The following is a 57,671-nucleotide window of genomic DNA, read 5'->3' as shown; positions in this document are numbered from 1 at the left end:
GCCAGCCGGCCCATGACATCATCGCCCAGTAGACAGGGGTTAGGATCACTATCCTCCAGAACCCCCTTCGCTGCCCTTTGGCCATTGTCTGCCAGCCAAGCATCAGAAACGCCGCATAGCCGCAGGTGATGTTGACGACATCGAGCGCCATCAGCAGCGGATAAGTCACGCCACCGGCCTGCCCCAACCACAGACGAACCGTCCCCAGCAGAAAAGCAGCGAGGAGGAACGGATGCAGCAACGCCGACCCGAGCATTCCGGCGAACAATATCTGCGCCATGATGAAAGAGCCAAAACCGAGATCGCGGACAAGGCGAACGGGCTGACGCATATGCACGAGCCACGTCTGCGCCCAGCCCTTGAACCAGCGCGTGCGCTGCGGCACCCACACGGACAGCATGCGCGGCGCCTTCTCATAGGTCGGGGAGTTCAGGGTTTCGGCGCGGTAGCCGAACCGCGCCAGCCTCAGCCCCAGATCGGCATCTTCGGTGACGTTGTAGGGATCCCATCCCCCAACGTCCTCAAGAGCCGCACGGCGAAAGTGATTGGATGTGCCGCCCAGCGGCAGAAGGAACCTGTGCCGCGCCAGAAACGGCAGGAGCCCGCGAAACAGGGCGCGATACTCGAAGGCGAACATGCGTGCGACCGGACTTTCCGGGCCATTCGAGATTTCCAGAGGCGCCTGCAGCACGGCCAGTTCCGGACCGGCTTTCTGAAAGCGCGCCCACGCCTCTGCAAGCTGCATGGGGTCCGGCCAGTCCTCGGCATCGTAAAGCACCACGAACTCGCCGCTGGTCATCGGCAACGCATAGGAAAGCGCCTTGGGCTTGGTGCGGGGACCAACGGCAGGCACCTCGATCACCTCGATATATGACGGCAGCGGACAGGCCCGGATAGCGGACAGCGTCTCATGGTCGTCTGCCTCGCACACCAGCTTGATCTCCAGCCGGTCACGCGGCCACACGATCCAGTCCAGCGCCGTCAGCAAGTCGGGAACGATGTCGGCTTCCTTATAGAGCGCGATCAGAACCGAATAGGTCGGCACGTTCCCGACAGGCACCGGTGTGGGAGAGGCATTGTCGGGAGGCCCTGCATAGACGACGGCCGCCGCCCGCAACATGACGCAGGTGAGGAAAAACAGCGTCGCGAACAGATGAACAATGCCGACCACGAGCGTCGGGGCAAGAAACAGGCCGACAGGCAGCAGCGCCATCGCAAGCCCTGCCATGTAGCCCTGCCAGGCATTGGCCACAACGTGAGCGGACATCTCGGGATGACGCTCGGAAAGACCATTCACCGCAATGCGGGACAAAAGCGGGCGCGCACGGGAAATCAGCGCCTCACGCAGGACCCTGTCATCGATCAGCCTTATCCGGGGCGCGAGGTGGGGACGCTTCGCAAGACAGGCGCGCATGCGCTCCGGGCTGACGGATCTGGCGGGCAGCAGGAAGCATACGCCTCCTCCCCGCTCCAGATATCTGACCGGCAGATGACCACCGTTTCCGCGCAGCAGCAACAGCAGCTGGTTCTCGTTCAGCACCATGCGCTCAGGATCGATCTCTTCCGCCAGTCTGAGGCCCAGTTCGCCGGCCAGGGCACGGATCACTTCGCGGCGGCTGTAGTCCCCGGTGGACACCAGCGCCGACAGGATATCGGCACGGGCAGCGGGCTTGCGGGACAAGTCAGCGATCAGAGTCTGCGGCGCGTTGAGCCGCCCAAGAACCCGGTGCCATTCATCTACAAACCGGCTACGGCCAGCCAATATGCCGGAAGATGCCCCCATCGCGGATCGCCGCCCGGTGCCGTGCTTTCGCGAAACAGATCCAGCCGCAGGCGCCAGATCTTTGACCGTATGATGCATGATACCCCCTGCCGTCCAGAACGCCGGTATCGATCCCTCATTCACATCCTCCGGAACACCGTAAGAGCCGTAGCCATCCCGCAGTGCTGGTTCGTGATCAGCACTGCGCCGCGATCCCGGCAACCAGAGAGCGATCCGCGGCACCGGCGACAAGCCGGTTCCGCTGGCAGCTTCCCACTCAAACTGTTCTGATGTGAAATCAGCGATATGCAGCGAAATACAGCTCGGTCACCCGGTCAAAATAGTCCCGGCTCCACTGTCTTTCATCCACACCACTCCCCTGCCCCCGATGCAAATCGAAAGCCGTATTCTTGCTTGAATATGACTGATCAACACCCCCCGACCAGCATTCTTTATCTTATACTTGCTGATGCTAGCATGTTTTTTTGTTTGCGCCAGTTGTTATGTTTATTCCATGGCGCAGCAAAGGCAGAGGCCTGCCGGGCATCAGGCCGGCTCGTCAAACCGGGCATGCGCACGCAGATATTCCGAGCCTTCCTGAATATCCCGGACCATGGCCTCACGGGCCCTGACGCCGTCCTTTTCCTCAAGGGCGGTGAGAATGTCCTGATGATAGTCGATCTCCAGAATCCCCGACAGGTCGCCTTCGAACACCGAGGCGTAGGACCGCAGGAAGGGACCGACCTGCATCCACAGGGTTTCGATCATGAAGACCATCTGATCGTTGTCGCTGTGACGGTAGATCGAGAACTTGAACTCGTAATTGCGCTGCAGATAGAGGTCGATGTCTCCAAGCTTCGCCGCTTCGGTCAGTTCGGCGCAGCTTTTGCGCAGGCTGCGCAGATTGTTGCCGTTGATGCGGTTGCAGGCCGCCTCGGTCGCGGCCCCCTCCAGCAGTGCGCGCGCATCCATGAGCTGCCGCAGCTTCTCCGCCGTCATCTGCGGCACCTGCATGCTGCCGTTCGGCATGGCGTCGAGCGCGCGCAGGGAATGCAGCCGCGACAGGGCGCTACGCACCGGCATGTCGCTGGTGCCGAGTTCGGCGGCAAGCTTGCGTGATGTCAGCTTCTGGCCGGGCGCAAGCATGCCCGACATCAGGGCATGCACCAGTTCCCGATATATCTTTTCATGCACTGGAACGGTGTCGACGGCCGACAGGCCAAGCTTGGACTTCCTCGTCATATGCGTTGCTTCACCCCTCATGCTGCTTTCAGGCCGCGCTCTGTCCGGCCCTGGGTGCAGCTCTCCCCGTCAGGCTGGCGAACTATACGCCATTGCGCCGGACAGGAAACTCTTTGTTGGGATGAAGGCGCCAGTTTGCCGCGCCGGCAAACAGACAAACGCGCCGCCCGCTCCGGTCAGGATGCAGGCGGCGCTGTCATTCACAGGGCGAAAAGCCTATTTCTTGGAAACGCCCCAGCCGATGGGATTTTCCGCCGGCCATGTGCTGAAGCCTTCCACGTTAGGCGCCGTCACCGTGTTCACGGAGTTGTAGTAGAGGCTGATCGTGGGAATCTCGGCCACCATCATCCTGTGCAGCTTCAGGAAGATTTCCTCGCGCTTGGCGAAGTCGGTTTCGACCAGCGCCTGCTGGTACAATGCGTAGGCCTCGCTGTTGTCCCACTGGTTCGAGGGATCGGCCTTCTTGTCGCCGGTGATGTTGCCGTAGACCAGCGCCGGATCGGTGCGCGGCGACCAGATGAAGGACTGCATCTGGAACTTGCCGCGGTTGAAACGCTCGAACTGCGCGCCCCATTCGAGGGTTTCCAGCTGCGCATTGATGCCGACCTGCATCAGCATGCCCTGAAGCAGAACCGCATTCTCGAACATGGAGCGGAAGCGCGTGTTGGTCTGGATGGTGATCCGCTCGCCCTTGTAGCCCGCCTCGGCCAGCAGTGCCCTTGCCTTGTCGGGATCATATTGCGGCCACTCCTCGAATTTCTCCGAATGATAGGGGCTGGCCGGTGAAACCGCCGAATGGCCGGGCTTTTCGGTTCCGGCGCTGCGCACCTCCGCGATCTCGTCATAGTTGATCGCATGGGCGATGGCCTGCCGCACCTTCAGGTTCGACAGCACCGGGTCGTTGGTCTGCATGAGGAAGACCGCCCATGTCAGGCCCGGAGCGGTGGAACGCTGGAACCCTGCCTTCTCCAGCTCCTGCGCCCGGCGCGGATCGACCGAATAGATTACGTCGACATCGCCGGATTTCAGCGCCACCTCCTGAACGGTCGGATCGGGCACGATCTGGAAGCGCAGCGTGTCGACCCTGGCCGTGCGGTCGCCCGAATAGCCGGAACGTTCCGCCTTGCTGGCCACGTAGTCTCCGAAACGCTTCAGAATGATGTTGTCATTCACCGAACGGCTGGCCAGCATGAAGGGGCCGGAGCCGATCGCCGATCCCTCCTTCCACTCGCCCTTTTCATCGACGTTCTTCGGGCTCGCGACCCACAGGTTGCACTGCACCTCGGCCAGCCGCAGCAGGAAGAGCGGGCTCGGCTTTTCCAGCGTGAACACGACGGTCAGCGGATCCGGCGTGTCCACCGACAGCACCTTGATCTGACGCGTGCCGTCGAAATTGGCCTTGCATGAAACCTTGCGTTCCGGATTGAGGTGGAAATCCCAGCTCCACTTCACATCCGCCGAGGTGATCGGGTCGCCATTGTGGAATTTCGCGCCCTCGCGCAGCCTGAAGGTGTAGACCGTGCCATCATCCGACACGGTCCAGGAATCGGCGAGCGCCGGACCGATGCTGAGGTCCGCCTTGAGGCCGACCAGCGTCTCATAGAGATGGTGCAGAACCACGTCGCTCGGCCCGTCGCGGCTGAGATCGTTCAGCGCCCGCAAATCGCTCGACAGGGCGATGACCAGCTCGTCATTCGCCGTTTTCGCCGAGGCTGCGGCCGAGCCGATCATCAGCCCCACGGAACAGGCGAGCGCGAACCGAAGCGCGCCCGTTGCAGAAATCTTCCTCATGAGTGTTCCCCTGTTGGTTGTTATTTTCGCAGGCAGCGCGCGAAGAAATCCTTCACCGCCTCCAGCATGGTCACGTCGTCATGGGCAATGCCCGCGAAACTGCGATGCTCGACGGCGATGCCATGCGCCTCCAGGCTGCGCTGCAGAGCCTCGATCCGCTGGACGCGGGTGTCGCCGGCATCGTTGGCGCCCTCCATCCAGAATTGCCTGTCGCCCTCGCGCACGATCACCCAGCGCGTCAGGACGTCGTCCTCGCCGATGACCACCTGAACCGGAACCCTGCTCATGGCGGCCGTGTCGAGGCCATGCCCGAACAGGCTCGTGAAATTGCGGGTGCCAACCCAGTAGTCGGCTGCATCGTCGAGAAGCGTGACGGTGCCCGGCGCGCCGATGGACACACCGGCAAGGCGCTCGGGATGGGCATAGAGGAAACGGTGCGAGAACTGCCCACCGCCGGAGAAGCCGTAGAGCAGGAAGCGCGCGGCATCGACATTGTAGCGCTCGCCGAACTCGGCGATCATGTCGAGCAGGATCTCGTCGTAATTGACGCCGTGGCCGCGCAGCAGCTTGTAGCTGTGCTGATCGCCCTGATAGAGCGCGTTGATGGGAAAGAGCGGGCACAACAGCATGACCTGATGCTGTTCGGCGAAATCCGTGAACTGCGTGCGGTAGTTCTCCATCGAACGCTCGGAGCCGTGCACGATCACGGCCAGCGGATAGGTCCGGCCTCCCTCGTGCACGTAGGATTTCGGCACATAGGTGCAGAAGCTGAAACGCGGGTCCCGGCGCGATGCGGTCACTGAAGACGCGCCGGTCTCGAACATGGTGACGCGCGGGGCGGCCGGTTCCTGCGGCACGCTTTTCTTCTCTTCAAGAAAACTCGAAAGACCACCCATATCAGATATCTCCACCCATTTTCGGATCGACCAGATCCCTCAGCGCGTCGCCAAGCATGTTGACGCCGAGCAGCGTGATTGCGATGCAGAAGCCCGGCAGCAGGATGAGCAGCGGCGCCTCCATGATGTAGGGCCTGGCGCTGGCCAGCATGTTGCCCCAGCTCGGTGCCGGCGGCGGAACGCCAAGGCCAAGGAAGCTGAGCGCCGCCTCCGACAGGATGATGGAGCCGAACATCATCGACGCCAGAACGGTGATGGGCGGAAAGGCATTCGGCAGGACGTGGCGCACCATGGTGGTGAGGTCGGAATTGCCGATGACGGTCGAGGCTTCGACGAATTCGAGCTGCCGCACCGACATCACCGTGGAACGGACCACGCGCACCACCGCCGGCATATAGGCGATGCCCAGCGCTACGATGATGCCGGACGAACTGGCGCCCAGCGCCGCCATCAGCCCCAGCGCCAGCAAAAGGCCCGGGAACGCCAGCAGCGCATCGTTGATCATCATGATCAGGCTGTCCGTGCGGCCGCCGAAATAGCCCGAAATGACGCCGATGGCCGTGCCCACAGACAGGGCGAAGGCAAGCGTGGAAAAGGCGATCCACGCGCTGACCTGCGCGCCGTAAAGCAGGCGGCTCAGCGTATCGCGCCCGAACTCGTCGGCACCCAGAAGGTGGGCGGCGCTGATCCCGGACAGACGCGCCGGCATGTCCATTTCCAGCGGCTCATACGGCGCCAGAAACTGGCCGAAAACCGCGAGGAACAGCAGAAGCGAAACAACCGATGCGCCGAAGGCGAAGTTGAGCCGGGGACGACGCCCGAAAATGCGGATCGTCATGCTGCAGTCACCCTGGGATCGAGAAGCGGATATACGAGATCGACCACGAGGTTCATGATCACGTAGATGAAGGCGATGAGCAGGATGCAGCCCTGCACGACCGGATAGTCGCGGCCATAGATGGAATCGACCAGCAGGCGCCCGAGGCCCGGTATGGTGAAAACCGTCTCGGTGATGGCGATGCCGCCGAGCAGGCCGCCGAGGCTCAGACCGATCAGCGTCCATGTCGGCGCGAAGGAATTGCGCAGCGCATGGCGCCAGATGATCTGCGGCTCGCTCAGACCCTTGGCGCGGGCGTGGGTGATGTATTCGAGCCGCGATATGGAGATGGCGCTGGCGCGCGTCATGCGGGTGAGCGAGCCAAGCTCAGTGAGAACCAGCGTCGCCACCGGCATGATCATGTAGATGAGGGCCGCCGGGACGTCATCGCGCAGCGACACGAAGCCCACCACCGGCAGCCAGCCCAGCATGAGGCCGAACACCATCAGGATGATGAGGCCGAGCCAGAAGCCGGGGATCGACATCAGAAGGGTCATCAGGGACACAACCGCGATGTCCTCGGTCTTGTTCTGCCGCCACGCCGCCAGCATGCCCAGAGGAACGGCAATGATGGTTGCGAGCGCGATGGCGATGAGCACGATCGGCGCGGAGATGAGGAACCGGCTGACGATCATCGACAGAACCGGCTCGCCGGTCGTCGTGGAGGTACCGAAATCGCCGGTCAGGACATTGCCCAGCCAGATCGCATATTGGACGGGAACCGGCTTATCGAGCCCCATCTTGACCTGCAATTCGGCAATCTGCTCGGGCGTGGCGTCCTGGTCGAGCATCAGCTCGGCCGGATCGCCGGGCGTCAGCCTGATGATCGCGAAGACGACGATGGACACGATCAGCAGCGTCGGGATCGCGGAAGCAATGCGCTTCAGGATGAACCGCTTCATTCAGTATGCCTCTGTTTCCGGATTGCAGCTCCTATGCATCTTCGCTCAGGCATCCGCCAGCACCTTCTCGCGGGCTCCGGAGTTCATGGCGCGCACGGCACTTTCCATCTCCAGCCGGTAGATGGTGGCCTCAGCGTTGATCGCCGGCAGCGGCGTGATCTCCATGGTGCCGGCAGCCGGGCGGAACAGCAGCGTCGCCACCGTGGCCGAAAGGTTGCCCGACATGCCGGGTATCGGCGGACGGCAGACCGAAAACGGCGCGCCCAGCCTGTCCGAAAGCGCATCGCGAATATCCTGTTCGCCGATGGTATAGCCGCAGCCGCGCAGATGACGCCGCACCACGAAATCGCGATAGATGCTGTCGGGCATGTTGTGCAGCCCCATCTCCTTCAGCTTGGAGAGCGCCACCGGGCTTTGCCAGTGGTTGGCATGCACGATGAGCCCGTCCTGCGGCGTGATCGGAAACGCCTCGTCCGGCGCGCACTCGAGATCGACGGCAAAGCCCTGAACGGTGCTCAGGATCATGTTGTTCGACGCCGATTTGGGAGTCGTCGCCACGATCTTCACCGACTGGGAGAAATGCTGCTGCTCAAGCGCCCTGCGGCGGATGAGGGAAAGCGGCAGCCCGAGGGTGCGGTAATCACGATCCGATTCCAGATAGTTGGCGGTGATGGAGGTGCCGACCGAGTTGAAGCCGTTGCGGGCCATGCCGCCGGCCTCGGTGAAGGTCAGCACATCGGGCCCGTCATCGCGGCGGATTCGCAGCACGACTGCCGTATCGGCGCATTCGGCCAGCCAGTCCCACGTCTGCGCATGCAGCAACTCGCCCGTGGCGGAGGCTTCAGGCAACACCACGACACCCGTGCATCCGTCGGGCTCGCTGGCATTCGCCGCCACCTTGCGCTTTGCCAGCTGCACCAGCTCGGTGCGGGCATTGATGAGAAGAATGTCGACGGCATCGACGCCGGCGCCTTCGGCTATGGCGTCCATTTCCTCCAGCATTTCCGGAGCCCAGTCGCCGACGCGCTTGCGAAAATCCTGAGAGAGACCGGCGAGGTCTCCAAGATCATATCCGGCGGCGCGCAACTGCCCCCGATAGAGGGCGATGGAACGGTCGATCCGCTCTTTTGCAGCAGCACCATAGGCCAGACCACGTTCACGGGGAGACCCGCTCAAATCAACAAGCGGAAACGGCTCGACACTCTTCACCTGAACATCCCCAGTCTGTCATCAAATTTCCAGCAACCAATAACTGCATTTTGCATTTATGAAAAGCAGAATTTCGCAAGAGAGTCGAATTTGCCGACTGCCGAAAAAAAACAGCGTGGGAAAACGTGTAATTTTTGATATGTCTGGCTTCATGCAGTTACCCGGCAATACACTATGACAATTCAAAATGCAGATATGCACACCACCGATCTGCAACTGGATCTCGCCCGCAGGATCGTCGCGCATCTGCGCGACCGGTCGGCACCCGCAGGCGCGCGCGTGTCGTCGGCGGAGCTTGCCGCGGAATTCAGGGTCTCGCGATCCCCGGTGACGCGGGCGCTATCTCTTCTTCTCGACCGAGGAATTCTGGAGAAGACATCGACCGGCCGTCTCGCAGTGGTGCGCGACATGGCCGGCGTCGAGCTGGATGCCGTGGTGCCGGCCTCGGAAACCGAGGAGCTGTTCACGCGCATCATGCGCGACAGGGCGCGCGGCGAATTGCCCACAGAAGTTTCCGAAAGCGAGCTAATCCCGCGCTATGGCGCCTCGCGCGGCGTCATACGCCGCCTGATGATGCGCTTTGCCGCCGAGGGCCTTGCCGAGCGCCAGCAGGGACATGGCTGGCGCTTCGTCGCGTCCCTCGACGCCACCCAGCTCAAGGCGAGCTACCAGTTCCGCCTGATCGTGGAATGCTCCGCGTTTCGCATTCCCGACTATGATGCACAGCCCGAACGCGTCGAGCAGTTGCGGCTCGGCCACGAGCGCATTCTGAGCCTTGGGCGCAATGCGGGCGCGGACGAATGGTTTCAGGTCAATGCCGGCTTCCACGAGGCGCTGGCCTCGTTCTCCGGCAACCCGTTTCTGGTTTCCGCGGTGCAGCAGCAGAACAGCCTGCGGCGCATGTGGGAGTCCGCGATCTATCAGGAGCTGTCGATCGACCGGATCCGGATTTCCTGCAACGAGCATCTTTCCATTCTCGATGCCGTCGACAAGGGCAATCTGGAATGGGCGGAATCGCTGATGCGCGAACACCTGAAGAAGGCCGGCGGGCTGTAAACGACCCGCGCCTCGGCAGGTCGCATCACAGCCTGGCCCCCCATCAGAACACCGGCAATTTCTCCGGTTCCGTGTTTGAAGCAGACAGCGCCTCTGCCTTGCGCAGGGCGGCAAGCAGAGCCGCAACCAGTGGCGTGTGCGGCTCGCGCTTCGGCACCACCATGCCCACCATATGCTGCACCTGCGGCTCCACGATGGGGATGCAGCGGACCGCTCCACCGAAATCAAGCGCCGTGGCGAGGTTGAGCGGCATGATCGACGACCATATGCCGGTCCGCACATGCGACAAAAGCACCACCATGGAATTCGATTCCAGCGTCGGGCGCACCGTAAGGCCGGTCTGCGCCAGATGGCTGTCGATGATGCGCCTGTTCTGCATGTCGGGCGTGAGCAGGCACAGCGGCAGTTGCGCGACCTCGGCCCAGCTTACCGTCCTGCGCGCCGCCAGCGGAGCGCTGCCCGACACGACCAGATGGTAGCGTTCGCTGTAGAGCGGCACGGTGATGACGTTGCCCAGCGGCTCATGGTCAATATAGGTGATGCCGGCATCGATATCGAAATTGCCAAGCATCGACAGGATCTCGACCGAGGTGCGCGACAGCACGGAGAAGCTGACGCCGGGATGCTTTTCGTGAAAAGGCGTGGTGATGCCAGCGACGATGGCGAGCGCGGTCGGAATGGCCGCGATGCGCAGGCGCCCGGAAAGCCCGGCGCGCGCGGCGCGCATTTCCTCCTGCAGCGAGCGCGTGTCGGAGACGATGCGCCGGGCCCAGGCCAGCACCTGCCTGCCCTCCGGCGTCAGCCCGCGAAAGCGCGAGCCGCGCTCGACGAGCATCACCCCCAGCATTTGCTCAAGCTGCTTGATGGCGAAGGACAAGGTGGGCTGCGTGACGCCGCATTGCTCGGCGGCACGGCCAAAATGCTCCTCCCTCGCCAGAACCATGAACAGTTCCAGCCGTTCGACCAGCATCGCTTCCCACCTGATGGCCAGAGCAATTCCGGCAAAAGCGCGAAGCGGAATTGCAGCGGAACAATGGGTTGGAGCTTTTCCGCAGTTCGGAGAAAGCGGAAATCCCCCGGCGCAAGGCGCGTTCTCTCAACATGCGATCCCGGCGCGAAATCACCGCGCCGGGATCGGCCGTTCGGATCAGCCGAACAGGGCTGCCGTCTTCTCCAGCGTCACCCACACACCCCACAGGATCGGGATACCGACGACCGCCCAGGCGAATGCCGCCTTTGCGTCGAAGCCGCCCTTGCCGATGCCGAAGGAACCGGTCGGCCCCGCATTGGCTGCCGCAGTCTTTGCCTGCAGGCTGGCGACTTCCTCGTCCGACATGTACCACTTCGCTTCAAGCGGCCGGACCATCATGTTGGCGATGAGGCCGATGACGAGCATGCCGCACAGAATGTACATGGTGAAGTCGTAGACCTGCTCGCGGGGCACGCCGGCGGCGATCTGGAACTCACGGATGTAGTTCACCACGACCGGGCCGAGGATGCCGGCGGTTGCCCATGCGGTCAGCAACCGGCCATGGATGGCGCCGACGAACTGAGTGCCGAAGATGTCGGCCAGATAGGCGGGAACGGTGGCGAAGCCGCCGCCATACATGGACAGGATGATGCAGAAGATGCTGACGAACAGCACCTGGTTGCCCATGCCTGCCGCCGTGGGCGCCATCGCATAGAGCACGATGCCCAGAATGAAGAACGTATAATAGGTGTTCTTGCGGCCGAGCTTGTCGGAGAGCGACGCCCAGAAGAAGCGCCCGCCGATGTTGAACAGCGACAGAAGCCCGGCGAAACCGGCCGCGATGGCAGCGATGGCCGCGCGCTGGCTGTTGTCCAGTTCGGTGAAGGAAAGCTCGGGCAGGCCGATGAGGCGGCCACCGAAGATTTCCTGCAGCATCGGCGACGACATGCCGATGACGCCGATGCCGGCGGACACGTTCATGCACAGCACGATCCAGATCAGCCAGAACTGGCGGGTCTTGTGCGCATCGCGCAGATGCACATGGCGCGTGGTGATCATGCTCTGCTTCGCCGATGCCGGCGGGGTCCAGCCTTCCGGCCTCCAGCCGTTCGGCGGGATGCGGTAGCCGAAGGCACCGCCCATCATGAACACGAAGTAGATCGCGGCCATGACGAGGAAGGTCTGCCACACGCCCACGGACGTGTCGGACTGGAAGTGGTTCATCAGGATGTCGGCCAGCGGAGCGCCGATCATGGCGCCGCCGCCAAAGCCCATGATGGCCATGCCGGTCGCCATGCCGCGCCGGTCGGGGAACCACTTGATGAGCGTCGAAACGGGCGAGATATAGCCGAGGCCCAGACCAATGCCGCCGATGACGCCCGCGCCCAGCCACATCAGCCAGAGCTGATGGGTGATGATGCCGATGGCGGCCAGTACCATGCCGCCGCACCAGCACATGGCCGAGACGAAGCCTGCCTTGCGCGGCCCCACCTTCTCAAGCCAGCCGCCCCAGATCGCGGCCGAGCAGCCCAGAAGCACGAAGAACAGCGTGTACATCCAGCCGAGATCCGACACGCGCCAGTCGCAGCTTGTGGTGAAGAGAGCCGAGATCAGGCTCATGTCGGCGCAGACGACGGGCTGGCTGACGCCGATGGCGCGAGACAGCGGCAGCCAGAACACGCTGAAGCCGTAGGCCATGCCGATGCAAAGATGTATGCCGAGCGCGGCCGGCGGCACCAGCCACCTGTTGAAGCCCGGCTGAGCGACGATGCGCTCCTTGTCGAGTATCCCGACATCGCCTGTAAATGTTTCACTTGCCGTGGACATGAAGACCTCCTCCGTCCCGCCGGATCCTGTCCGTGCGTCGTCCTGCTGTTACCCGGGCGCGCCTTGCGTCCGCTGATGGACGCCGACGCGCTCCCAACCACTGACAGGCATCGGAACAATCCGAATGCGGACGCTGCTTTGCGGTCCGATGCCCCCTCTTCCTGCGCGCCGCTTTGCCTGTGCGGCGCTGCCGGCTCCTGCCCCAGGGCAGCCGGCCTTATGCACATCCCTCCCGTTCCATTGCCGGCAAATACCAAGCAATGGCCGTGCCAGTTGGGCGGCGCCAATGATTTCAAATGCTTATCGACTGAGAGGAATCGTCTATGGACAAATTGTCCTTTTGGGCCGGACAATTTGTCCACCCTGTCGGCCGCCGCAGATGCGCGAGGAGAGCCTGAACCTTTCGGGCCGGGTCAAAACCCGGAAGCAAAGAAGGCTCCGGTTGAACCGGAGCCTTCGGAATACATCATGAAAATCCGGGAAGAGAAAGAGATCAGCAGGCGCGCCGGCGTTCGGAAGCCGGCTGGAAAGCCAGCCTTGCATGATAGGCGCAGTAAGGCCCGGATTCTCCGGCCTCATTTCCGCAGAAATGAAAGTCTTCCGAAAGCGGGTCGCCGTTCGGCCACTTGCAGGTGCGCTCGGTGAGCTGCGTCAGGTCGAGGCGGCGCGAGATCGGCACCACGACATTGTCGGAAGAGCGCAACTGCTGGCGCGCAACCGGCTCGGCATCGAACTGAACCTGCAATGCGGTCGCACCGATGGTCGGGGCAGCGCTGCGCGCCGGAGCGGCGGCACGAACCGGCTTGGACGCGGCAGGCGCCGAAGATGCCTTCTTCTGGCGGGCAGGAGCAGCCGTCGTGCGGCCGCGGCCAGACAGCTTCAGGCGATGCACCTTGCCGATCACCGCATTGCGGCTGACGCCGCCAAGCTGCGCCGCGATCTGACTGGCGCTCAGCCCTTCGGCCCACAATTTTTTCAACAGTTCTACGCGCTCGTCAGTCCAGTTCATAAGACTGCACTCCTTTGCATCGCGCGGCTCCCGGACTCCCTCTCCGTTCCGGCAAAAGCCGGTCGGGCACCACATCTATGTGGATGATTGGAATAGCCGCACGAAATCTGGTTATTTCCGGCCCATGATTACAATATGCATGGACTCGGTGACAAGAGTCCCGGCCAGAACCCGAATCAGTTTTTAGGGTTTTCCCCAACTTGACCCGTTTTCAAGCCGAAATGACGCCGCGGAACCGGCGGACTGAAAGGGCTTCGTGAAACGACCTTTCCATTGACAGTCTGCCCTTGAATCATGATAAGCGCTTGGAGCCGCCGCATGGCGGCTTTTTAGTTTCCGGTCCGGGGGAGAAATAATGAGCGGCTCGGCGCTTTACGATACATTCGCCCGTATACCCCTGGTGTTCGAGCGCGGCGAAGGCTCGTGGCTGGTGACCGACAAGGGCGAGCGCTATCTCGATCTCGCCGCCGGCATTGCCGTCAACTCGCTGGGCCACAGCCACCCGCATCTGGTTGCAGCGCTCACCGAACAGGCCGGCAAGCTCTGGCACCTTTCCAATCTCTATGAGATCCCCGAGCAGACACGGCTGGCCGAACGGCTGACTGAGGCCAGCTTCGCCGACAAGGTCTTCTTCGCCAATTCCGGTGCTGAAGCTCTGGAATGCGCGATCAAGACGGCGCGGCGCTACCATTACGCCAACGGCCAGCCCGAGCGCTACCGCACCATCACCTTCGAGGGCGCCTTCCACGGGCGCACGCTCGCCACCATCGCGGCCGGCGGACAGCAGAAATATCTGGAAGGCTTCGGCCCCAAGGCGGACGGCTTCGATCAGGTGCCGTTCGATGACATGGAAGCGCTGGAAAAGGCGATCACGCCTGAAACCGCCGCCATTCTGGTCGAGCCCGTTCAGGGCGAAGGCGGCATCCGCCCGCTGTCGACGCAGTCTCTGAAGCGCATGCGCGAACTGTGCGACAGGCACGGCCTCCTGCTGATCTTCGATGAGGTCCAGTGCGGCATAGGCCGGACCGGCAAGCTCTTCGCCTATGAATGGAGCGGAGTTGCTCCCGATGTGCTGGCGATCGCCAAGGGTATCGGCGGCGGTTTCCCGCTGGCCGCATGCCTGGCGACCGAAGAAGCCGCCAAGGGCATGACAGCCGGCGTGCACGGCACCACCTTCGGCGGTAATCCGCTGGCCATGGCCGTTGGCAATGCGGTGCTCGACGTGGTGCTGGCGGACGGCTTCCTTGAAGAGGTCCAGCACAAGGCGCTTCTCTTCAAGCAGGGCCTTGCGGCCATATGCGACGAGTTTCCGGGCGTAATCGAGAACATCCGCGGCACCGGCCTGATGCTTGGCCTGAAGTGCGTTGTTCCCGCTGGCGAGGTCAACACGGCCCTGCGCCAGCACAAGCTGCTTGCGGTTCCGGCCGGCGACAATGTCATCCGCCTGCTGCCGCCGCTGACGCTGACGGAAGCGGAAATCCAGGAAGGGCTTTCCCGCATCCGCGCCAGCGTCGCCAGTCTGGCAAATGCCCCCGCAGAAGCAAAGTGATTGGAAGCCACATATGAGCCTGCGCCACTTCACCGACCTCTCCACTATCTCTGCGCCGGATCTGCGCACCATGCTGGACGATGCGGCGAAGCGAAAAGCGCGTCTCAAGGCCGGTGAACGCTCCCGCCCGCTGGAGGGCAGGGTTCTGGCCATGATCTTCGACAAGCCCTCGACGCGCACCCGCGTGTCGTTCGATGTCGGCATGCGCCAGCTTGGCGGCGAGACGATCATGCTGACCGGCACCGAGATGCAGCTTGGCCGCTCCGAGACGATCGCCGACACCGCCAAGGTGCTGTCGCGCTATGTCGATGCGATCATGATCCGCACCACCGCGCATCAGCGGCTGATCGAGCTCACCGAAAACGCCAGCGTGCCGGTCATCAATGCGCTGACCGACGACACTCACCCCTGCCAGATCATGGCCGACCTGCTCACCTTCGAGGAGCACCGCGGGCCGGTTGCCGGGCGCACCTTCGCCTGGACGGGCGACGGCAACAATGTGCTGCATTCGCTGATGGAGGCGGCTGCCCGCTTCTCCTTCAACGTCAACGTCGCCGTGCCGCAGGGCAGCGAACCGATGCAGGAATATGTGGACTGGTCCCGCACCAATGGCGCCAGCGTAACCTTCTTCCCGACCGCCGAAGAGGCCGTGGACGGCGTCGACTGCGTGGTGACCGATTCCTGGGTATCGATGAACCAGGAGCACCGCGCCCGTGGCCAGAACGTGTTCCTGCCCTATCAGGTCAATGCGCAGCTCATGTCCAGAGCAAAGCCCGACGCGCTGTTCATGCACTGCCTGCCCGCCCACCGTGGCGAGGAAGTGACCGACGAGGTGATCGACGGACCGAATTCGGTGGTGTTCGACGAGGCCGAGAACCGGCTCCACGCCCAGAAGGCGATTCTGGCCTGGTGCCTCGGTGCCGAGCGCGCTGCTTGAATAAGCGGGGGACGGTGCCTATCTCCGGCGCACCATCCCACAACAAGACGATGCCGGGCCGGCCTTTCCGCGTGAAGGCATGGCCTGTGGCCGGAGACAAGCCATGCTGGAATCCATTCGAGTGACCGGACAAGATCCAAAGCCCCGCGACGTTAAGCTTGGCGAATTCGGCCATGCAGGCGACGACCATGTCGTGCCCTTCGAGGTCTCCGCCCTCGACGTGCGCGGCCGCACCGTGCAGCTTGGCGCCATGCTGGACGCCATACTGACGCGCCATGCCTATCCCGAACCGGTCGCCCGGCTGCTGGCGCAGGCCTGCGTGCTGACGGTTCTGCTTGGCACCTCGCTGAAGTTTCAGGGCAAGTTCATCCTGCAGACCCGCACGGACGGACCCGTGGACATGCTGGTTGCCGATTTCAGCACGCCGGATGCGCTGCGCGCCTACGCAAAATTCGATGCGGAGCGGGTGGCCGTGCTGGAAGCCGAAGGCAAGGTCGACGAAATCAGCCTGCTCGGCTCCGGCGTGCTGGCGCTGACCATCGATCAGGGCGAGCACATGCAGCGCTATCAGGGCATCGTGGCGCTGGACGGCATCACGCTGGAAGAAGCCGCGCGCGTCTATTTCCGCCAGTCGGAGCAGATCCCGACCGATCTCAGGCTGGCGGTTGCGAGGCAGGTGTTCGCAGGTGGCGAGGAGCGCTGGCGGGCGGGCGGCCTGTTCGCCCAGTTCCTGCCGCAGGCGCCCGAACGGATGCGCATGCCTGACCTGAACGGCGGCGACGGCGATGACAGCAAGGGTGGCGACCATCCGCAGGACGACGCCTGGCAGGAGCTTCTGGCCCTGCTTGCCACGGTGGAGCCCACCGAACTCATCGATCCGACCGTTGGGGCGGAACGCCTGCTTTACCGGCTGTTCCACGAGCATGGCGTGCGCGTGTTCGAGAGCGCGGCGGTCGCCGACCGCTGCTCCTGCTCGCAGGAGCGGATCGAGGGCATGCTGCGCGGCTTCACCGTCGAGGAAATACAGGACAGCGTCGAAGACGGGCGCATCCGTGTCGAATGCCAGTTCTGCTCGAAGGCCTATGACTTCGAACCGGCCGACTTCCTGCCGGCAGGCACCTGACCATCGGTGCCGGACCATCGGATCAGGGGGCGGAAGAAAGGCTTCCGCTTTTTTTCCATCCGTCAGTTGACCGTGCGGCGTTCGTCCGGGAGATCGAGGGAAAAAGGTGGGATGACGACGTCGAAGGTTTCACCCCGCGCCGTGCGCATCGTGTAGGTACCCGCCATGAACCCCGACGGCGTGGTGAGCGGGCATCCGGATGTATATTCGTAGCTATCGCCCGGATTGAGTTCCGGCTGATCGCCAACGACGCCGGCGCCGCGAACCTCTTCGATACGCCCTGCACCGTCGGTTATGAGCCAATGGCGTGACATGAGCTGCACGAACTCGGGCGAGTGGTTCCGGATCGTTACCCGATAGCCCCACACATAACGGCCGCCGGAGGGGTCCGACCGTTCCTCCAGATAGAACGGCCTGACCCGTACCTCTATGTTGCGCGTGGTGGCGCTGTACATGATCCGCATCTCCCGGAAGCTTTCGCGCGCCTCCCCCGCGCCTCCCCCGGGGGGAGGGGGGAAGCGCGATATTCCATACGGAGAATTGGCCTGCGAAACCGTCAGGTCAAGCCTTGCCAGCGCTATGAGCCAGCACGCGACAGGGCCTGCCCGATGTCCTCCAGCAGATCGTCCGTATCTTCCAGGCCGATCGACAGGCGCAGCGTTCCCGGTCCGATCCCGCCTTCGGCGCGGGCTTCGTCGCTGAGGTTCTTGTGCGTGGTGGTGGCCGGATGCGTGATGAGGCTCTTGGCATCGCCCAGATTGTTCGAGATCAGCACGATATCCAGCGCATTCTGGAAGGCGAAGGCTGCTTCCTTGCCGCCCTTGACGTCGAGGCAGATCAGGGTCGAGCCGCCCGACATCTGCCGGGCGATGATATCGGCCTGCGGATGGTCGGGGCGGCCAGGATAGACGACACGTTCGATCTGTGGCGACTGCGCCAGAAAATCGGCGATGCGAGCGGCGGAGCGCATCTGCTGGTCGACGCGCACCGACAGCGTCTCCAGCCCCTTCAGCAGGGTCCATGCATTGAAGGGCGACATCGAGGGCCCTGTATGGCGGAAATAATCGTGCAGGTTTTCGTCGATCCATTCCTTGTCGGACAGGATGATGCCGCCCAGACACCGTCCCTGCCCGTCAATGTGCTTGGTGGCGGAATAGACGACGACATGGGCGCCGAGGTCCAGCGGCCGCTGCAGCAGGGGCGTGGCGAAGACGTTGTCGACGACAAGCCGCGCGCCGATGGAATTGGCCAGAGCCGCGACGGCGGCGATGTCGATGACCTCCAGCGTCGGATTGGTCGGGCTTTCGAGGAAGAACAGCCTGGTGTTGGGGCGCACCGCCTGTTCCCAGTTGGCGATGTCCTTGCCGTCGACCAGCGTGGCCTCGATGCCGTAGCGCGGCGCCAGCGTATCGATCACCCAGCGGCAGGAGCCGAACAGGGCGCGCGCCGCAACGATGTGGTCGCCCGCCTTCAGGCTGCACAGGATCGCGGTGGCGACCGCGGCCATTCCCGATGCGGTCGCGCGGGCATCCTCCGCCCCTTCCAGCTGGCACATGCGCTTTTCGAACATGTCGACGGTGGGGTTGGCATAGCGCGAATAGATGAAGCCGGGCACTTCGCCCTTGAAACGGGCCTCGGCGGATTCGGCCGTGTCATAGACATAGCCCTGCGTGAGGAAGATCGCCTCCGACATCTCGCCGAACTGCGACCTGAGGGTCGAGCCATGCACCAGGGTGGTACGGGGTCTCCAGTTACGTGTCTTGTCTGATGTCATGGCTCTCTTCCGAACAACAAAAAACCGGTCGCGAAAGTCGCAACCGGTACAGACGGCCTATGAGCCCGACGGTCCTTTAGCGACTTGTTTAACGTGGCTGCAAGCCGACCGGCCAAATCACCACGGGATAAGCCTTCCTTTAAACCTCCCCCGGTCTTGCGTCAATTGGCCGTATGTTTAAGACATTTTCGATCATTGGCCCCATTCCACGGCCGGGAGCGTATTGTGCGTCAGACAGGCATTCTTCCCGATCAGGACATCGCAGCTTTGTTCGAAAGCGGCGCGCTGAGCACGCCGCGCGCGCTCGATGCCGACCAGATCCAGCCGGCCAGCCTCGACCTGCGGCTTGGTGAGAAGGCGCTGCGCGTGCGCGCTTCCTTTCTGCCCGGCCCCGGCCACAGCGTCGCCGACAAGCTCGACCGCCTGCAACTGCACGAGATCGACCTGACGGCGGGCGCCGTTCTGGAAACAGGTTGCGTCTACATCGTTCCGCTTCTGGAAAGGCTGGCCCTGCCCGCCGACATCTCGGCCTCGGCAAACCCGAAGAGCTCGACCGGCCGGCTCGACATCTTCACCCGCGTGATGACTGATCATGGCGCCGAATTCGACAAGATCGCCGCCGGCTATCAGGGTCCGCTCTATCTGGAAGTGAGCCCGCGCACCTTCCCCATCGTCGCCCGCACCGGCTCGCGCCTGTCGCAGATCCGTTTCCGGACCGGCAATGCGCTTCTTTCCGAAGACGAGCTGCACGCCCTGCATCGTGACGAAACGCTCGTCGCATCCGATCAGCCCAATATTTCCGGCGGCGGCATCGCGCTGTCCATCGACCTCAAGGGCGATGCCAGCGGGCTGATCGGCTACCGGGCCAAGCACCACACGGGCCTCATCGACGTCGACCGCCGCGCCGCCCATGACGTGCTCGATTTCTGGGAGCCGCTCTACAATCGCGGCGCGGCCGACCTCGTGCTTGATCCGGACGAATTCTACATTCTGGTCAGCCGCGAAGCCGTACATGTGCCGCCGCTGCACGCGGCCGAGATGACGCCCTTCGATCCGCTGGTGGGCGAGTTCCGCGTGCATTACGCGGGCTTCTTCGACCCTGGCTTTGGTCATTCGGCCGCCGGCGGCACCGGCAGCCGCGCCGTGCTTGAGGTGCGCAGCCATGAAGTGCCTTTCATCCTCGACCACGGCCAGACAGTCGGCCGGCTGGTCTACGAGCACATGCTGCGCCGTCCCCAGGCACTCTATGGAACAGATCTCGGCTCCAATTATCAGGCGCAGGGCCTGAAACTTTCCAAGCATTTCCGCAGCAACGCCTGACGTTTCGTCAGGAGAAGAACTGCTTTGGTCTTAAAGCTTTCGGCTTGTAACAAGCCGATTGCTGTGCTTGGCTGCATTCAGGCCAAAGGGGGCCTGAGATTTTTTGGGAAGAGGTACACAATGCGTATTTCCGGATGGCTCACAGGCGTCGCAACGGCAGCCGTGATCGCCCTTGTTGCCGGGCAGGCGGCAGCACAGGAGGGCGGCAAGATCAAGATCGGCACCGAAGGCGCCTACCCGCCCTTCAACACCCTGACTGCCGACGGCAAGCTCGAAGGCTTCGACGTCGATATCGCCAGGGCGCTCTGCGAGCAGATGAAGGCCGAGTGCGAATTCGTCGTACAGGACTGGGATGGCATCATTCCCGCCCTTCAGGCCGGCAAGTTCGACGCCATCGTCGCCTCCATGTCGATTACAGATGAGCGCAAGGAACAGGTCGACTTCACCAATAAATACTATGTGACGCCACTGGCCGTCGCAGCACCCAAGGACAGCGATCTCACCGGCACCACGCCGGAAGCGCTTTCCGGCAAGGCCGTGGGCGCACAGGCCGCCACCACGCAGGCGATCTATGCGCAGGATCACTATGCCAAGGCCGGAGCCGACGTGAAGCTCTACCCGACGCAGGAGGAAGCCGTGCAGGATCTGCTCAATGGCCGTCTCGATGCCGTCGTCTCCGACAAGTTCGTCATGACCGACTGGCTGAAAAACTCGGATGACGGCGCCTGCTGCAAGCTGATCGGCGACGTGGAAGGAACTGAGCTGGAAACCGGCATTGCCGTCCGCAAGGGCGACAATGAGCTGCGCGAAAAGCTCAACGCCGCCATCGACGCCATCGTCGCGGACGGCACCTACAAGAAGGTTCAGGCCAAGTATTTCGACTTCGACATCTATTGAGACCTGAAGCGATCCGACAACGCCATGAACAAAGGCCGCAGCATACCGCTGCGGCCTTTTTGCCACACATTCCCCGGGATGTTTTGCCGGATCACAGACACCCCTTCTCCTGACGGAAAGCAAGCCTTATACGGAAAACATGACTCTTGTAGTCATGTTTTATACACCTATCTCTTTCATGTGAGAGAGATGGTTAAAGGGGGTCGTCAAACAGGCGCTTGCGCCTGGATGACGTGTGCTGGATGCGAATGACCAGATACTGAACAAGCCAGTCGCATCGGCATCACACAAGCCGACAGCGCACTCATCTTCCACTTCAGCCAGTCAGCCGACCAGCCGCAGGAGAAATCCTCGTGGAGGGCCGGTGCCTGTTGGCCGACAGCGAAGTGAGGGACACCGCAATGAATTTCCACAGAGCTTTCCGGACAGCTACGGCTATTGGCCTGCTGATGTCCGTCAGCCTGCTCTCGGCACATGCGCAGACAGCAGGCTCAAAAACCAAGGAAGAAAAGGAAAAGGCCAGGAAAGAACAAGCCGGAACCATCGTTCTCAACGAGGTTGTGGTGCTTTCGGCGGGCGAGCAAACCAAACAGGCGCCGGGCGTTTCCAACATCTCGGCCGAGGACATCGAAAAGTCGCCGCCAGCCAACGATATTTCGGAAATCATCCGCAAGATGCCCGGCGTCAACCTGACCGGAAACACCACCACCGGTAACCGTGGCAATCAGCGCCAGATCGACATCCGCGGCATGGGGCCTGAGAACACCCTCATCCTTATCGACGGCAAGCCGGTTCTTTCGCGCAACTCCGTCCGCTTCAGCTTCGGCGGCGAGCGCGATACACGCGGCGATTCCAACTGGGTTCCAGCAGAAGCGATCGAGCGTATCGAGGTGCTGCGCGGCCCGGCAGCCGCCCGTTACGGATCGGGCGCATCAGGCGGCGTGGTGAACATCATCACCAAGCGCGCTACGGAAAAATCGGTCAGCGTAACCACTTACGCAAATGTTCCGGAGGATTCCCGGGAGGGCGGCAACAGGCGGGCGAATGTCGTTGCCTCAGGCCCGCTGAGCGACGCTCTTTCCTATCGCATATACGGCAATATCAGCGTTACAGATCCCGATGATCTCGACATCAACGGCCCCGGCACGGAGACGGTGGACCGCAACGGCAACAAGGTGGTCACCATGAACCCGGCCGGCCGCGAAGGCGTCGTCAACAAGGACCTGAAGGGACTGCTGAGCTGGCAGGTCAATCCGGATCACCGTCTGGATTTTGAAGCGGGATTGAGCCGTCAGGGCAACAAATATGCCGGAGATACCCTGTTCGGCGGCACGTCCAGCGAGGTCCTTCAGGAGATCGCCCGCAAGGGCGAAGAAACCAACCGGATGACTCGCACGACGCTGTCGGCAACCCATGCGGGGCAATATGGTTTCGGCGATTCCGACAGCTACATTCAGTGGGAGCGCACGCTCAACAACCGGTTCCAGGAGGGCAATACCGGCGGCGGTGAGGGCACCATCATCACCAGCGGCGACGGGCCCCAGCGAGTGGAATCAACGCTCGACGTTGTTTCGGCACGTTCCGAATTCAACATTCCCGTAACGCTTGTCTACGATCAGAAAATGACGGTCGGCGTGGAATACAGGGGGGAATTCTTTGACGATCCGGCCTCGATCTCCATCGGGCAGGCGCTTCCCGGAGATGTGGGCGTGCCGCTTACACCCGGCGATCGTCCGACAAGCAGTTCCGCAAACATGGTCGGCATCTATTTCGAGGACAACATTCTGGTCGGAGACGACTGGATCGTCACTCCGGCGGTTCGTTTCGATTACCATGACAAGTTTGGCTTCAATGCGAGCCCAAGCCTCAATGCATCATGGAAACTCACCGACGACATCACGATCAAAGGGGGCATTGCAAGGCCGTTCAAGGCACCGAACCTGTTCCAGACCAACCCGAACTATATCTATAACAGCGCCGGCGGCGGCTGCCCTCCCGGACAGGGACCCTGCTATATTCTCGGCAACGAGGACCTCGATCCCGAGATCAGCGTCAACAAGGAGATCGGCATCAACTACACGAATGTTGCAGGCTGGAACGCTGGCATCACCTATTTCCATAACGACTACAAGAACAAGATAACCACGGGCGACACGATCTACGGGATCTTTCACAATATCTGGAACAATCGGCTCGGCGGATATTATGACAACTACGTCTATCGCTGGGAAAATGGCGGGCCTGGCGTCATTCAGGGGCTGGAAGGAAACCTGTCGGTTCCTGTTCTGGACAACCTGACCTGGTCGACGAACTTCACCAAGATGATCGAATCCCGCAACAGCCGGGGACAGCCCTACTCGCTGATCCCGGACTATACGATCAACACCTCGCTGGAATGGCAGGCTTCAGAAAAGCTGGCGCTCATGCTGTCAGCCACGCATTACGGCAAGATCAAGCCTGCAACGAGATCTTCCGGATACGGCAACAGCCCCATTACCGGCGTCGGGCTGTCCGAGCGGGAAGCCTATACGATCGTGAACACAGGCTTTGATTTCAAGGCTAACGAAAACTTCAAGTTCAGTGCCGGCATCAAGAACCTGTTCGACAAGAAGCTCCTGCGGACCGGCGAAGGCGCCAACACCTATAACGAACCGGGAAGAAGCTACTACATCTCGCTGAGCGGCACTTTCTGACCGAATGCTGTTTCAGAATTCCGGAGGACGGCACTCGCGCATCGCGCGGGTGCCGTTTTCCGTTCTGTACCATCCATGCGCGGAGAAAAATCGACGAAACGGAACCCGCCATGGTCAGGTTGCGTTCATCTTGGATATGCATTCTAAGTCACGGCTTGGCAGACAAGGAGATGGAAAACATGAACATCATGAAATTCGCGGCCATGGGTGCCGTGGCGCTGACGATCGGCCTTGCCGGTTGCTCGCAGACGCCGCAGCAGCAGCGCGCAACCACGGGCGCGGCACTCGGCGGCGCGGGTGGCGCGCTTGTCGGCCAGGCCATCGGCCGCGACACCAAGAGCACGCTGATCGGCGCCGGCGCCGGTGCGCTTCTGGGTGCGGTTGTGGCGACCTCGGGCGGCCCGCAGCCGGGCGATCGCCAGATGTGCCGTTATCAGGCGCCTGACGGACGCGTCTATGTCGCCGAATGCGACGATCGCTACTATCGCGGGCAATACTGAGATCAGAAAAACCGGGAGCCTGGAGCGGGTAGCGGGAATCGAACCCGCGCGTTCAGCTTGGGAAGCTGACAGGCTACCATTACATCATACCCGCGCAGCGCTTCGTTAGCATGCGCGGGGCTCGCCCCGCAATCACAAAGCGTTTGCCCTGCCTGCCTTCATTGAGGGTAAAACCCCGGCATGGTTTTGCTTGCAGCCTCGCCGTCCGTTGCCTATTTCAGAAACGAACGGATCGGAAGGAGAATGTCGTGTCCGCCCTTGCCCGCTTTCTCGGCGATTCGCCGATGCGCGTCCTTCTCAAGCTGCTCGTCGTCTCCTTCCTCGTCGGTCTGGTGATGAGCGCCTTTGGCTGGTCGCCCTATGACATCGTCATGGGCATCCGCAACTTCTTCCTCGACATCTGGAACCTCGGCTTCCGCGCCATCGATCGCGTGCTCGGCTATGTGTTGCTGGGAGCGGCGATCGTGATTCCGGCCTTCCTGCTGATCCGGATCGCCAATTACCGCAAATAGCAACGGCGCGGGCGGAGTCTAGCCGGCTGTGAACACGAAGCCACCCCCGCCGGCGCAGGCCGTCCCGGCCCAAACGCTCCCGGCCGAGACCTTCATCGTGTCCAACCGCACGGTGCTCGCCATCGCTGTGCCGATGACGCTGGCCTACATGACGACGCCGTTGCTCGGTCTCACCGATACGGCGATCATCGGCCAGTATGGCAATGCGGCGCTGCTTGGCGGTCTGGCCGCCGGTGCGCTGGTCATTGATGTGGTTTTCACCACGATGAATTTTTTGCGCTCCGGCACGACCGGCCTCGTTGCGCAGGCCTTCGGCGCCGCGGACCGGGGCGAAGAGCAGGCCGTGTTCTGGCGCGCCTTCTTCATCGCGGTGATGATCGGTCTCGCCATCACCGTTCTGGCGCCGCTCATCGCGGCCGGCGGCATCCGGTTTCTCGATGCCGAGCCGGAAGTCAGTTCCGCGCTCGAAACTTATGTGCGCATCCGTCTCGTGGGCGCGCCCTTCGCCCTCATCAACTATGCCGTGCTGGGTTATCTTCTGGGACGCGGCGAGGGCAGGACCGCGCTTGGCCTGCAAATCCTGCTCAACGGCACCCACGTTATCTTCTCACTGGTGCTGGGGTTGTATCTCGGCTGGAACGTTGCCGGCATCGCCTGGGGCACGGTCGGCGGCGAGCTGACCGCCGTGCTGGCCGGGATGGCGATCGTGCTCACGCGGTTTCGCAGGCAGGACCGCATCAGCCTTTCGCGGATCGCCGACATTGCCGCCATCACCCGCATGCTGTCGCTCAACCGCGACATCATGATCCGCTCCTTCGCGCTTCTGGCGACCTTTGCGCTGTTTGCCCGCCAGGGCGCCCAGTTCGGTACGGTGACGCTGGCCGCAAATGCCGTGCTGATGAATTTCTTCCTCACCACCTCCTTCTTTCTGGACGGCTTCGCCACCGCCGCCGAACAACTCACCGGCCGTGCCGTGGGCGCACGCGACCGCAACGCGTTCCGCCTTGCGGTAAAGCTGTGCGCCATATGGGGCTTCGTGCTCGCCGGCGTTGCCACCGCAGCCCTTTACATCTGGGGAAACGATCTGGTCGCCCTGCTCACCACGGCCGAGGATGTGCGCGAAGTCGCCAGTATCTTCCTGCCATGGGCGGCCTTCACGGCCATGAGCGCCGTGCTGGCTTTTGAACTCGACGGCGTGTTCATTGGGGCGACGTGGTCCTCCGACATGCGCAACACGATGCTGCTGTCCCTCGCGGCATTCGCCCTTGCCATGGTCGCGCTGACTCCCGTTTTCGGCAATCACGGTCTGTGGATCGCCTTGCATCTGTTCCTGCTGATGCGGGGGCTGGGGCTGCTTGCCATGCTGCCCCGGCGCGAGCGCGCGACATTCGCCTCGGGCGGCTGACGGACTGACGGTCAGGGCAATTCCGGAGCAAGCCGTCGCTTCACAGGGGCTTCGCGGCCCATTGGTCAAGCGCGCTGTCACGAAGGTCGCGCACAGAGCCAACGCCCTCGCGCTCAAGCGCGGCGCTCATGCCGGATACGACACGGCCCGGCAGCGAAGGGCCGGCAAAGATCATGCCCGTATAGAGCTGGACGAGATCGGCACCGGCGCGGATTTTTTCCAGCGCCGTCTCAGCCGAATCCACGCCGCCGACGCCGACGATGGCGATTTCCGGCCCGAGCAGCCGGCGCATCCTGGCCAGCACGGTGGTCGAGCGCCCGAACAGCACCTTGCCCGACAGGCCGCCGGTTTCCGCGGCCACCGCGCCGCTTTTCAGGGGCGGGCGCGAAATGGTGGTGTTGGAGACGATCACCCCGTCGATGCCGCTCGCCAGAACCTCGGCGGCGATGTCCTCCAGTTCCGCCTCGACCAGATCGGGCGCGATCTTGAGAAAGACCGGAGGTCGTGCAGCAGCAGCCTCGCGCGCGGCCATCACCCGCGAAAGCAGTTCTGCAAGCTGCTCGCGCGCCTGCATGTTGCGCAGGCCCGGCGTGTTGGGCGAGGAAATATTGGCGGTGAGATAGGATGCCAGCGGCGCGAAGCGCTTCACGCCGAGCTCGTAATCGGCGATGCGGTCGGCGCTGTCCTTGTTGGCGCCGATGTTGACGCCGACGATACCGGCGCGCGCCTTGCGGGCTTCCAGCCGGCGCAGCGCCGCGTCATGGCCTTCATTGTTGAAGCCCAGCCGGTTGATCACGGCATCGTCCGCCGTCAGGCGAAAGATGCGCGGGCGCGGATTGCCGGGCTGTGCCAGCGGGGTGACGGTGCCGACCTCGGCAAAGCCGAAGCCAAGGCCAAGCAGCGCATCCGGAACCTCGGCGTTCTTGTCGTAACCGGCAGCCATGCCCAGCGGATTGGGAAAGTCCAGCCCGCACAGCCTGACCCGCAGGCGCTCGTCATGCCGCGACTTGCACCCGACCGGCAGCCCGCAGCGCAGGGCTGTGATGGAAACGCCATGCGCGGTTTCCGGATCGAGGGAGAACAGCAGCTTCCTGCCGATCGCATCCGTCAGGCTCATGCCGTCTCCAGTTCGGGAAAGAGGTGTTGCCCGTCCGGAGCCAGCGGCAGCGGACGGACCCACAATGCCGCACCGACGGGAAGGGCTGTGTAAAGATGCGGGAAAAGAGCACCGCCGCGCGAGGGTTCCCAGCGCAGGGCATCCCCGAGCGCCACGCCATGCACTGCCACCAGCAGCAGGTCGTCCTGCCCGGCGAAGTGCTTCGAGGCCGTCTCGCGCACCTGCGCGGCCGTGGAAAAATGGATATAGCCGTCGGCAATATCCACCGGCGCGCCGGTGAAGGTTCCGGTACGCTCAGCCTCGCGCCACAGGCTCTGCGGAACGATCTTGTAGATGAAGCTCGACATGAGCGGGCTATAGCGCCAAGCTTGCGCGGTGGAAAGTGCGCCTGTGCGTCCATCCCCGTTTCGGGCATGGTGAACCTTATGCCGGGACCGGCGTTGTAGGCCTGAAGACTTGCACTGTTCCGGCCGGAAGGAGTTTCCTCATGCGTGGCCGCATCCTGATTTCCCTGCCCCTCTTCGGCCTGCTTTGCGCGCCCGCCTCGGCGGAGGGCGATGCCGAGCGCTACCGGCTGGAAAAGACCGGCGATGGCTATGTGCGCATGGATACGGTCACCGGCGCGATGTCGACCTGCCGCGAACAGTCCGGCCAGCTTGTCTGCCGCATGGCCGCGGACGAACGCAGCGTGGTTCAGGATGAAATGGACCGGATGCAGGGTCAGGTGAAGGCGCTGGAGGAGCGTGTCGCCAAACTCGAGAACTCGCTCACCTCACGCCTCGAATCCAGCCTGCCGTCGGAAGAAGAATTCAACAAGACCATGGGCTATATGGAGCGCTTCTTCCGGTCGTTCATGGGCATCGTCAGGGATATTGAAAAGGAGGATCCGCCGCCTGCGGGACCGGGTCCCGATCGCACCTGAGCGGTGCTCCGTTCGGCAAAATTGATCCGCCCGGCGGCAAGTTCTGAAAGAATATACAGTTTGCACTTGAACAGCGCGGCCATGGGCGCATAGTTTGTCGACTGTTCCCGTCAATTTCCTACAGTATCGGGAGCGGGGAGGACGCCATTGCCGTCAGGCTACACTTTCGTCATCGCTGACGATCACCCTTTGTTTCGCGGCGCCCTGAGAGAGGCGATCGCCGGAATAGGCGACGCGCCCTGCATTGTGGAGGCCGGCGACTTCGAGAGCGCCAAGACGGCGCTGCTTGGCGAGGGCGACATCGACCTGTTGCTGCTCGACCTCGCAATGCCCGGCGCCAGCGGCCTTTCCGGGCTGATCTCGCTGCATGGCATCCAGCCTTCCTTGCCGATCGTGGTGGTTTCCGCCCATGACGACCCCGTCACCATCCGGCGCGCGCTGGAGCTTGGCGCGTCCGGCTTCATCTCCAAATCGGCGAGCATGGACGACATCCGCAGTGCGGTGCGCACCGTGCTGGATGGCGGCATCGCCGCGCCCGCGGAAATGGATCTCGGCGAGGAGCGCGACCCGGAGATCTCCAACCTGATCCGCCGGCTCCAGACCCTGACACCACAGCAGACGCGCGTTCTCAGCATGCTGGGCGAAGGCCTGCTCAACAAGCAGATCGCCTATGAGCTGGGCGTCTCGGAAGCCACCGTGAAGGCGCATGTCTCGGCCATTCTCCAGAAGCTCAGCGTCGACAGCCGCACGCAGGCCGTCATCCAGCTCGCCAAGATCGGCACCGATTCCATCGCCGCTGCCTAAAGCATCCCCGCAGACGGCGTCCTGCTTCACTCCACCGCCAGCGGCCGCACCCGCGACAGCATGGTGCGCAGGGCAGCCGGCTTCACCGGCTTGTTGATCACGGTGACGCCGCGCCTTTCGGCCTCGCCGCGCACCTCGGTCGAGCGGTCCGCCGTCACCAGAACCGCCGGCGTTTCGGGACCATAGATTTCGCGCAGCCGATCGATGGCGTCGAGCCCGTTCTCGCCGTCGAGATGATAGTCGGCCAGAATGATGTCCGGCGGCGAAAGACGCCCGCGCGCGCTCATAAAGGCACGCAGGCCCGAAAAGGCCCGGACCTCGCAACCCCACCCTTCCAGCAGGAGGCGCATGCCGTCGAGAATTCGGGGATCGTTGTCGATGCAGAGGATCGACAGGCCAGCCAGCGTCGAGAAAGTCCTTTGCGTCGGGGTCTGGCATCGGACCGGCCGGGCGGCCTCACCCGTGACGACAGGCAGAATCACGGAAAAGCGCGTGCCTTTGCCCGGCAGCGAAAAGATGCGGATTTCAAGGTGCAGAACGCGCGCGATGCGGTCGACGATGGAGAGGCCGAGCCCCAGCCCGTCCGCTTCCCTCACCCCCTCGTCGAGGCGCATGAACTCGCGGAACACGGTGTTGAGCTTGTCGCCACCGATGCCGATGCCGGTATCGATCACCTGCAGCTCGATCAGCCCGCCACGCCGGCGCGCACCAACGAGCACAGTGCCCCGCCGTGTGTACTTGACCGCGTTGGACACGAGATTCTGGACCAGACGGCGAAACAGGTTGCGGTCGGTCCGCACATGCACCCTTGAAGGCACGATGCGCAGGCGCAACCCCTTGGCCGAGGCCATGGGCTGGAAATCGGTGGCGATCTGCTGGAGCAGGCCGTCGAGGCTGAAAACGGTCTCGTCGGGTTTCATGGCCCCGGCATCGAGGCGTGATATGTCGAGCACGGCACCGAGGATCGTCTCCACCGATTCCAGCGAGGATTCGATGTTGACGGCGGCATCACCCAATGGCCCTTCCGGCGCTTTCTCGATCAGCGACGAGCAGTAAAGCCGCGCGGCATTGAGCGGCTGGAGAATGTCGTGGCCAACGGCGGCGAGGAAGCGCGTCTTGCCGAGATTGGCCTCCTCGGCGATCTTCTGCGCCTGCGCCAGTTCCTCGTTGACCTGCGTGAGTTCCGCCGTGCGCCGCGCCACCCGCTGCTCCAGGGTCTCGTTCACCCGCTTCAGCGCGAGATCGGCCTGCATGCGCCGGGTGATGTCGGCATAAGTGGCAACGATGCCGCCATCGGGCATGGGATTCGAGCGCAGTTCGAGGATACGTCCGCTGGTTCTCAGCTCCAGTTGCCACGGTTCGCCAAAACGGGTCAGGCGGTCAAGCGCGGCCATTTCCTCGCCACCCGAAATATCGCCGCGATCGCCCAGGAAACCAAGGATCTGGGTCAGCGAAATGCCCACCTGCCCCATCTCGTCCGGCAGATCGAACAACAGGCGGTATTGCCGGTTCCAGCAGGTCAGCCGCAAATCCTTGTCGAAGACGGTGATGCCCTGCTCCATCTGGTCCAGTGCGATCTGGAGCAGGTCGCGGTTCTGCTGGAGCGCGTCCGAGGCATCGTCGAGCAGGCGGAAGGCGCGCTTTGCGGAACGGTCATGGCGCTGCACCAGCAGGGACAGGATGAGGCGCGCCGAAGAGGAGCCGACGGCGCTCGCCAGAAGCTGCTCGCCGAACCTCAGCGCCTCGTCCGTGGCGGGCGAATGTCCGGGAAAGCTGCGCCCCTCGCGCTGCTCGAACGACTGGAACGACCGTTCGGTGCGCTCCACCCCGAGATAGCGCGCTATGGTGTCCTTCACCTCGTTGATGGTGACGCTGGTGCGCATGCGCCTGAGGCCCGGCATCGGCCCCGTCTCGCGCGGCACGAAGATCGCCGCCTGAATGCGCTCGCGCGGATAGGAGGCGCGCGACAGCGAGCCCAGGATGTAGAAAGCGAGATTGATGGAGAGGCTCCACAACACGCCATGGGTCAGCGGCTCGCCGCTGGTGCCGAACAGCGACTGCGGGCGCAGCGCCGCGATGCCCAGCGGCCCCTCCACGAGAAAGGCAGTGTCGGCCGGGAACAGGGAGGGGATGAAGAGCGTGTAGGCCCAGGTCAGAATGCCGGCGATCATGCCCAGCACCGCCCCCCGCGCATTGGCGCCGCGCCAGATCAGGCCGCCGACGAAGGCCGGCGCGAACTGGGCGACGGCGGCGAAGGAGATCAGGCCGAAGGCGACGAGGCGCACATTGTCGGCCATCTCCAGATAATAGAGGAACGAGATGAACAGGATGCTGAAGATCGCCGCGCGGCGGATGACGATGATGACCTTCGACCAGTCCTCCCGCTCGCCGGAAGCCGAACGCAGCAGACGCCGCAGCACCAGCGGGATCACCAGATCATTGGAGATCATGATCGAAAGCGCGACGCTTTCCACGATCACCATGGCGGTCGCGGCCGACAGCCCGCCAATGAAGGCGATCATGGCCATGGTGTTCTGGCCATGGAAGAGCGGCACCGCCAGCACATAAAGATCGGCGCTGGCGCCCTCGCCGACCACGGCCAGCCCCCCGAAGGCGATGACCACCACGAACAGGTTGATGAGCACCAGATAGAGCGGGAACAGCCAGCCGGAGGTCTTCAGCTCCTGGTCGGAACGGTTCTCCACGATGGTCATGTAGAATTGTCGCGGCAGCATGATGATTGCGGCTGCAGCCAGCAGCGTCATCACGATCCATGTCGCCGGCGTGGTCTCGTAGGCCATGGCGGCCTGCGCCATGTCGTTTGCATGCATGAATTCAAAGAGATTGCCGTGGCGCTCCAGAAGGAACAGCGTGATGGCGACGCCCACGGCAAGGAACGCGGCCAGCTTGATGACCGATTCCACCGCCATGGCCAGCACCAGACCGTCCTGATGCTCGGTCGCGTCCGCATGGCGGGTGCCGAACAGCACGGCGAACACCGCCAGCAGGAAGGCCACGACGAAGGCGACGTCACGATAGACGAAGGCGTCGGAGATCACGTCGGGCGAATAGAAGGCCACCATCAGCCCGATGGAGCCCGCGATGGAGCGCAGCTGCAGTGCGATGTAGGGAATGACGCCGACGGTGGCGATGATGGTGGCGATGGAGGCGACCGCGAAGCTCTTGCCATAGCGGGCGGCAAGGAAATCGGCGATCGAGGTGATCTTCTCCGCCTTGCTGAGCGTGATGATGCGCTTCAGGAACGGATAGCCGAAGATGAAGATGAGGATCGGCCCGGCATAGATGGTGAGGAACTCCAGCCCCCGTTCAGAAGCCAGTCCCACCGAGCCGAAAAACGTCCACGACGTGCAGTAGACCGCAAGGCTGAGCGAATAGATATACGGCCGGGACGCTATCGGCCCGCGCCTTGCCGCATGACGATCGCCGAAGGCTGCGACGGCAAACAGCATCGTCACATAAAGAATTGCAGCTATGACGATCAACCAGCCCAGCACGGCTCGCTTTCCATGGCTTCCGGTTCTGAAGGCAATCACAGCAAACCAAACCTGTCCACTGCAACCTTAGGCCTGTATGAGAGCAGGCACTGCCTGCGATTTCCCGGTTTTTCAACCCATGGTTTCTGCTATTGTCCCACGGGCTTCCGGCAAGCGAAGCTGCAACACAGGCGGCCTGAGCCGCAAATATTGGAGAGGCAAATGCTGAAGGAATTTCAGGAGTTTATTTCCAGAGGCAATGTGATGGATCTGGCCGTCGGTGTGATCATCGGCGGTGCCTTCGGCAAGATCGTCGATTCGCTGGTCAACGACATCATCATGCCGATCGTCGGTGCGATCTTCGGCGGTCTCGACTTCAACAACTACTTCCTGCCGTTGTCGTCGAATATTACAGCCACCTCTCTCGAGGCAGCCAAGCAGCAGGGCGCGGTGTTCGCCTACGGTTCGTTCATTACCGTGCTGCTCAACTTCGTGATCCTCGCCTGGATCATTTTCCTGATGGTCAAGGCCGTCAACAATGTGCGCCGTCGCCTTGAAACTCAGCCGGCAGCGGCCGAAGAGGCCCCGCCACCCGCCGATGTGGCGCTGCTGACGGAAATCCGCGACCTTCTGGCCCGCAAGTAGCCGGATACGCATCGAAGCTGAAAGCCCCGCCTCGTTCAGAGGACGGGGCTTTTTTCTTTCACCCGGCAGCCGCGAGCGCGGCCTTGAGAGCATCGGCTCCCTCCGCCACCGCCTCGCGCGACGGCGAAAAGCCTGCGGCCAGCATCTTGCGGCCGAGCATATGGTCGGCCGGGCGGTTGACGGATTCTACCGCCACAAGCCGGTCTCCCGCGAAATGATATACGGAGAACCTGTTGTCCTGTGGCATGCCTACGGTCAGATGGCTGTCGGCGCCGGCGGTCAGACCCACCATCTGCAGCTTCATGTCGCCTATATCCGACCAGAACCATGGGACGGCTCCATACGCATCGGTGCCGCCGGTGATGGTGCGTGCTGCCAGACGCGCCTGATCGGTGGCATTCTGCACCGATTCCAGGCGCACGTCGCCGCCGGTGAACCAGTGCCGGTATGAGGCCACATCGCCCACCGAAAGAACTTCCGGCACGGATGTGCGCATCTGATGATCGACGCGGATGCCGTTCGAGATGGCGATGCCGGCCTGCCCGGCAAGCTCGACATTGGGCACGACACCGACGCCGACGATGACGAGCTGGGCGGGGAGGCGCTCGCCCGCCGCCGTGACGGCGGCCGATACATGGCCTTTTTCGCCCTCCAGCCGGCTGACGGTGGTGCCGGTGAGGATGCGCACGCCGAGATCGGCCAGACGCTGGCGGACATACTCCCCTATGGGGGCTGCCACGACGCGGCCAAGCAGCCTGTCGGCCGCCTCGACGACGGTGACGTTGCGGCCGGCGGCGCGCAGGGTCGCCGCGATCTCCAGACCGATGAACCCGCCGCCCAGCACCACCACGTCGGTGCAGGATGCGCTCAGCTCGCGGATGAGGCGCGCATCGGCCACTTCGCGCAAGGAGACAACGCCCGGCAGCCCGGCCCCTTCAACCGGAAGACTGCGAGGCCGCGAACCCGTCGCGAGGATCAGCCTGTCGAAGGCGAGCGAAGCACCACCGGCAAGCTCAAGGCGGCGACCGGCGAGATCGATGCGCTCGACATGCAGGCCCGGACGATAGTCGATCGAATTGCCTTCATAGAAGCTTTCGCCGCGCAGCGGCTGCGGCTTTGCCGCCGCATCCTTGATGAAGGTCTTGGACAGGGGCGGCTTGTGGTAGGGAAGCTCCTGTTCCTCGCCGATCAGCACCACCGGCCCGTCATAGCCCTCCTCGCGCAGGCTGGCCGCGGCCTGAACGCCGGCATGGCCGGCCCCAACAATGATCGTACCGCTCGTCATGGCACCTGCTTTCCCTGTTTCGGCCTCTCAGGCAGAGGCCCCTGCCAGTTGGAGATTGTTTTTTCATATCTCAAGAGGGCCTGTCGGGCGTCGCACCAGTGCCGGCGGCCTGTCAACCGGAAAGCGCCTGTTAAAGCATCGGGATAAACATGACTCCAATAGTTTAGAATAATTCTAAACTATTGTTTTAATTGCCCTTTTTCCAGATTCAAGTTGACTTTCAGCGAATGTGAGGCTTTATGAACGAGCGTCCTGACGCATTCCTTTAATGTAAGGGCCTTTAACCCTTTCGATTGGAGGCTTCGATGTTGTTTCGTTTCGGCAAGGTCCGCTGTGGATTTCTCCTGCCCCGTCCACGGCAAGACGCCGGGTCGATCGTGACATCATCTCCTTCTTTCGGAAAAGTCCGTTCTGCCGGCACCGGTCGCCTCCCCGGCGCTGTCTGACGGACGTCTAATTCTTGTAGGAGATGAGAGCGATGATCAGAAGCTGGGCCTCGACCCGCTCAATGGGCAGAATGGCGGCGATTGGCGCCACCGCGGCGCTGACTGCAGCTATTTTCATTCTGCCGGCGAAGGCTGACACTGATCCGAAGGCTGTGGTGAAAACCTATGCCGACATCGCGCTTGCCAAATACGAGGACTCGCTGACCACCGCCAGGGCGCTGGACGTCGCCATCGACGCCCTCATCGCCACCCCCTCCGCCGAGACGCTGGACGCGGCAAAGGCGGCATGGAAGGCGGCCCGCATTCCCTATCAGCAGACCGAAGTCTACCGTTTCGGCAATGCCATCGTCGACGACTGGGAAGGCCGCGTGAACGCCTGGCCGCTGGATGAAGGTCTGATCGACTATGTCGACGCCAGCTATGGCACCGAATCCGACGAGAACGGCCTCTACACGGCCAATGTCATCGCCAACACCAAGATCGAGATCGACGGGCAAGAGGTCGACGCCTCCAGCCTGACGCCGGAATTCCTGTCCGAAACCCTGCAGGAAGCCGGCGACATCGAGGCCAACGTGGCCACCGGCTATCATGCCATCGAATTCCTGCTGTGGGGTCAGGACCTCAACGGCACGGGTCCCGGCGCCGGCAAGCGTCCCTACACCGACTACGACAAGGCCAACTGCACCGGCGGCAACTGCGAGCGTCGCGCCGAGTATCTGAAGTCGGCGTCCACCCTGCTGGTCGCGGATCTGCAGGAGATGGTCGACAACTGGAAGGACGACGGCGAAGCCCGCAAGGCGCTGAACGACGGCGACGAAAAGACCGGCCTTTCCACCATCCTGACCGGCATGGGTTCGCTTTCCTATGGCGAGCTGGCCGGCGAGCGCATGAAGCTCGGGCTTCTGCTGCATGATCCGGAGGAAGAGCACGACTGCTTCTCCGACAACACCCATATCTCCCATCTCTACGACGCGGTCGGCATTCGCGAGGCTTATCTCGGCAGCTACAAGCGCATCGACGGATCGTCTGTCGCCGGTCCCTCGCTGTCCGATCTGGTCAAGGAAACCGATCCGGCGCTCGATACGGAGCTGTCCGGCAAGCTGGACGCCACGGTCGCCAAAATGGAAGCCATTGCCGCCCGCGCCGAAGCCGGAGAGGCCTATGACCAGCAGATCGGCGAAGGCAATGCGGAAGGCAATGCCACCGTGCAGGCCGCCATCGACGCGCTGGTCGACCAGACCAAGTCGATCGAACGCGTCGTCGCTGCCTTGAAGCTCGACGCCATCGCCTTCGAAGGCTCCGACAGCCTCGATTCACCGGACAAAGTCTTCGAATAAGGGCTGGCAACCTCCTTCATTCCAGCGACAGCGGTGCCGGTGAAAGGCACCGCCCAGCCAGGCCAGGAACGACATGCTGATCTGTCACTGCAACATCATCACCGAAAAGGAGATCGAGAAAGCAATCATCGATCTGCTGGACAGCGATCCGTGGCAGCTGATCGTGCCAGCGAAAGTCTATCACTATATGAAGAAGCGCGGTCGCTGTTGCGGCTGCTTCCCAAATGTGGTCGAAACGATCATTCGGGTAACCGAGGACTACCACGTCCGCTCGGAGGCGGGCGGCGTGGATATCGTTTCACACTTGGCTCGCGTGAGAGAATTGCGCGTCCAATACGGGAGCAGGACCCATGAAAGGCGACCCACAAATCATCGAGCGGCTTAACGAAGCCCTTTTTCTGGAACTTGGCGCGGTCAACCAGTACTGGCTGCATTACCGTCTTCTGGAAGACTGGGGATATCTGAAGCTCGCAAAGAAGGAACGCGAGGAGTCCATCGAGGAAATGCAGCACGCCGACAAGCTGGTGGCGCGCATCATCTTCCTGGAAGGCCATCCGAACCTTCAATCCGTGGCGCCTTTGCGCATCGGACAGAACGTCAAGGAAGTGCTGGAATCGGATCTGGCCGGAGAATACGACGCGCGCACCTCCTACAAGCGGTCGCGCGAGATTTGCAATGAACTGGGCGACTACGTCACCATGAAGCTTTTCGAGGAACTGCTGATCGACGAGGAAGGGCATATCGACTTCCTCGAAACGCAGCTCGACCTCCTTGCTTCGCTGGGTGAGGAAAAGTACGGCCTGCTTAACGCCGCCCCGGCCAACGAGGCGGCATAGGACATGCGGGAATGCGGCGCATCCTAGACCTTTTGCGCCGCCCGCGGTCCGGCTTCGATGCTCCGCATGTACAGCCTGCCGCACGCCGCTTCGGCGTCTGTGCGGCAGCCTTTTCGCTGTTGGCCTGTCTCATTCCCGCTGCCGCGCAGGAGCTGCCGGATGTGCCGGCTATCCGCGACGATCTGACGGAGAAGGATCTGGCGCGGGTGCGGGCGATCACTGCCCCGACCACGGACTTCAGCAAGCCCGAGCAGTTCGAGCTGATGCAGGGTGGGGCTGCGACCACCCGCAAGCGGGTCAACGCCGATTCCTTCTCGCAGTTTTCCGCCAACATCACCTTTGAGGAAGAAAGCACCTTCAAGCTCGGCAATGCCATCTTCCGCAAGAACTGGGTTTCGTCGCCCTCTTCGACGCAGGCATCGGACGGGCTGGGGCCGCTGTTCAATGCCCGCGCCTGCCAGAGCTGCCACCTGAAGGATGGGCGCGGCCATCCCCCTGAGGGCAAGGCCGACGCCACCTCCATGTTCCTGCGGCTGGCGCGCGAGGCTGAAACGGAGGAGGAGAAGCAGGCGGTCGCCGCGCATCAGGTGCTGAACTTCCCCGACCCCGTCTACGGCACGCAATTGCAGGACCTTGCCGTGCCCGGACTGGTGAGCGAAGGGCGCATGCGCATCGACTACGAGGAGGTCCCGGTCACGCTGGACGACGGCACCGTGGTTTCCCTGCGCAAGCCGGCCTATTCGGTGGAAAACCTCGGCTACGGCCCGCTTGACGCGCGCACCACGCTGTCGCCGCGCATCGCCAATCCGATGATCGGTCTGGGTCTGGTGGAGCAGATCCATCCGGCCGATATCCTTGCCAATGCCGATCCCGACGATGCCGATGGCGACGGCATTTCCGGCAGGGCCTCGATCGTGCGCGACACGCTGACCGGTGAACTGACGCTCGGCCGTTTCGGCTGGAAGGCCCAGACGGCCACCATTCGTCAGCAATCCGCCGATGCGCTGGCCGGCGACATCGGCATATCCTCTCCGGAAGTGCCGCATCACTGGGGCGATTGCACGCCGGCGCAGAAAGCCTGTCTCGACATGCCGACCGGCGTTCAGCCCCGCCTTGGCGACACGGAGGCGCCGGAGCCGATCATGGATCTGGTGACGTTCTATTCGCAGAACCTTGCCGTGCCGGCACGGCGCAATCTCGACAAGCCGGACGTTCTGGCCGGCAAGCAGGCCTTCTACGACATGGGCTGCGCCTCCTGCCACACACCCAAATTCGTCACCCGCCGCGATGCGCCCAACAAGGCGCACGCCTTCCAGCTCATCTGGCCCTATTCCGATTTCCTGCTGCACGACATGGGCGAAGGCCTTGCCGACGGCCAGCAGGTGGGCGTTGCCGACGGCTATGAATGGCGCACGCCGCCGCTGTGGGGCATCGGACTCACGCAGAGGGTCAACAACCACACATTTTTCCTGCATGATGGCCGCGCCCGCAATCTGACCGAAGCCATAGTGTGGCATGGTGGCGAGGCGCAAAGCGCGCGCGACAGTTTCGCGGCAGCCAGCGCCGAAGAACGCGAAGCCCTGATCAAATTCCTGGAGTCGCTCTAGATGAAAGCACTGGCGGTCGCATTCACCTTCTCCCTTTTCCTCCCGGCCGCTGCTCAGGCGGCGATGCCGGCCTCCGATGTGATCGGTCAGGCGATCGACGGCTTCATCCGCCCGGCCTATGGCGATCTCGCCGAACGCACCGCCGCGCTTGAAAAATCGGTCGCAACCCTGTGCGCCACGCCATCGCAAGCCTCGCTTGACGCTGCCCGCGACGGGTTTACGCAAGCAGCGCAAGGTTGGGCGAAGGTGGAACTGATCATGTTCGGCCCGATCCGCGAGGGCAACCGGCTGGAGAGGATGCTGTTCTGGCCCGACCGCAAGAGCATCGGCCTCAAGCAGGTTCAGGCAGCGCTCGCGGCCGGGGACCCGGACGCCACGGAGGCGGAGAAGATCGCTCGAAAGAGCGTTGCCATGCAGGGCTTCGGCGCGCTGGAATATGTGCTGTACGGCACCGACGCCGAAGAGCTTGCGACGGCGGATGGAGCCTATCGCTGCGCCTTCGGTGCGGCCGTGGCCGGCAACATAGCCGCCATCAGCGCCGATGTGCGCGACGACTGGAACAAGCCGGACGGCTTTGCCGCGATATGGGCCAGCCCCGGCCCGGACAACCTCACCTACCGCAACGGCTCCGAGGCCGTGACCGAGCTTATGGGGGTGTTCATCAACGGGCTGGAAATGGTGCGCGACGTGCGGCTCAGGGGCTTTCTCGGCCTGCGTCCGGAGAAGGACAAGCCGAAGCAGGCGCTTTACTGGCGCTCGCAGGGCACCACCGCTTCACTCGCCGCCAATCTCGAAGGGCTGGGCGGCCTGTTCCGGGCCTCGCATCTGGCCGATGCGCTGTCACCCGACGCCCGATGGATCGCCGAATCCATCGAAATCCAGTTCGCCAACGGCGCGGAAGCGGCCCGCTCGGTGAGCGGACCGATCGAAGAGGCGCTTGATGATCCCGCCCGGCGCGAAAAGCTCGATTATCTCAGCACCGTCACGTCCAGCCTCTCCAACCTGTTCGGTGTGCGGCTGAGCGGCGAGTTCGGGCTGACCGCCGGCTTCTCCTCTCTCGACGGAGACTGAAATGCGCACGCCGCTGATCGACCGCCGCGACTTCCTGCGCGCCGCAGGCGCGAGCTTTGCGGCGGCCATGACCCCTTCGGCCTGGGCGCGCACCATGGCCACGGACGCCGTTTTCGCCACCGCCTTCGTGCGCCGCAACGGCAGCTACGGAGCCGCCGTGCTTTCCGAGGACGGCAAGGTGCTGCATGCGGTCGACCTGCCGGACCGCGGCCATGATGTGACCTTCGATCCGGTTTCGGGCCGGGCCGTGGTGTTCGCGCGCCAGCCCGGCACCTTCGCCATGGTTTTCGACCACAAGGGCCGCGAGGAACCGCTGACCATTCCCAGCCTTCCCGACCGACACTTCTTCGGCCATGGCGTGTTCTCGCAGGACGGCGCGCTGCTCTACGCGACCGAGAACGATTTCGACAATGCCGAGGGCATGATCGGGGTCTACGATGCCTGCTCCAACTTTCGGCGCGTGGGCGAATTTCCGACCTATGGCGTCGGCCCGCACGAGCTTCTGCTGTTGGGCGATGGGCGCACGCTGGCGATTGCCAATGGCGGCATCGAAACCCATCCCGATTTCGGCCGCGCCGAACTCAACATCGCCACCATGCAGCCTTCCTATGTGCTGGTCGACCGCATCAGCGGCGAACTGATCGAGAAGCACGAATTGCCCGCCGAGCTACACAAGCTCTCGATCCGGCATATGGACCGGGACGGCGCTGGCAATGTGTGGTTCGGCTGCCAGTATCGCGGCCCGGTGACGGACCTGCCGCCGCTGGTCGGCAAGGCCACGCGCGACAAGGGCATTCAGCTCATCGACATGCCGCAGGATGTGCTGGCCGGCCTGCGCAACTATGTCGGCTCGGTTGCCGCCAATCCGCTCGCCGGCACCGTCGCCGTGACCTCGCCGCAGGGCAACACGCTTGCCGTGATCGAGGCGGCGACCAGCAAGGTGCTGTCGGCGCAGGACCTGACCGAGGTGTGCGGCATCGCTCCCGACGGCAAGGGCTACCTGTCCACCACCGGTGGCGGCGTCATCGTCGGCCCAGATGGCGCGACGCTCAGCGACCCCGACCATGTCTGGGACAACCATATGCTGCGCATAGAGGCAGGCTGAAACCTGCCCGGCCTCACAAGCTGTGCGGATTGCAATCGGGAATCTGGTTTCATGCGCACCTGCGGCATAGATTCAGGCCATGGCCAGACGTTCCGATTCGCCTCCTGTCGTTCCTGACGTGATCCCGCGCCTGCCGGGCTGGGTAACGGCGCGCGCCGACCCTGCCGATCCCGTCGGCGCGGCCTTCTCAGCCGGTGCCGCCCTTCATGCGCTCGACAGCCTCGTGCGCTCGGAACCGGTCTGGGCAGGCGCATGGCGGCACCGGCTGGCGCTCGACTGTGCCGCCGAGGCGTGCCGCATGGCGGGACGCACGGAGACGCAGGCCGCGCTTCGCGATGCCTGGTATCTGTGCCCGGCAAACGGCGACCCCGGGCCGGCCGGAAATCTTTTCGCGGCGTGGCGACGGCTGGCCGGGCAGCGGCCACAGGCCGAGGCGGAAGGGCTGGCGACACTGGCCGAGCTGATGGGGCTGCCGGGTGACATGGACTGGCAGGCAATCGCCGGCATGGTCGATACGGCCGCGACATCCGGCCGGCCGGCACCGCTGGCGGCAGCGGCTGCAACCGCCGCGATCATGGCGCTCGAACCCCGCACTGAGCTTCTGTGCTGGTGGCTCGTCGATCTGGTGCTGGCCCGCTGCCTTGGCTGGCAGCGGGCAGTGCCGCTTGCCATGACAATGGCCTTCACGCCCATCTTCCGTGTCGAAGGCGGACGTTCAAAGCGAATCAGGCCGGGCGATCCGCAATTCGGACAGGTTCTGTGCGTGGCGCTGGTCGAGGCGGTTGCCTCAGCCCTGCGCGAGGCCGCCACGCTATCGCGCCGCGCCGCGCACCTGCTTGAAGTCGCGCCGAAGCTGAGGGCCAAGGGCGCTTCCGACGTGCTGGACATCCTGCTCGGGGACGACGCGCTGCCTGGCACCTTTGCTTCGCGCCGGCTGTCGCGCTTTGCCTCCCGGCGCCTTTTCGCGCGGCTGGAGCAGTTCGAGGCGGTGCGGGAGCTGAGCGGGCGGGCTTCGTTCAGGATTTACGGGCTGTGACCATGACAGATCGCCCGCAGGATGAAGACAGGCCCCGCGCAGCGAAGCAGCCGCCACTGCTGGATACCGAGCTTGAACACCTTCCGCCGGAATTGCGCTGGCGCGAGTGGATGGGGCGCGTCGAGGCGGTGATCTTCGCCGCTTCCGAGCCGGTGCCGCGCGACGTGCTGGCGCGGGTTGTCGGACGCGAGTGCAATCTCGATCTCATCATCGACGACATCCGCGAGGAACTGCGCGGCCGGCCCTACGATCTGGTCAGGGTAGCTGGTGGCGTGCAGCACCGGACCCGGCCGGCCTTCGCCGAGGCGATCCGCACCGCTTCCGGTCAGGCTGCGGCAAAGTCAGCCCGCCCCCTGTCGCAAACAGAGGCGCTGGTGCTCATGACCATCGCCTATTTCCAGCCGATCACGCGGGCCGAGCTTTCCTCCTTCTTCGCAAAGGAGATCAGCCGCGACCTGATCGCGGTTCTGCGCGGACAGGATTTCATCGCCTATGGCCCGCGCAGCCCCACACCCGGCGCGCCCTACACCTATGTGACGACGAAGACTTTCCTGTCCCACTTCGGGCTTGAGACCCTGCGGGACCTGCCCGATTTCGAAGCGCTGGAAGATGCCGGCCTGCTTTCACGCGAAAAGCTGCTAGCCGGCGAAATCCCGATCTCGATGGCGACAGAGGGCGGGGCGCAGGACGCGGACGAATAGTTTTCGCGCGTCCCGCAGTCTCAGACTTCTTCGACCGGTTCCGCCGCAGGCTCCTTCACCCGATGCCACGCCACATAGAGTGCCGGCAGGAACAAAAGCGTGATCGCGGTTCCGGCAATGATGCCGCCCATCATGGCGAAGGCCATTGGTCCCCAGAACACCTCGCGCGAGATCGGGATCAGCGCCAGACTGGCGGCGGCCGCGGTGAGCGCGATCGGCCGCATGCGGTGGGTGGAAGCGTCCACCACAGCATCCCAAGGATGCTGGCCCTCGCGGATATGATCCTCGACCTGCACGATGAGGATGACCGAGTTGCGGATCAGGATGCCGATCAGCGCCAGAACGCCCAGAATGGCGACGAAGCCGAGCGGCTTGTCGCTGAGCAGCATGGCGACCGATACGCCGATGATGCCGAGCGGCGCCACCGCCACCACGAGGAACAGGCTCTGGAAGCTCTGCAGCTGCAGCATCAGGATGGTGGCCATCACGAACAGCATCAGCGGCACCACGGCCACGATCGGCCCCTGGCTCTTGGCGCTTTCCTCCACCGTTCCCGCTGTCTCGACCTTGTATCCGGCCGGCAGTCCCGACGCGAAGGCATCGATCTTCGGCGCGATGTCGCTGACGATGGTATCGGGCATGGTCTTGTCGACGATGCCGGCGGAAACCGTGATGGTGGGAATGCGCCCGCGCCGCCACACCACCGGCTGCTCCAGCTCGTAGCGGAAGTCGGCGATGGCGGCGAGCGGCACGGAAGAGCCCGTGCCGGTGGCGATCTGGAGATTTTGCAGCGTCTCGATGGAGTTGCGCTCTGCTTCGCGCGCGCGCACCACCACATCGACCAGATAGGTGGCGTCGCGCACCTGCGTGATGGTGATGCCGCCGACCACGCCGTTGAGGGTGGTGGCGATGTCCTTCGACGAAATGCCGAGCTTGCGGGCCTTGTCCTGCAGCACGTCGACGCGCACCACGCGGCCGGGCTCGTTCCAGTCATAGGCGGCAACGCCCATCCGGTCGTCGGTGTCGAGAATGGCGGAGAGCTGCTGGGCGTAACCTCGCACCGTCTGGATATCCGGACCCGAGACGCGATACTGGATCGGACGGCCGACGGGCGGCCCGAGCTCCAGATATTTGACGAAGGCATCGGTGCCGACGAATTCCCGCCGCAGCACGTCGTTGAACTGCTGGCGCAACCGGTCGCGAGCCTCTATGTCTTTGGCGACGATTACCATCTGCCCGTAATAGGGATTAGAAAGCTGTACGTCGAAGGCCAGCACGAAGCGTACCGCGCCCTGCCCGATATAGCTGCTCCAGTGATCGATGTCGGGATTGTCCTTCAGCACCGTCTCCTCGAACCGCACCATCTGCGCGCTCGTGTCGGCGATGGAGCTGTTTTCGGGCAGGCGCCAGTCGATCACCAGTTCGGGCCTGTCCGATTCGGGGAAGAACTGCCGCTCGACGAAGGTCATGCCGAAGAGCGCCACTGCAAACAGCACGACCGTGATGACGATCGTCAGCCAGCGGAACCGCATGGCGGCAAGCAGGGCGCGGCCAAAGACGCGCATCACCGGCCCCGGCTCCTCTGCCGTCTTGTGCTTCATGGTCGCGGGCAGCAGCGTCACGCCAAGCAGGGGCGCGAACAGCACCGCCACGATCCACGACACCAGCAGCGACACACCGATGACGATGAACAGCGTGTAGGTGTATTCGCCGGCCTGGCTGGAATTGAGCCCTATGGGGATGAAGCCGGCAATCGTCACCAGCGTCCCCGTCAGCATCGGAAAGGCGGTGTGGGAATAGACATAGGTCGCCGCCTTGTTGAGCGGGTCGCCCTTTTCCAGCCGCGCCACCATCATCTCCACCGCGATCATCGCATCGTCGACCAGAAGGCCGAGCGCGATGATGAGCGCGCCCAGCGACACGCGCTGCAAGGAGATGTCCATGTAGGACATGGTCAGAAATGTGATGGCCAGCACCAGCGGAATGGACAGCGACACGACCAGACCGGCGCGCACGCCAAGGCTGACGAAGCTGACCGCCAGCACGATGACGACCGCCTCGAACAGCGCCTTTGTGAAACCCGAAACCGCGTGATCGACCACCTCCGGCTGGTCCGCCACCTTGGAGACGCCGATGCCGACCGGAAGGTCGCTCATCGTCTTCTGCATCAGCTCTTCCAGAGCCTGTCCGAACTCCAGCAGATTGCCGTTCGGCTTCATGCCGATGGCCAGCCCGATGGCGTTCTCGCCATTGACCCGGAACAGGGATTTCGGTGGGTCGACATAGCCGCGGGTGATGGTGGCCACGTCCGAAAGGCGGAAGAAACGGTCGTTGACGCGCAGGTTCACCGCGCGCAGATCCTCCTCCGAATTGAACTGGCCGCTGACCTGCACGCTGATGCGCTCGGGCCCCGCCTGCACAACGCCCGAGGGCGTGATGGCGTTCTGCGCCTGCAGGCTGTCCAGTATGGCCTGCTGGTCGAGACCGAGGGCTGCGATCTGCCGGGTCGAGAATTCCAGATAGATCGCCTCGTCCTGCGCGCCGATCAGCTCGACCTTGCCGGCGTTCTCTATCGTGAGGATGCGCGAGCGCACATCCTCGACATAATCGCGCAACTGGCGCATCGACAGGCCATCGGAGGTGAAGGCGTAGATGTTGCCGAACACGTCGCCGAAGCGGTCATTGAAATAAGGCCCGTAGACGCCTTCCGGCAGCGACGAGCGGATATCCTCGAGCATGTTGCGCACACGCACCCAGCTCGGCTCCACGTCCCTTGCCTTCACCGTGGACTTCAGATTGACGAACACGACCGACTGGCCGGCCGTGGTCACCGAGCGGGTGAAATCCAGCCCGTCCAGCTCTTCCAGCTTCTTCTCGATGCGGTCGGTGATCTGGTTGAGGGTCTCTTCGACGGACGCGCCCGGCCAGTTGGCCTGCACCACCATGGTCTTGATGGTGAAGTTCGGGTCTTCCTCGCGGCCAAGCTTCACATAGGAAGCCACACCCGCAATCAGGAACACGGCCATGAAATACCAGACGAGGGACCGGTGGTTCAAAGCCCAGTCGGAAAGATTGAAGCCCTTCAATTGCGCTTTCCTTCTCCCGCGAGCCGGACTTTCTGGCCCTCGACAAGTTCATGAACGCCCGCTGTCACCACATGGCTGCCCACCGGCACGTCATCCGTCACGAAGCCTGCCTGCGTGCGCTGAGTGACAGCGACCGCACGACGCGTCACCTGAAGGCTTTGCGGATCAACCAGCCATACGGACGTTGCGCCGTCCTTTTCGTAGAGAGCGCCGGGCGGAAGCACGACGGGCGCGGTTTCCGCGGCCCGGTGCGCCACGCGCACGGTGGCGCCCAGCCGGAAGCCCGGCTCGGGGTCCTGAAGCTCGATCCGTACACGACGGAGACGCGTCTGCGGATCGGCCTGCGGCGCCACTTCGCGAACCCTGCCCTTGCCGGTGACGGAAGGATCGGCCTGCAGCCGCACCTCGAATTCGGTGCCTGGACTGAGCAGGCCGTTCAGACGGTCAGGCACGTCGACCACGGCTTCGCGGATGTCCGGACGCGCCACCGTCAGCACGGGCTGTCCGGCCGCCACCGTCTCGCCCACCTCGGCATGAACTTCGGACACGACGCCATCAAAATCCGGGCGAAGCCGGGCATAGCTGCGCTGGTCCTCGGCCTTGTTCAATCCCGCACGCGCTTTTTCAAGCCCTGCGGCGGCACTGTCGCGCGCCTGACGGGCTGCATCGTAGACCGCCTGCGATACGCTTCTGGAAGCCAGCAGCGCGCTCTGCCGCTCCTCGCTCGCCGCCGCACTCGCAAACTGCGCCTCGGCGCTGGCGAGATCGGCCTTTGCAGACTGTACTGAGAGATCAAGGGCCGAGGGATCTATGGCTGCGACCGTATCGCCCTTTTGCACAAGGTCGCCGACATTGACCGGGCGGCTGGTGAGCCTGCCGAGCACCCGAAACGCGAGTGCGGTGCTGTAACGGGGTTCGATGGTGCCGGTAAAGCCGGTTTCCGCAACCGGGCTGGGCTCGACGATGGTGTAGATCACGGGGCGCGGCGGAGCTTCGGGTTCGGGCGCCTCAGCCTCGCTGCAGGCGGAAAGAACCAGAAGCGGGGTGGATGCAAGGAGCACACGCAGGAACACGGATCGTATCATGATCACTTCCCCTCACCGCCGGCGGGCTGCTCGTTCAGTATGTCGACGACCTGTCCCTCATGAAGCATGTGGCCGCCTTTCACCACAATTGTCGCGCCCTCATCCAGCCCCGAGCGAAGGATCAGGCGCTCGCGCTCATAGGCCAGCACTTCGACCGGCGCGAGCGACACGGTTTTGCTATCGGGGGCCACCCGCCACACTGCCGGGTGGCCGCGATCGGAAGTCAGCGAACTCCACGGCAGCACCACCACATCGTTCACCGGCAGATGCACGGCAGCCGTGGCCACCGCGCCAAGCGCCATCTGCGGCGGCGGATCGATGATTTCCACCTTGACCCGCACGGTGCCGGTGCGCGCATCGACCACCGGCGAAACCTCCCGGACACGGCCGCTCGCCTCGACCGACGGATCAGACAGGAGCTTGAGCGTGACCGGCGTTCCGGGCGGGCCGTGATTGACGAGCGTTTCCTGCACATCGAGCACCACGTCGCGGCCCCCGTCCTCGGCCAGCGAGAAGGCGGCCTGCGCTGCCTGCACCACCTGCCCCACCTCGACATTGCGTGCCGTGATGATGCCGGCCGAGGGCGCGCGCAATTCGGTATAGGAAAGCTCGTCGCGGGCATTCTCCAGCGCGCTTTCGGCACTGGTCAGCGTATTTTTCGCGGTCAGCCATTGCTGCTCGACCTGATCGAAACGGCTTCTGGTGGTAAAGCCCTGATCCAGCAACTGCCGCTGGCGCTGATAGGTGGCCTCAGCCTCGACCAGCAGAGCCTGCGCCGCATCGCGCGATGCCTGCGCGGCGCGCAGGTTGGTTTGCTGCTCGGCATCGTCGAGCTTCGCCAGAACATCACCCGGTTTCACATGGGTGCCGACATCGGCGGTGCGCTCCACGATCTGGCCGCTGACCCGAAATGAAAGATCGACATTGAGGCGGGCATGGATGTCGCCCGAAATTTCCAGAGGCTGGCTGTAGCTCGCATAGCCGACAGTCTGCACCGTCACCGCGAGATTTTCGGCCCTGGCCGCATTCAGGGAACAACACGCAACAAGAGCACCAGCAAGCAAGGGCATGCACACGTGTCGAGACAATGGTTGTTTACCCATAGCGGACCCAGCTTTCCCGGCATTTCTGCGAACTTCACCGGCTGATGGCACCGGCCACATACAAGACATAACCATTCCGGGCCAGAAGTTAAAATTCCTGTATTTTCCTGCCTTTACAAGAGCATCCCTTGCAGAGGCAAAACTGCCCCTCACCCGACAACAAGGCAAAGATTTAGCACGTGCCACATGATTTCAAGGGCATTGCGGCCGGCGCACGCCCCCTCCCCAGACCGGGAGGGCATGGGTGATGGTCATTGGACTCATTGAAGTTTTGAATTGGATATAAGGTGTGCGCAGAGGCTCACCTAGAGTCAGAACGGCTGAAGAAAGCGAACATCGAAGTCGCAGCCTCTGGCGGGCCAACGGAATTCCGCTGTTTCAATGGGAGATAATCGATGAAACCGTTTCAGGTATTGAAAGGCATTGCATGCGCTGCCTCGATGGCAGCATCGTTCCTCTATGCGGGGGCTGCCTTCGCCCAGACGACGATCGTCGTCGGCTATCAGCAGATCGTCGGCCCGTTCGTGGCGGCCATTGCCGACGGACGCTTCGACGAAGCACTGAAGGACACCGGCTACAAGGTTGACTGGCGCCAGTTCTCGTCGGCGGGCGATATTTCCACCGCGCTTGCTTCCGGCAACGTGCCGATCGGCGTCATCGGCTCGACGGGTGCTGCGGCAGCCGCCACGCGCGGCGTCGACATGCAGCTTTTCTGGATCCTCGACAATATCGGCAAATCGGAAGCGCTGGTGGCCCGCGAAGGCTCCGGCATCGAAAAACCGGAAGATCTGAAGGGCAGGAAAGTAGGCGTTCCGTTCGTTTCGACCTCGCACTTCCATCTGCTGGTCGGCATGGAGAAGGTGTGGAACATCGATCCGCGCGAGGTCAACATCCTCAACATGAAGCCGCCGCAGATCGTGGCCGCATGGCAGCGTGGCGACATCGATGCCGCCTATGTCTGGCCGCCGGCTCTCTCCGAAATCCTCAAGACCGGCAAGGTCATCTCCGACTCCGAGGTGATCGGCAAGGAAAGCGTGCCGACATTCGACGCCATTGTCGTGGACCGCAAGTTCGCGGCCGAAAACGCCGAATTCATGAACGCCTTCACCAAAGTGCTGGCTGACGCCTATGCCGACTACGCCATGAACAAGGACAAGTGGACGGCGGATTCCCCGGAGGTGCAGGGCATCGTCAGGATGATCGGCGGCTCGCCCGAAGATGTGGTCGAAGCCCTTGATCTCCTCGTCTTCCCGAGCGCCGAGGAGCAGGCCTCCAATGTCTGGCTTGGGGGTGGCGCCGAAAGCGGCGCGGTGCGCGCTTTCACGGAAAGTGCTAAATTCCTGGTCGAGCAGAAGCAGATCGACCACGCGCTGGAAGACTACGCCCCCTTCGTGAACGCGGATTTCGCGACGGCGGCTTCGAAGTAGCGGCTGCAAGACCGGCCGGCGGCGGGATCGCCATGCGTCCATCCGGACGCACAAAGGACGATCTGAATTATTGACAGAGCATCGGAATATCCGAAATCCGGATTCCACGTTTCGGCCCGATGCTCTAACGCCGCCGGCTGTTCCCATACGGGGCCGCCACGGTCCTGTAGCCACCGGCGCATGCCCTGACGACATGGTGCGAGAAGGCAAGACATGGAAACGCTCAACATAAGCAATGTGAACCTGACCTATCCAGGTCTCCACTCGGACGAAGCGGTGATTGCACTGAAGGGCGTCAACCTGACGATCCACAGCGGCGACTTCGTGGTGGCGCTGGGCGCTTCCGGCTGCGGCAAGACCACGCTGCTCAACCTGATGGCCGGCTTCATGGCGCCGACCGCCGGCGACATTACGCTGGGCGGCCGACGCGTCACCGGCCCGGGCGCCGACCGCGGCGTGGTGTTCCAGAAGCATGCGCTGCTGCCCTGGCTCAACGTCATCGACAATACCGAATTCGGCCTCAAGCTTCAGGGCGTGCCGAAGGACCAGAGACGCGAGCGCGCCGTGCGCAATCTGGCGCTGGTCGGCCTGCAGGACTTCCACAGGCACATGATCTACCAGCTTTCCGGCGGCATGCAGCAGCGCGTGGGCATTGCACGGGCGCTGACCTGCGACCCGGCCATGCTGCTGATGGACGAGCCGATGGCCGCCCTCGACGCGCTGACGCGCGAGACCATTCAGGAATTGCTGCTCAGGGTCTGGCAGCACACCAACAAGATGTTCTTCTTCATCACCCACAGTGTCGAGGAAGCGCTATTCCTCGGCTCGCGGCTGATCGTCATGTCGCCACGGCCGGGCCGCATCACCCACACCTACGAACTCGACTTCAACCGCCGTTTCCTCGAAAGCGGAGATGCGCGCGCAATCAAGTCCAGCCCCGACTTCATCGAAATGCGGGAAACCATACTGGGGATTATCTATGGCGACGAGCGAGCATCAGGAAATCCGGAGCTGGCCCATGCTTGAGCGGCTGTCCAAGGCGAAATCCGCACAACCCGGCAAGGTCTATGGCGCACCGGGCGAGGGCTACAGCGGCCATATCAGCCTCATCACGGCACTGGTGCTGATTGCGCTGTGGTTCCTCGTCACCTCGATGGGGTGGGTGAGGCCGCTGTTCCTGCCTTCTCCGATTGCCGTCTACAACAAGTTCATCCTTGCCATGACCGACGGCGTTGCCAACTCCACGCTCATCGAACACACGCTTGCCAGCCTCGGCCGCGTCTTCGGCGCTTTCGCGCTGGCCTGCGTGACGGCCATTCCGATCGGCATCCTGATGGGCGTCAACCGGGTCGTTCGCGGCGTGCTCGACCCGATCATCGAGTTCTACCGGCCGCTGCCACCGCTCGCCTATCTGCCGCTGGTCATCATCTGGCTGGGCATCGGCGAGTTCCCAAAAGTCTTCCTGATTTTCCTCGCCATCTTCGCGCCGATGGCGATCGCGGCCCGCGCCGGCGTGCGCTCGGTCTCGACCGAACAGATCCACGCCGCCTATGCGATGGGCGCAACCAGCCAGCAGGTGATCACTCAGGTCATCATGAAGGCGGCGCTGCCGGAAATCTTCACCGGGATGCGCATTGGCATCGGTGTCGGCTGGACGACTCTGGTGGCGGCCGAAATGGTGGCGGCCAGCCGCGGCCTCGGCTTCATGGTGCTGAATGCAGCCGAATATCTGGCAAGCGACACCGTCATCATGGGCATCATCGTGATCGGCGTCTTCGCCTTCGCCTTCGACCTGCTCATCCGCCATCTGGAAAAGGTCTTCATCCCGTGGAAGGGTCGCATCTGACGGACCTTCGACCGAATGAACCCGACAAAAGCCGGCGCACCTCGCCGGCTTTTTCATTTTCGCGCCCGCCCCATATGCTCCGTGCGCTGTAGCAATTTCAGCAGAAGTGCACTGCGGTTTTGTGCGCTCCGCATTGCGCGAAAATAAAGGATCGGAGCATTTCTGCGATCCGGGAAAAAGCAGAAATGCTCCAATCCGGTGCAGCCGACACCTGCTGCGCCGCCATCCGATCAAGTGCCATTCACCACGCCGGAAAAAACCGTCGCGGATCAGTACGGCAAGCGCCGCCAACCGTCCCTTGCCGAGCTCCGCACACACACACACACAGGGAAGCTGCCACGCGCCCGATGATCACTCAGGCCGGCAGCCCGGAGGCAAAACTATGCAGCCTTCGCCATGAGCCCGGTCTCCATGCGGTAGGAGATCGCCTCCGCCACATGGATGCGGCCGATGCCCTCGCTGCCGTCGAGATCGGCCAGCGTGCGCGCAACTTTCAGCACGCGGTGATAGGCGCGGCCGGAGAAGCCGAGCTTTTCGCTGGCATCCTGCAGAAGCATCATTCCTCCCTGATCGGGGGTGGCGACCACCTCGATCAGCGAAGGCGGGCACTGGGCGTTGGTCAGCGCTCCATCGGCACCCAGCGCCTCGAAACGGGCTCGCTGGAGATCGCGCGCCCGCGCCACGCGCGTGGCCACGGCAGCGCTCGCTTCCGACTTTCCCGGGCGGATCAGGTCGGCAGCCGAAACCGCAGGCACCTCGATCCTGAGATCAATGCGGTCCAGCAAGGGTCCGGAGATGCGGGCCTGATATTCCGTGCGGCAGCGCTCGCCGCGCGCACAGCGAAAACCCGGTTCGCCAGCCATGCCGCAGCGGCAGGGATTCATGGCGGCGACCAGCTGGATCCGTGCCGGGTAGCTGATGCGGTGATTGGCGCGCGCGATCATGCAGGAACCCGTTTCGAGCGGCTGGCGCAGCGCATCGAGGGTCTGCGGAGAAAATTCAGGAAACTCATCCAGAAACAGCACGCCGTGATGGGCCAGCGATATCTCACCGGGACGCGCCCTGAACCCGCCGCCCACCAGCGCCGCCATCGAGGCGGAATGATGCGGGGCCCGGAACGGCCGGCGATCGGTAAGCCGCCCGCCCGCCAGTTCCCCGGCAATAGACGCAATCATCGACACGTCCAGCAACTCGCGCGGCGACAGCGGCGGCAGGATCGACGGCAGCCGCTGGGCGAGCATGGATTTCCCCGAGCCCGGCGGGCCGGTCATCAGCAGATTGTGACCGCCTGCGGCCGCCACCTCAAGCGCCCGGCGCGCACTTTCCTGCCCCTTGATGTCGGCCAGATCGGGCAGATCGGCGCTGCCGGCGCGCACGCCCGGCTCAGGCCGCGTGAGCACCTGCGTGCCCCGGAAATGATTGGCAAGCGCGATCAGGCTGCGCGGCGCCAGAAGGTCAAATTCGATACCGGCCCACGCCGCTTCGGCCCCGCAATCATGCGGACAGATCAGGCCCCGGCCCTCTCCGTTGGCGGCGATCGCTGCCGGCAGCGCACCGGCGACCGAAGCGATGGCGCCATCCAGCGACAGTTCTCCCAGAACCACATAGGCGCTCAGCGCCTCGCCCGGAATGACCCCGAGCGCGGCCATCAGCCCCAGCGCGATCGGCAGGTCGTAATGGCTGCCTTCCTTGGGCAGATCGGCAGGCGCCAGATTGACCGTCACGCGTTTGGCGGGCATCGACAGGCCGGACGCATGAAGGGCGGCCTGCACACGCTCACGGCTTTCCGCGACCGCCTTGTCGGGCAGGCCGACGATGGACATGCCCACCTTTCCCGGCGCCACCATGATCTGCACGTCGACGGGCACGGCCTCGATGCCCTGAAAGGCGACCGTTCGCACGCGTGAAACCATGCTATGCCTCCCCCTGTGCGTCCCCGGAGCGCACACCACGACGTCAAAACCCGACCTCGCCCGTCAGGCCGAACCTTCCCCTTGGTCAGGCATACAGGAAAGCACGATTTTTCACGGCATGCAAGAACAATACAGGAACAAATACCAGCTCTGGGTGCACTCAGGTTGCAGACAATTGCAAAAGCAGAACAGACGTTCCTGCTGCCCCTGCGTCAGAATTTCTCGATGCCCCTTGGGAAGCGCTCCGACCCGTGCGGCCGGTCAAAACATTTCAGGTTCCGCGAGGCTTCGCCCTGCTGGTAGCCTGTGCCTGAAGCGGGTTCTCCGGCCAGACATGTTTTGGATAGCGCCCGCGCATGTCGGAGCGCACATCCGCCCATGAGCCGCGCCAGAAGCCCGGCAGGTCGCGCGTGGTCTGGATCGGCCGGTGCGCCGGCGACAGCAGTTCCAGCGTCAGCGGCACCGTGCCGCCGGCGATAGCCGGATGGGCAGCGAGGCCGAACAGTTCCTGCACGCGGATGGCCAGAACCGGCTGCTCGCCGTCATAGCGGACCGGTACGTGGCTGCCCGATGGCGCATCGAAATGGGTGGGCGCCAGCGCATCGATGCGCCGCTGAAGATCGTGCGGCACCAGCGCGGTCAGCCCGGCCGTCAACGCATTGCCGCTGATGGAGGCGAGCGAGGCCGATCCGGTGAGAAAGGGCAGCAGCCAATCCTCAAGCCGGGCGGTCAGCGCCTCGTCGCTCATATCCGGCCACGGGTCGCCAAGACCCTTGTGCAGCCATGACAGCCGCTGGCGCAGTGCCGTTGCCTCCTTGCCCCATGGCAGGATGGAGACACCGTGCGCACGCACAGCATCGAGCACGGCTTCATTCGCCTCGTCGCCAGTCGGGGCGGGCAGCATGCGCTCGGCAAGCACGATGGCGCCCAGCCGGCTCTGCTCGCGCACCCGCACGCTGCGGCGCTCGAGATCAAACAGCGTATCGCGGCGGCTTTCGATGGCGTGGCCGAGCAAGGCGCGGATGTCGTCTTCGCCGACCGCAGCCGCTGCCGTGATGCGCGCATTCTGCGCCTTGCCCTGCAAGTCCGCGACGACGAGAAAGGGTTCCGCAGCCAGCGGGTCGGCCGCGTCGAGCATCGCGCCCGAGCCATTGGCGAGCACGAAGCGCCCGCGCTCGCCGCGCGCCTTGGCGACGCGATCCGGCCATGCATGCAGCAGCAGCGCGCCGGGCGAGGATGGGGCGTCGCTGTTCACGCCTCCGCCGGCGCTACGCGCCAGCCGCTGCGCCAATTGCCGCGCCGCATTGGCGCGGGGTGATTTCTCGCCGGCAAAGCGCATCAGCCGCCGTTCCAGATCGGCGCTGTCGCCGCCAAGCCCGCGCTCGGTCAGAAGCACGGCGAGAAGGGCCGCGTCCCGCTCATGCCCATTTCGGGCAGCCTCGGCCACCATATGCGCAAGCCGCACCGGCAAGGCGAGGCGCCGCATCGCCTGGCCGGCTCCGGTCAGGCGGCCATCGCCATCGATGGCGTCCAGCGTGCGCAGAAGATTGCGCGCCTCGTTGAGCGCAGGAGCGGGCGGCGGGTCGAGGAAGGCAAGGCTTGCGGGATCGGCAACGCCGAACGCCGCGCAGTCCAGCAACAGGCCGGAGAGGTCGGCGGCAAGGATTTCGGGCGGCGTGAAGGCGGGAAGCGCCGCCGTCTGCTCGGTGCGCCACAGCCGGATCGCCACGCCGGGCTCCGTGCGCCCGGCACGCCCGGCGCGCTGGTCGGCCGAGGCGCGCGACACGCGCACCGTCTCCAGCCGGGTGAGGCCGCTGGCCGGCTCATAGGCGGGCAGGCGCGCCAGTCCGCTGTCGATGACGACGCGCACGCCATCTATGGTGATCGAGGTTTCGGCAATGGCCGTGGCCAGCACCACCTTGCGCCGGCCGGCGACAGGCGGGCGGATGGCGGCGTCCTGCGCCTTCGCATCCATCATGCCGTAGAGCCGCACGATGTCGGTGTCGGCCGCGACGCGGCCTTCCAACCGCTCGGCGGTGCGCTCGATCTCGCGCTGGCCGGGCAGGAAGGCAAGCACGCTGCCGGCCTCTTCCGACAGGGCCGCACGGATGGCGGCGGCCATGGCATCCTCGACCGGCGTGCCGGCGGGGCGTTCCCGATAGCGGATGTCGACGGGAAAGGCGCGGCCCTCGCTTTCGATCACCGGGGCACCGTCAAGCAATTTTGCCACGCGCGCGCCATCCAGCGTCGCCGACATCACCAGCAGGCGCAGATCGGGACGCAGCGCGCCCTGCACGTCGAGCGCCAGCGCGAGGCCGAAATCGCCGTCCAGCGAGCGTTCGTGAAACTCGTCGAAGATGACGGCCTTGATGCCGGGCAGCTCGGGATCGTCGAGGATCATGCGCGCCAGCACGCCCTCGGTGACAACAAGGATGCGGGTGCGCTCCGACACGCGCTTTTCCATGCGCATGGCATAGCCGACCACGCCGCCCGGCTCCTCGCCCAGAAGGGAGGCCATGCGTCGTGCCGCGGCGCGCGCCGCCAGCCGGCGCGGTTCCAGAAGCACGATGGTGCCGCCCTCGCGCCAGCCGGCATCGAGCAGGCTGAGTGGCACGAGCGTCGTCTTGCCGGCGCCTGGCGGTGCAACCAGCACCGCCTTGTTGCCATGCTCCAACGCTGTGCCCAGATCGGCCAGAACGGCGGTGACCGGAAGTTCCGGCAATAAAATCTTGCTCATCGGGGGATCAGACCGGCTCCCAGCCGTCATGTTCGCCGGCGCGGAAGATGGCGTCGATGACCTTCTGGTTCAGCACCGATTCCTCCAGCGTGAAGATGCGGTCTGTCCCTCCGCGAGCGGCCCGCACGAACGCCTCGACCTGAAGGCGATATTGTTGCGCGCCGGGGAAGCGAAACAGCTGCGCCGCATCGTGGTTCTGGTTGTGCAGCGTCACCACATGGTCGTCATAAAGCCCGGCGTTGAAGGGCGAAGCGACCTCGATGAAACCCCTGTCGCCATGGAAGACCATGATCTGGCGCGCGGCCATCTGCGTCGACAGATAGAAGGACAGCTCGAAGGTGCCGAAATCGGCGCGCACCGAGGAATAGATATCTGTGCCGAAGGTGGCGTCGCGCTCGATGGTGGCCTGCACGCGCTGCGGTTCGCTCCCCGTTGCGAAGCGCGTCGTCACGGTCGGGTAGACGCCGATGTCGGGCAGCGCGCCGCCGCCAAGATCGGGCCGGTTGCGCATGTTCTGCGGATCGACGTTGAAATAGGAGAAAGCGCCCTGCACATGGCGCAGCCGGCCGATGGCCCCTTCCGCGATCAGTTCCCGCACCCTGATCCACTGCGGATGATGAACGACCATGAAGGCTTCGCTGACCAGCACCTTGTGCCGATCGCGCAGCGCAATCAGCAGGGCGATATCTTCCGCCTTCAGCGCCAGCGGCTTTTCCACCAGCACATGCTTGCCGGCCCCGATGGCCTTCGCCGTCCACTCGACATGCTGCGAGGTCGGCAGGGGAATGTAGACACCGTCCACCTCCGGGCAAGCCAGCTGCTCCTCATAGGAGCCGAAGGCATGGGGTGCGTTCCACCGGTCGGCCAGTTGCCGGGCGCGGGCCTGATCGCGGCTGGCGATTGCCGACACCACGCCATTGTCGGAACCGGCGATGGCCGGAAGCAATTGCTCGCGCGCGATCTTCGCCGTCGAAAGGACACCCCAGCGGAACATGGTCCTGCCTCCAGAATTATCGGCCCGGATTTGCCCCAAAGGAGCGGAAAAGCCAAGCGGCCGGAAGATTACCTTTTAGCCGCGCCAGCGAAAGAAATCCACGAAGGCCCTGAGCGCCGGGCGCATCTGCTTGCGGCTGGGATAGTAGACGAAGAAGCCGTCGAAGGGCGGGCACCAGTCCTCCAGCAGGCGCACCAGCCGCCCGTCCGCCAGAGGCTGGCGCACATAATCTTCAAAGAGGAAGGCGATGCCTGCGCCATCGAGCGCGGCCTGCACGATCACCCGGTCTTCGCCGAGAATCAGAGGACCGTCCACATCCATGACGATCTCCTCGCCCTCCTTTGCAAACTCCCAGCGATAGATGACGCCGCTGGAAAAGCGAAAGCGGATGCAGCGGTGATTGGCGAGGTCGCGCGGATGCAAGGGCAACTCCCTGCCCGCGAGACAGGAGGGAGCGGCCACCACCGCCCCACGCAGCTGGGGGCCGATACGCACGGCGATCATGTCGCGCTGCAGGCTTTCGCCGAGCCGCACGCCAGCATCGAAGCCGCCTTCCACGACATCTGTAAAGCGGTCCTCGCTGACGATCTCCAGCGTGATGTCCGGATAGGCGGCGGCGAAGGCGGCAAGGCGCGGTGCGAGTGCCAGCTCGGCGGCGGTGCGCGGCACGTTGAGGCGCAGCTTTCCGGCCGGCCTGTCGCGCGCTTCGAGCGCCTGTTCGAGCGCAAGGTCTATTTCCGAGAGCGCCGGCCGCAACCGTTCCAGCAAGGCAGCGCCTTCGCCGGTCGGGGCGACGCTGCGCGTGGTTCTGGCCAGCAGCCGC

The 57,671-nt window shown here is 63.6% G+C and carries 47 protein-coding genes, 1 tRNA gene and 1 riboswitch (2 of these 49 only partly in view); of the genes, 24 read left to right on the top strand and 24 right to left on the bottom strand.

Annotated features, from left to right (window positions below; all coding sequences use genetic code 11):
- The 7 genes from HNR59_RS05070 to HNR59_RS05040 all read right to left on the bottom strand — a co-directional run.
- A protein-coding gene (locus tag HNR59_RS05070) for a glycosyltransferase (RefSeq protein WP_183826840.1) crosses the window boundary here: on the bottom strand, positions 1-1,681 show its 5' portion. The gene continues 179 nt to the left of window position 1, outside the view; the window shows 1,681 of its 1,860 coding nt (coding positions 1-1,681); its start codon is at positions 1,679-1,681; its stop codon lies beyond the left edge, outside the window.
- Positions 1,682-2,308: 627 nt separating this feature from the next.
- Positions 2,309-3,004, bottom strand: coding sequence for a GntR family transcriptional regulator (locus HNR59_RS05065; RefSeq protein ID WP_183826837.1), 696 nt, complete (start codon positions 3,002-3,004; stop codon positions 2,309-2,311).
- A gap of 216 nt (positions 3,005-3,220) precedes the next feature.
- A complete protein-coding gene (locus tag HNR59_RS05060) occupies positions 3,221-4,795 on the bottom strand; it encodes an ABC transporter substrate-binding protein (protein ID WP_183826834.1) in 1,575 nt (524 codons plus the stop codon).
- Positions 4,796-4,815: 20 nt separating this feature from the next.
- The gene (locus HNR59_RS05055; RefSeq protein ID WP_183826831.1) at positions 4,816-5,691 is read right to left on the bottom strand and encodes an alpha/beta hydrolase family protein; all 876 of its coding nucleotides are present in this window, start codon (positions 5,689-5,691) and stop codon (positions 4,816-4,818) included.
- A 1-nt stretch (position 5,692) separates the two neighbouring features.
- Positions 5,693-6,529 carry an ABC transporter permease gene (locus HNR59_RS05050; RefSeq protein WP_183826828.1) on the bottom strand — a complete coding sequence of 279 codons (837 nt, stop codon included), beginning with the start codon at positions 6,527-6,529 and terminating at the stop codon, positions 5,693-5,695.
- On the bottom strand, positions 6,526-7,470 hold the full coding sequence (locus HNR59_RS05045) for an ABC transporter permease (RefSeq protein ID WP_183826825.1): 945 nt from the start codon (positions 7,468-7,470) through the stop codon (positions 6,526-6,528). Before HNR59_RS05045 ends, HNR59_RS05050 begins: the two co-directional genes overlap by 4 nt.
- Positions 7,471-7,515: 45 nt before the next feature.
- Complete coding sequence (locus tag HNR59_RS05040) at positions 7,516-8,679, bottom strand: C45 family autoproteolytic acyltransferase/hydrolase (RefSeq protein WP_183826823.1); 1,164 nt, start codon at positions 8,677-8,679, stop codon at positions 7,516-7,518.
- 174 nt (positions 8,680-8,853) lie between these two features.
- On the opposite strand from HNR59_RS05040, the gene HNR59_RS05035 reads away from it, so the two are divergent.
- Positions 8,854-9,735, top strand: coding sequence for a GntR family transcriptional regulator (locus tag HNR59_RS05035; RefSeq protein ID WP_183826820.1), 882 nt, complete (start codon positions 8,854-8,856; stop codon positions 9,733-9,735).
- A 43-nt stretch (positions 9,736-9,778) separates the two neighbouring features.
- Here the strand turns inward: HNR59_RS05035 and HNR59_RS05030 are convergent, their stop codons facing one another.
- The 3 genes from HNR59_RS05030 to HNR59_RS05020 all read right to left on the bottom strand — a co-directional run bounded on the left by HNR59_RS05030 (position 9,779) and on the right by HNR59_RS05020 (position 13,541).
- Positions 9,779-10,705 (bottom strand): LysR family transcriptional regulator, encoded by a 927-nt coding sequence (locus HNR59_RS05030; protein ID WP_425488621.1) that lies wholly within the window; start codon positions 10,703-10,705, stop codon positions 9,779-9,781.
- Positions 10,706-10,882: 177 nt separating this feature from the next.
- The gene (locus HNR59_RS05025; RefSeq protein ID WP_183826817.1) at positions 10,883-12,532 is read right to left on the bottom strand and encodes an OFA family MFS transporter; all 1,650 of its coding nucleotides are present in this window, start codon (positions 12,530-12,532) and stop codon (positions 10,883-10,885) included.
- A gap of 493 nt (positions 12,533-13,025) precedes the next feature.
- Positions 13,026-13,541: a GcrA family cell cycle regulator gene (locus tag HNR59_RS05020; protein WP_183826815.1), complete on the bottom strand. Its 516-nt coding sequence runs from the start codon at positions 13,539-13,541 to the stop codon at positions 13,026-13,028.
- A gap of 355 nt (positions 13,542-13,896) precedes the next feature.
- Between HNR59_RS05020 and HNR59_RS05015 the strand changes: the two genes are divergently transcribed.
- The 3 genes from HNR59_RS05015 to HNR59_RS05005 all read left to right on the top strand — a co-directional run bounded on the left by HNR59_RS05015 (position 13,897) and on the right by HNR59_RS05005 (position 17,150).
- Positions 13,897-15,090, top strand: coding sequence for an aspartate aminotransferase family protein (locus HNR59_RS05015; protein ID WP_183826813.1), 1,194 nt, complete (start codon positions 13,897-13,899; stop codon positions 15,088-15,090).
- 13 nt (positions 15,091-15,103) lie between these two features.
- Positions 15,104-16,027: an ornithine carbamoyltransferase gene (gene argF, locus HNR59_RS05010; protein WP_183826811.1), complete on the top strand. Its 924-nt coding sequence runs from the start codon at positions 15,104-15,106 to the stop codon at positions 16,025-16,027.
- Positions 16,028-16,130: 103 nt separating this feature from the next.
- Entirely contained in the window at positions 16,131-17,150 is a 1,020-nt protein-coding gene (locus HNR59_RS05005) for an Hsp33 family molecular chaperone (protein WP_183826808.1), read from the top strand.
- A gap of 62 nt (positions 17,151-17,212) precedes the next feature.
- Here the strand turns inward: HNR59_RS05005 and apaG are convergent, their stop codons facing one another.
- Together apaG and HNR59_RS04995 are read right to left on the bottom strand one after the other, a co-directional pair.
- A complete protein-coding gene (gene apaG / locus HNR59_RS05000; RefSeq protein ID WP_183826806.1) occupies positions 17,213-17,605 on the bottom strand; it encodes a Co2+/Mg2+ efflux protein ApaG in 393 nt (130 codons plus the stop codon).
- Positions 17,606-17,727: 122 nt separating this feature from the next.
- Positions 17,728-18,924, bottom strand: a complete 1,197-nt coding sequence (locus HNR59_RS04995) for an O-succinylhomoserine sulfhydrylase (protein WP_183826803.1) — start codon at positions 18,922-18,924, stop codon at positions 17,728-17,730.
- A 56-nt stretch (positions 18,925-18,980) separates the two neighbouring features.
- Positions 18,981-19,058, bottom strand: a riboswitch (SAM riboswitch).
- 91 nt (positions 19,059-19,149) lie between these two features.
- Here HNR59_RS04995 and HNR59_RS04990 point away from each other — a divergent pair.
- From HNR59_RS04990 to HNR59_RS04975, 4 genes are all read left to right on the top strand, one after another.
- Entirely contained in the window at positions 19,150-20,244 is a 1,095-nt protein-coding gene (locus tag HNR59_RS04990; RefSeq protein ID WP_183826800.1) for a 2'-deoxycytidine 5'-triphosphate deaminase, read from the top strand.
- Between the two features lie 120 nt (positions 20,245-20,364).
- Positions 20,365-21,141: an ABC transporter substrate-binding protein gene (locus tag HNR59_RS04985; RefSeq protein ID WP_183826797.1), complete on the top strand. Its 777-nt coding sequence runs from the start codon at positions 20,365-20,367 to the stop codon at positions 21,139-21,141.
- 401 nt (positions 21,142-21,542) lie between these two features.
- Positions 21,543-23,834, top strand: coding sequence for a FepA family TonB-dependent siderophore receptor (locus HNR59_RS04980; RefSeq protein ID WP_183826794.1), 2,292 nt, complete (start codon positions 21,543-21,545; stop codon positions 23,832-23,834).
- 179 nt (positions 23,835-24,013) lie between these two features.
- Entirely contained in the window at positions 24,014-24,334 is a 321-nt protein-coding gene (locus tag HNR59_RS04975; RefSeq protein ID WP_183826791.1) for a YMGG-like glycine zipper-containing protein, read from the top strand.
- A gap of 20 nt (positions 24,335-24,354) precedes the next feature.
- Here HNR59_RS04975 and HNR59_RS04970 read toward each other — a convergent pair.
- A tRNA-Gly gene (locus HNR59_RS04970) sits at positions 24,355-24,428 on the bottom strand.
- A 190-nt stretch (positions 24,429-24,618) separates the two neighbouring features.
- On the opposite strand from HNR59_RS04970, the gene HNR59_RS04965 reads away from it, so the two are divergent.
- The gene (locus HNR59_RS04965) at positions 24,619-24,846 is read left to right on the top strand and encodes a DUF6460 domain-containing protein (RefSeq protein ID WP_183831338.1); all 228 of its coding nucleotides are present in this window, start codon (positions 24,619-24,621) and stop codon (positions 24,844-24,846) included.
- A 28-nt stretch (positions 24,847-24,874) separates the two neighbouring features.
- Positions 24,875-26,251 carry an MATE family efflux transporter gene (locus HNR59_RS04960; RefSeq protein ID WP_425488620.1) on the top strand — a complete coding sequence of 459 codons (1,377 nt, stop codon included), beginning with the start codon at positions 24,875-24,877 and terminating at the stop codon, positions 26,249-26,251.
- A 40-nt stretch (positions 26,252-26,291) separates the two neighbouring features.
- Here the strand turns inward: HNR59_RS04960 and HNR59_RS04955 are convergent, their stop codons facing one another.
- Positions 26,292-27,368, bottom strand: a complete 1,077-nt coding sequence (locus HNR59_RS04955) for a quinone-dependent dihydroorotate dehydrogenase (RefSeq protein ID WP_183826788.1) — start codon at positions 27,366-27,368, stop codon at positions 26,292-26,294.
- Positions 27,365-27,715, bottom strand: coding sequence for a DUF952 domain-containing protein (locus tag HNR59_RS04950; protein ID WP_183826785.1), 351 nt, complete (start codon positions 27,713-27,715; stop codon positions 27,365-27,367). Before HNR59_RS04950 ends, HNR59_RS04955 begins: the two co-directional genes overlap by 4 nt.
- Positions 27,716-27,855: 140 nt before the next feature.
- Here HNR59_RS04950 and HNR59_RS04945 point away from each other — a divergent pair, with 140 nt between their 5' ends.
- Positions 27,856-28,290 carry a hypothetical protein gene (locus HNR59_RS04945; protein ID WP_183826782.1) on the top strand — a complete coding sequence of 145 codons (435 nt, stop codon included), beginning with the start codon at positions 27,856-27,858 and terminating at the stop codon, positions 28,288-28,290.
- Between the two features lie 147 nt (positions 28,291-28,437).
- Positions 28,438-29,094, top strand: a complete 657-nt coding sequence (locus HNR59_RS04940; protein WP_183826778.1) for a response regulator transcription factor — start codon at positions 28,438-28,440, stop codon at positions 29,092-29,094.
- A gap of 26 nt (positions 29,095-29,120) precedes the next feature.
- Here HNR59_RS04940 and HNR59_RS04935 read toward each other — a convergent pair whose 3' ends face one another.
- Positions 29,121-32,609, bottom strand: coding sequence for a NahK/ErcS family hybrid sensor histidine kinase/response regulator (locus HNR59_RS04935; RefSeq protein ID WP_183826775.1), 3,489 nt, complete (start codon positions 32,607-32,609; stop codon positions 29,121-29,123).
- A gap of 201 nt (positions 32,610-32,810) precedes the next feature.
- Here HNR59_RS04935 and mscL point away from each other — a divergent pair, with 201 nt between their 5' ends.
- Entirely contained in the window at positions 32,811-33,233 is a 423-nt protein-coding gene (mscL, locus tag HNR59_RS04930) for a large conductance mechanosensitive channel protein MscL (RefSeq protein ID WP_183826772.1), read from the top strand.
- A 58-nt stretch (positions 33,234-33,291) separates the two neighbouring features.
- Here the strand turns inward: mscL and HNR59_RS04925 are convergent, their stop codons facing one another.
- Positions 33,292-34,518 (bottom strand): NAD(P)/FAD-dependent oxidoreductase, encoded by a 1,227-nt coding sequence (locus tag HNR59_RS04925; protein ID WP_183826769.1) that lies wholly within the window; start codon positions 34,516-34,518, stop codon positions 33,292-33,294.
- Between the two features lie 508 nt (positions 34,519-35,026).
- On the opposite strand from HNR59_RS04925, the gene HNR59_RS04920 reads away from it, so the two are divergent.
- From HNR59_RS04920 to scpB, 8 genes are all read left to right on the top strand, one after another.
- The gene (locus HNR59_RS04920; RefSeq protein ID WP_183831334.1) at positions 35,027-36,301 is read left to right on the top strand and encodes an imelysin family protein; all 1,275 of its coding nucleotides are present in this window, start codon (positions 35,027-35,029) and stop codon (positions 36,299-36,301) included.
- A gap of 73 nt (positions 36,302-36,374) precedes the next feature.
- Entirely contained in the window at positions 36,375-36,686 is a 312-nt protein-coding gene (locus HNR59_RS04915) for a (2Fe-2S)-binding protein (RefSeq protein WP_183826766.1), read from the top strand.
- A complete protein-coding gene (gene bfr / locus HNR59_RS04910) occupies positions 36,652-37,137 on the top strand; it encodes a bacterioferritin (protein ID WP_183826763.1) in 486 nt (161 codons plus the stop codon). The genes HNR59_RS04915 and bfr overlap by 35 nt, the downstream gene beginning before the upstream one ends.
- Positions 37,138-37,148: 11 nt before the next feature.
- Positions 37,149-38,744, top strand: coding sequence for a di-heme oxidoreductase family protein (locus HNR59_RS04905; protein ID WP_183826760.1), 1,596 nt, complete (start codon positions 37,149-37,151; stop codon positions 38,742-38,744).
- Positions 38,745-39,815, top strand: coding sequence for an imelysin family protein (locus HNR59_RS04900; protein ID WP_183826758.1), 1,071 nt, complete (start codon positions 38,745-38,747; stop codon positions 39,813-39,815). It abuts the gene before it with no gap.
- A gap of 1 nt (position 39,816) precedes the next feature.
- The gene (locus tag HNR59_RS04895) at positions 39,817-40,920 is read left to right on the top strand and encodes a DUF1513 domain-containing protein (RefSeq protein ID WP_183826755.1); all 1,104 of its coding nucleotides are present in this window, start codon (positions 39,817-39,819) and stop codon (positions 40,918-40,920) included.
- Between the two features lie 79 nt (positions 40,921-40,999).
- A complete protein-coding gene (locus HNR59_RS04890; protein WP_183826753.1) occupies positions 41,000-41,956 on the top strand; it encodes a DUF1403 family protein in 957 nt (318 codons plus the stop codon).
- A 2-nt stretch (positions 41,957-41,958) separates the two neighbouring features.
- A complete protein-coding gene (scpB, locus tag HNR59_RS04885) occupies positions 41,959-42,657 on the top strand; it encodes an SMC-Scp complex subunit ScpB (RefSeq protein WP_183831332.1) in 699 nt (232 codons plus the stop codon).
- A 20-nt stretch (positions 42,658-42,677) separates the two neighbouring features.
- On the opposite strand, the gene HNR59_RS04880 is transcribed toward scpB, so the two are convergent.
- Genes HNR59_RS04880 through HNR59_RS04870 form a run of 3 tightly spaced genes read right to left on the bottom strand, consistent with a single transcriptional unit; the run spans position 42,678 to position 47,829 of the window.
- Positions 42,678-45,683 carry an efflux RND transporter permease subunit gene (locus tag HNR59_RS04880; protein ID WP_246374615.1) on the bottom strand — a complete coding sequence of 1,002 codons (3,006 nt, stop codon included), beginning with the start codon at positions 45,681-45,683 and terminating at the stop codon, positions 42,678-42,680.
- Between the two features lie 56 nt (positions 45,684-45,739).
- A complete protein-coding gene (locus HNR59_RS04875) occupies positions 45,740-46,828 on the bottom strand; it encodes an efflux RND transporter periplasmic adaptor subunit (RefSeq protein ID WP_183826747.1) in 1,089 nt (362 codons plus the stop codon).
- A gap of 2 nt (positions 46,829-46,830) precedes the next feature.
- A complete protein-coding gene (locus HNR59_RS04870; RefSeq protein WP_343060667.1) occupies positions 46,831-47,829 on the bottom strand; it encodes an efflux RND transporter periplasmic adaptor subunit in 999 nt (332 codons plus the stop codon).
- Positions 47,830-48,326: 497 nt separating this feature from the next.
- On the opposite strand from HNR59_RS04870, the gene tauA reads away from it, so the two are divergent.
- From tauA to HNR59_RS04855, 3 genes are all read left to right on the top strand, one after another.
- Entirely contained in the window at positions 48,327-49,358 is a 1,032-nt protein-coding gene (gene tauA / locus HNR59_RS04865) for a taurine ABC transporter substrate-binding protein (protein WP_183826741.1), read from the top strand.
- A gap of 213 nt (positions 49,359-49,571) precedes the next feature.
- Entirely contained in the window at positions 49,572-50,384 is an 813-nt protein-coding gene (locus tag HNR59_RS04860; RefSeq protein ID WP_183826738.1) for a taurine ABC transporter ATP-binding protein, read from the top strand.
- Positions 50,377-51,204, top strand: a complete 828-nt coding sequence (locus HNR59_RS04855; protein WP_183826735.1) for an ABC transporter permease subunit — start codon at positions 50,377-50,379, stop codon at positions 51,202-51,204. The genes HNR59_RS04860 and HNR59_RS04855 overlap by 8 nt, the downstream gene beginning before the upstream one ends.
- Positions 51,205-51,584: 380 nt before the next feature.
- On the opposite strand, the gene HNR59_RS04850 is transcribed toward HNR59_RS04855, so the two are convergent.
- The 4 genes from HNR59_RS04850 to HNR59_RS04835 all read right to left on the bottom strand — a co-directional run.
- Entirely contained in the window at positions 51,585-53,117 is a 1,533-nt protein-coding gene (locus HNR59_RS04850; RefSeq protein WP_183826732.1) for a YifB family Mg chelatase-like AAA ATPase, read from the bottom strand.
- Positions 53,118-53,388: 271 nt separating this feature from the next.
- Positions 53,389-55,854 (bottom strand): ATP-dependent helicase HrpB, encoded by a 2,466-nt coding sequence (gene hrpB, locus HNR59_RS04845; RefSeq protein ID WP_183826729.1) that lies wholly within the window; start codon positions 55,852-55,854, stop codon positions 53,389-53,391.
- Positions 55,855-55,861: 7 nt separating this feature from the next.
- Positions 55,862-56,848: a Gfo/Idh/MocA family protein gene (locus HNR59_RS04840; RefSeq protein WP_183826726.1), complete on the bottom strand. Its 987-nt coding sequence runs from the start codon at positions 56,846-56,848 to the stop codon at positions 55,862-55,864.
- A 75-nt stretch (positions 56,849-56,923) separates the two neighbouring features.
- Positions 56,924-57,671, bottom strand: the 3' portion of a protein-coding gene (locus tag HNR59_RS04835) for a LysR family transcriptional regulator (RefSeq protein ID WP_183826724.1). 143 nt of this gene lie beyond the right edge of the window; 748 of the gene's 891 nt are visible here — the last part of the coding sequence; its start codon lies off the right edge, out of view — the gene reads right to left on this strand; its stop codon occupies positions 56,924-56,926.

The sequence above is a fragment of the Aquamicrobium lusatiense genome, from assembly GCF_014201615.1.
In the GTDB taxonomy this organism is placed as follows: Bacteria; Pseudomonadota; Alphaproteobacteria; order Rhizobiales; family Rhizobiaceae; genus Mesorhizobium; species Mesorhizobium lusatiense.
The sequence above is the reverse complement of the archived record's forward strand: the minus strand, read 5'-3'. Positions and strand labels throughout refer to the sequence as shown.

Excerpts from the sequence above, each read along its gene's own strand:
- HNR59_RS04945 (WP_183826782.1), top strand. The coding sequence starts at position 27,856 with ATGCGTGGCCGCATCCTGATTTCCCTGCCCCTCTTCGGCCTGCTTTGC.
- HNR59_RS04895 (WP_183826755.1), top strand. The coding sequence starts at position 39,817 with ATGCGCACGCCGCTGATCGACCGCCGCGACTTCCTGCGCGCCGCAGGC.
- HNR59_RS04965 (WP_183831338.1), top strand. The coding sequence starts at position 24,619 with ATGCGCGTCCTTCTCAAGCTGCTCGTCGTCTCCTTCCTCGTCGGTCTG.
- tauA (WP_183826741.1), top strand. The coding sequence starts at position 48,327 with ATGAAACCGTTTCAGGTATTGAAAGGCATTGCATGCGCTGCCTCGATG.
- HNR59_RS05030 (WP_425488621.1), bottom strand. The coding sequence starts at position 10,705 with ATGCTGGTCGAACGGCTGGAACTGTTCATGGTTCTGGCGAGGGAGGAG.
- HNR59_RS05065 (WP_183826837.1), bottom strand. The coding sequence starts at position 3,004 with ATGACGAGGAAGTCCAAGCTTGGCCTGTCGGCCGTCGACACCGTTCCA.
- HNR59_RS04875 (WP_183826747.1), bottom strand. The coding sequence starts at position 46,828 with ATGATACGATCCGTGTTCCTGCGTGTGCTCCTTGCATCCACCCCGCTT.
- HNR59_RS05055 (WP_183826831.1), bottom strand. The coding sequence starts at position 5,691 with ATGGGTGGTCTTTCGAGTTTTCTTGAAGAGAAGAAAAGCGTGCCGCAG.
- HNR59_RS04850 (WP_183826732.1), bottom strand. The coding sequence starts at position 53,117 with ATGGTTTCACGCGTGCGAACGGTCGCCTTTCAGGGCATCGAGGCCGTG.
- mscL (WP_183826772.1), top strand. The coding sequence starts at position 32,811 with ATGCTGAAGGAATTTCAGGAGTTTATTTCCAGAGGCAATGTGATGGAT.
- HNR59_RS04860 (WP_183826738.1), top strand. The coding sequence starts at position 49,572 with ATGGAAACGCTCAACATAAGCAATGTGAACCTGACCTATCCAGGTCTC.
- argF (WP_183826811.1), top strand. The coding sequence starts at position 15,104 with ATGAGCCTGCGCCACTTCACCGACCTCTCCACTATCTCTGCGCCGGAT.
- HNR59_RS04880 (WP_246374615.1), bottom strand. The coding sequence starts at position 45,683 with ATGGCCGTGTTCCTGATTGCGGGTGTGGCTTCCTATGTGAAGCTTGGC.
- bfr (WP_183826763.1), top strand. The coding sequence starts at position 36,652 with ATGAAAGGCGACCCACAAATCATCGAGCGGCTTAACGAAGCCCTTTTT.
- HNR59_RS04915 (WP_183826766.1), top strand. The coding sequence starts at position 36,375 with ATGCTGATCTGTCACTGCAACATCATCACCGAAAAGGAGATCGAGAAA.
- HNR59_RS04900 (WP_183826758.1), top strand. The coding sequence starts at position 38,745 with ATGAAAGCACTGGCGGTCGCATTCACCTTCTCCCTTTTCCTCCCGGCC.
- HNR59_RS05060 (WP_183826834.1), bottom strand. The coding sequence starts at position 4,795 with ATGAGGAAGATTTCTGCAACGGGCGCGCTTCGGTTCGCGCTCGCCTGT.
- HNR59_RS04855 (WP_183826735.1), top strand. The coding sequence starts at position 50,377 with ATGCTTGAGCGGCTGTCCAAGGCGAAATCCGCACAACCCGGCAAGGTC.
- HNR59_RS04920 (WP_183831334.1), top strand. The coding sequence starts at position 35,027 with ATGGGCAGAATGGCGGCGATTGGCGCCACCGCGGCGCTGACTGCAGCT.
- HNR59_RS05005 (WP_183826808.1), top strand. The coding sequence starts at position 16,131 with ATGCTGGAATCCATTCGAGTGACCGGACAAGATCCAAAGCCCCGCGAC.
- HNR59_RS04950 (WP_183826785.1), bottom strand. The coding sequence starts at position 27,715 with ATGTCGAGCTTCATCTACAAGATCGTTCCGCAGAGCCTGTGGCGCGAG.
- HNR59_RS04995 (WP_183826803.1), bottom strand. The coding sequence starts at position 18,924 with ATGACATCAGACAAGACACGTAACTGGAGACCCCGTACCACCCTGGTG.
- hrpB (WP_183826729.1), bottom strand. The coding sequence starts at position 55,854 with ATGAGCAAGATTTTATTGCCGGAACTTCCGGTCACCGCCGTTCTGGCC.
- HNR59_RS04840 (WP_183826726.1), bottom strand. The coding sequence starts at position 56,848 with ATGTTCCGCTGGGGTGTCCTTTCGACGGCGAAGATCGCGCGCGAGCAA.
- HNR59_RS04925 (WP_183826769.1), bottom strand. The coding sequence starts at position 34,518 with ATGACGAGCGGTACGATCATTGTTGGGGCCGGCCATGCCGGCGTTCAG.
- HNR59_RS05050 (WP_183826828.1), bottom strand. The coding sequence starts at position 6,529 with ATGACGATCCGCATTTTCGGGCGTCGTCCCCGGCTCAACTTCGCCTTC.
- HNR59_RS04890 (WP_183826753.1), top strand. The coding sequence starts at position 41,000 with ATGGCCAGACGTTCCGATTCGCCTCCTGTCGTTCCTGACGTGATCCCG.
- HNR59_RS04980 (WP_183826794.1), top strand. The coding sequence starts at position 21,543 with ATGAATTTCCACAGAGCTTTCCGGACAGCTACGGCTATTGGCCTGCTG.
- HNR59_RS05035 (WP_183826820.1), top strand. The coding sequence starts at position 8,854 with ATGACAATTCAAAATGCAGATATGCACACCACCGATCTGCAACTGGAT.
- HNR59_RS04975 (WP_183826791.1), top strand. The coding sequence starts at position 24,014 with ATGAACATCATGAAATTCGCGGCCATGGGTGCCGTGGCGCTGACGATC.
- HNR59_RS05025 (WP_183826817.1), bottom strand. The coding sequence starts at position 12,532 with ATGTCCACGGCAAGTGAAACATTTACAGGCGATGTCGGGATACTCGAC.
- HNR59_RS04985 (WP_183826797.1), top strand. The coding sequence starts at position 20,365 with ATGCGTATTTCCGGATGGCTCACAGGCGTCGCAACGGCAGCCGTGATC.
- HNR59_RS04955 (WP_183826788.1), bottom strand. The coding sequence starts at position 27,368 with ATGAGCCTGACGGATGCGATCGGCAGGAAGCTGCTGTTCTCCCTCGAT.
- HNR59_RS04905 (WP_183826760.1), top strand. The coding sequence starts at position 37,149 with ATGCGGCGCATCCTAGACCTTTTGCGCCGCCCGCGGTCCGGCTTCGAT.
- HNR59_RS05020 (WP_183826815.1), bottom strand. The coding sequence starts at position 13,541 with ATGAACTGGACTGACGAGCGCGTAGAACTGTTGAAAAAATTGTGGGCC.
- scpB (WP_183831332.1), top strand. The coding sequence starts at position 41,959 with ATGACAGATCGCCCGCAGGATGAAGACAGGCCCCGCGCAGCGAAGCAG.
- HNR59_RS05045 (WP_183826825.1), bottom strand. The coding sequence starts at position 7,470 with ATGAAGCGGTTCATCCTGAAGCGCATTGCTTCCGCGATCCCGACGCTG.
- HNR59_RS05015 (WP_183826813.1), top strand. The coding sequence starts at position 13,897 with ATGAGCGGCTCGGCGCTTTACGATACATTCGCCCGTATACCCCTGGTG.
- apaG (WP_183826806.1), bottom strand. The coding sequence starts at position 17,605 with ATGTACAGCGCCACCACGCGCAACATAGAGGTACGGGTCAGGCCGTTC.